Source organism: Lactococcus sp. bn62, from assembly GCF_029492705.2.
Taxonomy (GTDB): domain Bacteria; phylum Bacillota; class Bacilli; order Lactobacillales; family Streptococcaceae; genus Lactococcus; species Lactococcus petauri.
The window spans coordinates 57,672-114,505 of the sequence record NZ_CP120417.1 but is presented as its reverse complement, the minus strand read 5'-3'; the positions used below and the strand labels follow the sequence as shown (position 1 = coordinate 114,505).

The following is a 56,834-nucleotide window of genomic DNA, read 5'->3' as shown; positions in this document are numbered from 1 at the left end:
GACCTTACCATCATTTGTGAGTTCTTTTAATTCCATTACAGGAACTTCTTGTAATTGCATATTTTTTCTCCTTATGCTCTTTATTTTTTAATGTTTAACGTCATTTCTGACAAAGCGCTTAGCAGGGTTCGAACCTACAATACTTGTATATTCACCTCATACAAGTGTCTTACCTTAGGAAAAATGAATAAAAACTATTAGACTATAAGCGCAAAATTTTATTAAACAAAATTTATAAAAGCCATACGACCTAAATAAAAAATAATAGATACCAATACGATAATGAAAACTATCAAAACCAAACTTAAAAGTACCACTCCTAAAGTTGGTGCTTCTTCTTCATCTTTTAATGTTTCGTGTAAATCCAATATCATAAATTCTCCTTTATTTTTTGTCCATGCTCCTTTGAGCAATGTTGCCAACAGGAGTCGAACCTGTACCAAAAGTCTAGAAATACTTTTGGAGTAACCTTTATACTACAGCAACAAAAAAGAGCTGTACTCACTAACTATAGCTCTCATTATTTTCTATAATCCATCAATCAAAATTTGTTCAATCTTTTCTCGCTCAACACATCTTATTTTAGGATGTCCTTTTGTTCCAAAATAATCCATAAGTGCATTGAGGACTCCAATTTTTACAAATCCATCTAAATTATTATAATCGTACATTTTTTCTAACAAACCCAGAATACCTGAACGTTTAGCATAACGTAAAATTGAGGCATGAGAAATAGCTTCTTTTTCCATTTTTAATTCTCCTTAATCCCAAGCAAATTATTATAAATTCTTTGGCTTAATGTAGTTGGTGATAGCTTATAAGTATCAATTATTTTTAATACTTCTTCTTTTGTGAGTTTCACTCCTTGAATAAATTTATGAGGTAACTTACTTAAATCAGTATAAAACCGTACATCATAAGTTGTTTTTCCTTCTGTTACTGTATGTTTTTTTATATCAATCATTTTTTCACTCCTTAATATCTTTTACTGTAAACAATTGCCGTCCACATTTTGAATTAGCACAAAACCAACGTTTTCCGTACTTATAAAATAAACTATCCGTAGGTTCTGTAGTATTGATAAATTCGCCATCTGAATTATATAAGTCTGCAAATACTCCCTTTGTAGTTCCCTTCACTTCAAAGTAATTACCTCCACAATATTTACACTCACTAACTGGAAATTTCATTTGCTCCACGCATTCAAGGCTTCACTTGCCATAGCTCCTGCACAACTGCCCATTTCCGCAATCATTTCTAATACTTCTTGAAAGTATTCTTCTTTACTTACTAGATCAGTGTGACCTGTTAAGTAATCAATCGTAACGTTATAATAGCATGCAAACTTTCCTAATAATTCTATATCGGGAACACGTAAGCCCGTTTCATATCTTGCATAGCTTGTAGGAAGTAGTCCTAAAGCTTCGCATATTTCTTTACGCTCTAAACTTCTTGCACGTCTTAACCCAATTAAATTTTGAGAAATTGATGTCATAGTATTCTCCTTTAAAAACTATATGAAATCAAAAGAACCAAGTAATTTATAGATAATCCCTGTTTCAATTGAAAAATAATCTGTTCAATTTCTGTATTTACATCTACAGAGATATTTAATAAAAAAAGTTGTTCATACTTCTGTACTTTATCTTCTAATTTTTCAATATTAATAAATAATTGTTCTCTATTCGAAATCATAAAAAATCCAATAAAAAAAACAGCCTTAAAGCTGTTTATTTCTTCTTTCTTTTTGAATAATCATTTGTAAATCTGCTATATTACCTCTTAGCTCTGATTTTAATAATGCTGAAACCTCGCTCCAGTCTATACGGTCATATTCATGTACACCCATATTTCGATAACCTTTAATAGCTCGCCATGGAATATAGTTATACCGCTCCTGTAACTCCTCAGAAATACGACCAACCGCAAGCATCTCTCCCATTTGTTCTAAGCTCTTAGAAATACCTTTTTGATATAGACTATCATTAAATAAACGTTCTTCTGAGTTATCAATTTGACTAAAAAATTCAAGAGCTTCCTCTGCATGATATACCATTTGTTCTAAATAGTATAAATCACGGTTATGCTGCATAAATTTCTTCTCTCTCCTGTTCAATATTTTCTAAGATTTCATCTGTGCCTGGTACTTTTTTATTCATTACAAAAGCCTGTAATGAAACTAAGTCTACTTTCTTTCCTAAACTATCTTCTAGTTCATCAAGCAACATGTACTTAGTTGTCAGTGACATTGAATTATCAAATTTCACATACAATAAATCAATATCACTATCTTCTCTTGCTTCACCTCTTGCATAAGAGCCAAATAAATAAACTTCTTTCAAATTATATTTTTTCGCAATAGGTGCTACTTTTTTTGTAATTTCTTCAATAGTTAAAATCATGTTGTCTCCTTTCAGAAGTATCTCTTTCTACTCTTAGTATATCACAAAGTAGAACAGGTACAGAGGGATTTGAACCCCCACAGCAAGTTTTGGAGACTTGCGGACTAGCCATTATCTTATGTACCCATAAAAAACCTGTATCTCTTTTCTTAGGTAGTCATTATCACACCAACAAGGAAATACAAGTTTTTAATATTATTCACAATAAAAAGCCCTGATAATCAAGGCTTTTCTTTTTTAAATATGTTTCTTTTCAAATTCATTAAAAATGAATACTACAAAAGTATTCATAAACTAACAGACCTTTATTATTCTTAAGAAATGAATAGTAAAAAATCTGTTAGGTGGATTAATACCCGTTTCAGAGCATTAATCCCCGCCTTGCCTATCATCACGACAGTCAATTACTTAAGAGTCTATTCCAAGAATTTTAGAGGAATAAACGGCGGTAGGATCTGGACAGCGACTGCGATAACCCCTTAGCTGTGAGTGGGTACAGTATCAGTTTTAAAAGTGAAAATTACGTTTTCCTTGAAATAAACCCTTTGTATTACCTGTTAGATAGAAGCAAGTGTTACTCTCAGCATACTTAACTTCCCGACATTTTCCTGACTTTCAAGCGTACAACTTATACACTCCCATAATCGCCACACTTAAGGGCTTTCTGGGTGACTGTCTACATTTCTTTCTCCTATAACAATTTACGCTCTGCTAAGCGTGCTGTAAGTAGCAACCCTTTATAAGCATTTGTCGCCATTGGCTTTTCTCCTTCAAAATTGTTATAATAATAGTGTCTAGTTATTAAATAACAATTTTGCAAGAAGCTCCACTCACTGGGGCTATTTGCTTATTATTTTTGTAGTTTATTTATCTACACTCCTAATTGTATATTATTTAACTACACTTGTCAAGAATAAACAAATTTTTTCAAATATAAATATAATCGTAGGAGGAAAATATGAATTTTTTTGAAACTTTACAAGCTCTAAAAGAAGAATCTGGTAAATCAATGAATCAGATTGAAAGAGAACTAGGTTATCCAAGAAACACTTTATCTAGTTTTAAAAGACAAAAACCTTCCGTTACCCGTTTAGAAGAAATCGCTAAATATTTTAATGTTAGTACAGATTATCTCCTCGGAAATACTACTGCTAAAGATTATGACTCCAAACGTCTTGACGAAAGCATTGAAAACTCAAAAAGTTTTGATGGAAGCCCCCTAGATGATGAGGATAAAGAAATTATCCATAACTTAATAAAGGATTATCTCGAGAGTAAAGGAAAGTAATTTTTTGATACATAAAGTATGGCGATTTTGTAAAGAAGAAAATGTTACCCTTCTTTACGACTATACAGGAACTTTAAAATCTAAGGGTAAATATATCCATGATAACGGAAATGATTATATTATCGTTCGAGCAGGACTTCCTGAATTAGAAGAATTAAAAATAATCTTACATGAATTAGAACATGTTAGACATGGTGATATAGGATTTTATAATTCTTTACAAATACTTAAAGTAGAAGCTTCAGCAAATAAAGATGGAATTGCGGATTTAATATCTTTACTTGCAACTGAAGAAATACCTCAACCTAACTATTTGAAAATTGCAGAATATCTTGGAGTTGATCCTGAATATTATAAACCTGTAATCTCTGAAGCTTTACAAAAATATCAAGCAGAATACTAAAATTTAGGTAAGGAAAAAGAGTAGAATTTAATCTACTCTTTTTCCTTTTTCCATAATGATTTCCTATGCCCCCTATGTCTGTAATTTTTCCCTTGCCCTTATTGTTAAGACAATATCATAATTAAGAAACAGTATATAAGCTTTTTATTATTTTAAGTTTTATTACGGACGTATAAAACTTAGACCAGCAGTCGAAACTTCGCGAGTAGAGCGAATACCTAACCCTCCACCATTTGGTCCTGAAAAGTTTGTTTCTGAGACAGTAAGTTTATCACCATTTACAGCCGTGACCACAGCAACGTGACCAAGTCCACCAGCTCCTTGGTTCCCCGCAGGGAATACCGCAATTGTACCTACAGCTGGCCCGCTATTCGCATAAACTACCCAGTCGCTCGCATTACCTGCATAAGTTGGAACTTTCCCTCCAAAGTATTCCCACACACCCCAAGTACACTGCCCCCATGGATAAGGGTTTACTGCATTCGATGGAGGCGTTACAGCTCCCCCGGACGTATTACTGTTTGAATTATCATTGCTTGTATTTTTATCCGTATTCTCACTTGACGTAGGGTTATTATTTTCAATTATTGGCTTCGTCACAACAGGTGTAGTTGTTGTATCAGTGACGTTAGGCATCTTAACTTTATTATTATTATTCACATTAGACTGTTCTTTCTGTGCCTTATTAGCTTCTTGTGCTGCTTTTTCTACTCTCTCCTGCTGCAATACAGCATCCGCTGCTTGTTTTGCAGCTGTTGCTTTTTGATCCAGAAGATTTTGTTTTTTACTTTCAGAATTTTCGATTGTTGACTGATAACTTAATTGTGCAACTTTAAGAGCGGCTTCTTGACTTGCCAACTCCGCGCTTTGAGCTTCAAGTTCTTGCTCAAGCTTTGTACTTTTAGCATATTTTGACTCATTATCTTTCAACTTAGATTGGATAGCTTTCTCATCTTCCTGCTGCTTTTCAAGCATAGCTTTATTAGCTCCAGAAACTGTGGCAATTGCTGTCATTTTTTGAATCGCATCTGTCAGTGATTTAGAATCCAAAATAGTAGACATATAATTAGTAGCAGTGCCATTTGTTTGTGCACTGCGTGCTTGCGCTTCCAGTGCAGCATTACGTTCCTTAATATTTTTATGTAAATTTGCAATTTTATCAGATTGCTGCTGTTGCTCTACAATTAGTTTATTGACTTCATTTGTTATTGAAATTTTTTTAGTTTGTAAACTTTCAATTTTTGTTTTTATTTCATCTACTTTTGTCTGTGCAGCTGCAGATGAATTTTTAGCAGCTTCAATAGTAGCATCTTGTCTCGCAATTTGTTCATCTGTACTGTCAGCCTTTACTGCTCCAAAAGGTACAGCTGCCATTAAAACTACAGATGATAACATTAAGGTTGTAATAAATTTATTTTTCATATTTTTCTCACTTTCAAGTTGCTTATTTATAATATAATTTTAAAAATATAGGAAGAAGTGTGGCTGACAAAATGTTAATTTATTTTGCTGTAAAACTTGCCATCATTCCGTTATCTTCATGATTAAGGATGTGACAATGAACCATCCATACTCCAGGTTTATCAAATACAATTGCAATGTCTGTTTTTATACCTTGTTCCATTGGATAAGTATCATACCAAGTTGTGTCATTTGTTGCTACACCATTTTTTGAAATCACTTGGAAATGGGCTCCATGAATATGCATGGGATGAGACATATCAGGCATTGTATCTGCATTTTCAAACTGAACTTTATAAGCACGACCAACTTTTACGTTGTACGTCCCAGTGTCTGGATAGATTTTCCCGTTAATCATCTCATCCATTTTCATCCCCGATTCATTCATGACCATATTCTCTGTCAGCTTCATCGTAATATCTGGTGTTTTATTGAACAGCCCTTTTGCAAGATTTATTTCTTTAGATGGGATAAATAAAGATTTAGCTTTTTTATCATTTGTACCTTTGTAATTAATATTTACTTTAGCATTTCCATTTTTAATAGTATATGTTTTATCTTTCGTTCCTACTAATGCAACTTCAACATCTACACGTTGTCCCGGTGCTAGTTCAATTGTTTTAGCATTATAAGATTTATCAAGCGTATAACCATCTTTAGCAATTACTTTTACCTCAAAAGGAAATTCTATAGTTTTAAAGTTATTTGCTGAAGCATTGATGAAGCGCAACTTTCCAATTTGCCCCCCAGATAATTCAAGATCAGGCGCAATACTTTTTCCATTAATTGTATCAGTTACCAAAGACTCCCCTGACATATCCATGCCCTCCATATCCATACCAGAGTTCTTTGAATTATCATCATTTTTTTTCTGAACATCCCCTATCATTAGGATTTCGTCAAGATTGTATAATTTATCTCTTTCATTTCGAACAATAAGAGGTGCATACATTCCTTTTTCTACTTGCGTCTCAACAGGACGATAATGAGAGTGAACCCAAAATGTACCTGCTTCTTTCGGGGTATACTTAAATGTATGTGTAGTTCCTTTCTCTATCTTCAAATCGGTCCATCTTGATCATTGGGAATATTCAATCCATGCCAATGAACGTTTGTTGCGGTTTCACTTGAATTTTCAACTTTAATTATTGCTTCCTTTCCTTCATCAAGAATAATAGGAATACCAGCAGGATATGTATTCTTTTCTTTATCTGTATATTCATATCCCTTCTGCTTAATTCCCCCTCTCTCTATAGTGGTTGAAACAATATCCACATATGGATTTTGTATTGATTCACTTTGAGTAATATTATAAGGATCTTTTTCTTCATTTTTATTTGAAATTAATTTGTTGTTAGAACAGGCTGTTAATATTATTAATATTAACAGTATACAACTTGAAATAAGAAATCTTCTTTTATGATTCATTTTGTATTCTCTATATACTCCATTTTTATTTTGACATGTCCATATCTTACTAAACTATATAATTTTTAATATTTAAACTTCAGTATCAGTATTTTTTACTTTTACTAAATTAGATTGATAATTACGTTTTAAGTTATCTATTTCTTTAGTTAGTTGAGCATTTTTAACTTTGAGTTGATCAATGTCATCTTGTGTATGCTCTTGGTGAGATTTCCCATGCATCCCTTTCATCATAAATATCATCATCAATGGACATACTAGTATGAAAGCATACGGGGCAATAGTGGATAAAATTTGTGTCATGATAAGACTCCTTTTGTAAGATTATATTTTTCAACATTTTTTAATTTAAATCGCCGATAAAGGATAAAGCCAATACCAAATAGAGCAAGAAGCAATGAAAGAAACTGCGAAATGCGGATTGAACCTAACATGAGGCTATCTGTACGCATACCTTCGATGCTAAACCTAAGTAAGCCATACCAAATTAGATAAAAACCAAAAATTTCTCCGCGACGTAAATCTTTGATACGATGACGAAAAAATATAATCAATGCAAATGCGCTAAATGTTCCTAAGCTTTCAAAAAGAAAAGTTGGCAATCTATAATTTCCATCAATATACATTTGCTTCTGAATAAAACTTGGAAGCCAATCAAGATTATCAACTATATTTCCATAAGCTTCTTGATTAATAAAATTACCCCATCGTCCAAAAGCCTGTCCGAGTAGTACTGCTGGAACACTTATATCAAGTAAATCTAGTGGGTTTATAAATCGGTAATAACTGAAAGCGAAGAGAACAATTGTCCCTGCGATTAAACTACCATAAATTGCACCTCCCCCATCCCATAAGGCAATGATTTCACCAGGATGTTGGCTATAATATGACCACTGAAAGAGTACATAATAAACCCTTGCTCCCACTAATCCTGCTGGAACCCCCCAAAGAACAAAGTCAATGACATCATCTCCTGACAAATGCCGTTTTTTCGCTTCTTTATAGGCTATCCACACTCCAAGTGTTGCTCCCCCAACGATAAAAATAGCATACCATCTAATCATAAGTGGCCCAAACTCAAGAGCAATTTTATTTATTGCTAATGTTATCAATTCTTCTCCTCACTTAAATTTGCCAATAAAACACATTCGATTACCATTACTGTGGCCTTTATTTTATTCACAAATATCATATTACTTTTCCATTATATAAAACAAATTTGCAGAAGTTGTGCAGATTAAAAAAAAGTTACAGACAACATTGTCCATAACTTTTATTTATAGGGAAGCTCAATAATAAAGCTTGTTCCTTGATTTTGAATACTCTTTACAGTTATTTTTCCATTGTGTAATTGAACAATATCTTGAACTATTGCAAGTCCGATACCTGTGCCACCTGTCTTACGTGTCCGTGACTTATCTACCCTATAAAAGCGTTCAAAAACATGGGGTAAATCTTCCTTCGGGATACCTTCTCCTTCATCAGAAATAATGAATCGAAATATATCTTTATTAGCATTAATAGAAAAAAATATTGTGGAATATTTATCTGAATACTTATAAGAATTCATTAGAATATTAATCAAAACTTGTTCCATGCGTACAAAATCAAGATCAGCCCAAAAATTGAAATCCCCAGATACATGTAGATTGATTTCTTTCTGTTTTAAAATTCCTGACACTTTGCTAACTACTGCATCAACCAGCTCTTGAATCAAAATTTGTCTTTTCTCAATTTTGAATTCATTTTCTTCAAGTTGTGCAAGGCTCATTAAATCATCCATTAACTGAGCTAAACGTGAACTTTCTTCTTGAATAATGGTCAGATAGCGCTCTTTACCCTCCATTGAGGTCGTGGAGCGGTTCGCAATATCAGCATATCCTTTTATAAAAGTCACTGGAGTACGTAATTCATGCGCTACAGCTGTCAGAAATTCATTTCGCCCTTGTTTTAAAAAATTAAGCTTTTCAGCTAAGTTTTCTATAGAATTTGCAAGTTGCCCAAGCTCATCAGTTGTATTAATTCCTAATCTAACAGCTAGATTACCCTGAGCAATCCTCTCAGTTCCTGACTTTATTTTCAATATGGGATATGTCACTGTCCGAGTAATATAAAAAATTACTAAAATAGTTACTAATAACGTAAACAAAACAAGAACAGCAAAAATTACTGTAAAGCTAAAAACCATTTTTTGAATTTTTCGAGTAGACAAAAACATAAACACATTGCCTAGCACCTTGCCATTCTCTCTAATAGGAGTTTTTGAAGCAATATAACTATCACTTAACCAATGAAGGTGGAATGCTTCATTCTTTTTAGAATTTTCATTTTTTAATGATGAAATATGCTTGTTCATCTGATCATTAACAGATTGTGAAGCACTTATTGTTTTTCCAGACGGATTTTGTATCACAATCCCAGTTTGATTATTTCCCTTCTCCATCAAGACAACATGTTTAATTGTCTCGGAAGAAAAGTCTCCCGCTAAGACCAGCGCATGATTTTCTCCCCGAGCCACAAGCGAATTTACTTCCTCACGAACCCACGTATTAACCACAAGTAAATAAAGACTAACAAAAAGGCCAAGCTCAATTGCGATAATCACAGACAGGAATGAGCCAGCAATTTTCATTGAAATTTTGTTGGTATTTTTCTTTAGTGTTATTGCCATTTATACCCTATCCCATACACGGTAATTAAAGTGTTCTCAACATCAAATGATGCCTTACATAATTTATCACGAAGATTTCTAACATGTGAATCCACTGTTCGATTTTCCACTTCTGAATTAAATCCCCAGATATGCTCAATCAATTGTTCACGACTTAATACTTGGTTTTGATGAGTCAGAAAAAATTCTAATAAACTGAATTCTGTTGGTGTTACCGCTAATAGAATTTGATTAATTTGTACTTGAAAATTTGATTTGTTAAGTGTTAAATTTTTGTAATCAAGAATTTCACTTTTTGTTGTTCTTCTTAAAAGTGCGCTAATTCTCGCTAACAAAACCATCTCATCAAAAGGTTTTGTAATATAGTCGTCGGCACCATTTTCGAGTCCATATGCTACTGCTGTATTTTCCCCACGGGCACTCAGCATAATGATAGGTATATCACTAAATTCTCTTATCTCCTTACAAACATCCCATCCACTCATATCAGGCATCATTACGTCTAATAAAATCAAATCAAATTGTTCTGTTAATATGCGCTTAATTGCCCCCTTCCCTGAGTTTTCCTTTTCACAATTATAAGATGAATTTTCTAGATACAAAGCTAATAAATCTAGCATACGCTGCTCATCATCTACTAATAATATTTTTTTCATTTCTAACTATACTTCTATTCTATCCTAATAAACTGTCTTGTACTATCTTGGAATAAAAACTCTGTCAAATCTAACAGAGTCTTAAGAATTATTAAAATTTAAATTAACTCATAACCAGCATCTATAACAGCTCGCTTAAGCACTACCTTATCAACTGATTTATCAACACGTAGCTCAACTTGCCCATTTTCTAAAGAAACCTGAGCCTTGTAAACACCTTCAACTTCTTCAAGTGCTCGAGTGACATGATGTGCACAATTATTACAAGACATACCTCTAACATTGTAAATTTTTACAATTGAATTTTTATCTAATCCGGTATGTTCTTCTTCTTTTAGAAAACGAGTATCTTGACAACAACAACTATTTTTTTCTTGCATTCTAACTTCTCCTTAATTTAGCTATATATCGTTAGTTAATTTTTTCTTTTTTTTCGTAACGCAATCCCATTGCATTAATTGCAACAACTACTGTTGACAAGCTCATCAATATCGCTGCAGTTAATGGATCAATCATAATTTTAAATGCTGGATACAGCACACCAGCAGCAACAGGAATAGCAATAATATTATATCCTGCACCAAACCAAAGATTTTGTTTCATCTTCCGCATTGTTTTCTTGGCAATACCAATCATGTCTAGGACAGCTGAAGGATTTGAATTAACCAAAACAACATCTGCAGTATGAATAGCAACTGAAGTACCCGCTCCAATTGCAAAACCAATATCAGCTGTTGCAAGAGCTGGAGAATCATTTACTCCATCTCCAATAAACATTACTCCTCCCTTTTGTTGGTATTTTTTTACAATTGAGGCTTTATCTTCAGGCTTCAACTCTGCCAGAAACTCGTCAACACCTAGAGCTTGTGAAACTTTCGCAGCTGTACCTGCATTATCGCCAGTTAGCATGACTGGGGTGATGCCATAATTATGTAACCCCTTGATAAAATCTATTGCATCTTCTTTTGGTGAATCTCCCAATGCAAGGAAACCAAGAGCTGTTTGACCTTCTAAGAGAACGCTTATTGTTAGTCCCATTTGAACAAATTGAGACGTCTCCCCCTCATCAAACTCAATATTATTTTCCCGTATCCATTTTAAGCTTGTTATTTGGTATGTCTTACCATTTACTTCACCAATCAAACCACTACCTGGTAAGTTTTCAACATTTTTCGCGGAATATTTCAAATGTCCAGCTGCATTAACAATGGATAAAGCTATTGGATGTGTTGAACCTGCTTCAATAGCGGCCATAATGTGGAGTACGTCAACATTTTCATCAAATTTAACTTCATTACGTACAATAAATTTCCCATCTGTTAATGTGCCTGTCTTATCCATTAAAGCATATTTTATGTCATTTATACCTTCAAGTGCTGTCCGATTTTGAATTAATAGCCCATTTTTAGATGAAAGTACAGTCAACCGAGAAACAACTAATGGAACTGCTAAACCGAGAGCATGCGGACATGCAATAACAAATACTGATACTGTTAAAAGTAACGCGAAAGTAAAGTTTGCCGTTAACGTCCAAATAAATAAAGATGCTATACCCACAACCAGCGCTGCATAAAATAGGTATCCCGCTACACGATCCGCCATATTCTCCAAATCAGACTTTTGTGACTGTGCTTTTTCGACTAACTCAGCAACTTGTGATAAAAAACTATCTTTTCCAAGAGTTGTAACAGTCATTTCAAATGGTAAATTTTTATTAAGAGACCCCCCATAAACATCATCTCCTGATAATTTATTAACCGCACGTGATTCCCCCGTAATCATAGATTCATCAACAAGAGCATTACTTGAAATTCGCCCATCTGCTGGTACCTTCTCATTTTCCTTTACAATTAGGACATCACCAATTTTTAATTCAGACAAGTCTACATCTGTTCCATTTTTTAAATGGGCTTTCTTTGGAACTAATGAAGCTAAATCCTTTAGTGCATTACCAGCACCATTAATAGCTTTCATCTCTATTAAATGCCCAATTAACATAATTACAATTAGTGTAGAAAGCTCAAACCAAAAATTCATAGCCATCCCACCCATTAAAACAACTATTGTTGCATAAATTGAATAAAGATAAGCAGCTGTGATACCCATTGTAATCAACGTCATCATCGCAGGTTTTTTGTTTTTCAACTCCCCCCGCGCCCCACTAAAAAATGGTGTTCCACTATAGAAGAAAATTACTGAACCCAGTAAAAGCTGGATAATCTCTGCTCCAGGGAATTTAATTAGAGTAAAGTCTGCAATAGGTGAAATTAACAATAAAGGAATCATGATAATAATAGCAACTTTTAACTTTTGTGACATATTCCCCATGTGCATCATGTGTCCACCATGGTCCATCATATCCCCATGTTCCATGTGTCCACCATGGCCCATCATATCCCCGTGTTCCATGTGTTCATGATGGTGCATCATCTGATGTTCTGTTTTTTTATTTTTAATTTCTAGACCATCATCCATTGGGTGATGGTCGTGTCTCATATGTTTATCATGTTCATGTTTTTTATCCATTTTTATTTCCTTCTATTTTAACTAACAACTACAATACTGCATGTTATTTAAACAATCGCATTTAACTTCCTCAATACTTTCTTTATCTTTAAGACACACTTCAACCTTTCTCTTGGTATCATCTGTAAATTGTGTTAAATCAATCATTTCAACAATAACATCTGAATGTTTTTTTGCACAAATTTTTCTTAAAAACTCTTTTGTCATTAGATCAATTGCTTCATCTTCACTTAAAGTAGGTCTATAAATATATTTGCGACTAACTTTACTATTGATTAATACTTTCTTTTTCACAAGCCTTGCGAGAAAAGTTTTTACTGTTGATAGAGACCACTTATATGTTTTCACTAACTCTATATTAATTTGATCAGCACTTGCCTCTCCAAGAGTCCAAATGACACGCATGACAACCAGTTCGCTGTCTGAAAGATTAAGCTCTATATTATGATATCTATTATCATGTATTTCATATTCTATTCCTTCCATCTCGTTCTCCTTTTATAAAAATTAATTCTACTCTTACAGTCTACACTTGTAGATTTAATTTGTCAAGAAAAAACTACAAGTGTAGATTTTAAGTTTTATCAACCTTAGCCTTATCTCCTTGATACAGTTCTTATATTATGGTACTATATATACGGTACGGGGGTACCCTAAAAAGGAGAGAATATGTCACATTTAGTATCACATCATAATGATGAACTAGTAAAACGTTTAAATAGGATTGAAGGACAAGTATCTGGTATTAAAAAAATGATCAGAGAAGATAAAAATTATGAAGATATTTTAATCCAATTAAATTCTGCACGCTCAGCAATTCAAAAAGTTAGTCAAATTCTCTTAGAAGCACAGGCAGATCATTCTCTAATGCATGTAAGCGAAGGTAAAGATTTAAATACTGAAATGAGGACTTTACGTAGGGTCATCACTCAATATAATAAAATAAATTAGAGTTAGATTTCAAAAATGAAAAAATTAAATAATAACACCTTACATTTGAAAAGAAAAATCATAAATCTAGCTCTTCCTGCAACTATTGAAAATATATTAGAAACTTCTGTAGGTTTTATTGACACTTTAATGATTTCAAAGATTGGATTATTAGCTGTAGCAGGAGTTAGTGTAGCAAATGCAATATTGAATGTTTATATAGCTTTATTCATCGCACTGGGGATAGGAACTTCTTCTATTATTTCTAGAAGTATAGGTGCTAAAGATATAGATAAAGCTAAAACTGTATCTCAACAGTCTCTTGTTTTAGCTATTTTTTTTGGTACAGTTCTCGGAATCATAAGTATTTTTGCTGGTGAGCCAATTTTAACTTTAATGGGAGCTTCCAATCAATCTTTAAATTATTCTATACAGTTTTTTAATATTGTTGGCGGCGGTTCAATTTTTATTGCTACTATGATAATATTAGGAAGTATGTTAAGAGCAATTGGTGATACTAAATCTCCAATGAAAATTGGTATTATCGTAAACTTTTTAAATATCATACTAGACTTCATATTAATTTTTGGTTTAGGGCCTATTCCTGCTTTAGGGGTTATTGGTACAGCTATTGGAACTTTAATTTCTAGAATTATAGGTACGTTTTTATTATATAGAAAAGTACAACAATCTGAGATAAATTTTAGTGTTAGCTCAATCTTTAGTAGAAGTAACTATAAAGAACTTCTTAATTTATCAATTCCAGCAGCACTAGAGCGATTAATTATGAGATTAGGACAAGTCGTTTACTTTGGTCTCATTGTTGGTTTAGGAATCAAAACTTATGCTGCACATTCTATTGCTGGCAGTATTGAAAGCTTCGTCTATATGCCTGCATACGGGCTAGCTACTGCTGCTGCCGTTTTAACTGGAAACAGTATTGGAAAAAAAGATTACGATGAAACTAAGAGGGTTGTCTACCTCTCAATAAAATATGGTATTATCATTTTAAGTTTACTAGGTATGGTATTATTTTTGACGATACCCTTCATAGCTACTTTATTTACTAAAGATTCTGAAGCTATTAAGCAGATTATTATTGCCTTAAGAATTGACGCCTTTAACCAACCTGCTCTAGCATTTAGCCTTATAATAACCGGAGCCATTCAAGGAATGGGGGATACAAAATCACCATTATATAGTACCGCTTTCGGAATGTGGTTTGTAAGAATCTTGGGCGTAGTTTTACTGGGAGAGTATTTACACTGGGGAATTGCTGGTATATGGATTGCCATCGGATTCGATTTATACAGCCGTTCATTGTTCTTAAACTATAAATTTAATAAAAATCTTAGTAGATATAATCAACGAGAGCTCTATTAAAATATTAAATATTTATTTTTTTGATTTTAAATTATTTTTATATCTCACTATTATATTTTGCTTTTCAGTTATAAATACTACACAAATATACAAAATAAAGGATTGCTACAAGTTTAAAGTTTAGCAGTCCTTTATTTTGTATATTTTATTCATATATCACATATTAAAGATTTAGTGCGTTATTGTGTTCAAAATTTAAAATATGCGCATTTGCAGTGCTTTTTATATCTTGACATCTTGGTAAGGTAGAGGTCATAAGTAAAGGTTACTGAAAATATAAACAGTAACCTTTTTATTACATACACACTATTTTTCTTCGCTTGGTTAGTTTTCTGGTTAGTTATTGTTTTTAGAAACCTAGATTCGCCTATATACTAAGGTTCACCAACCTTTAAATTCATTTTACCATTATAGCACAAAAAAGACCGCTAAAGCGGTAGTTTTTGTACTTTTATACTTACGCCTGCAAATCAAAAGCAAGGCTTCATTCCTATTTTCCTGTTGATCCGAAGCCGCCAGTTCGTGTAGATTTAGTCACTTCAGCATCCCCATCAGCAACCAAGAAAGGCATAAAGACCGCTTGGACAATCCTCTCACCTTTTTCCAAGACCACTTCTGATTCCGTAATATTTTGCATTTGAGCAAATATCTCGCCCTCATTCCCTGGGTTATTGTAATAGTCACCGTCAATGACACCTACCGAGTTAATCATCACTAAACCTTTTTTACGCGGATTTGACGAGCGATCAAACAGATACAGAACTTCTCCTGCTTGCATATATGCCTTAAGGCCTGTTGAGATCAGTTTAATTTCACCAGGTTTAATGGTAATGTTTTCAGCCACTGATAAGTCATAGCCTGCCGCATGCTTGGTCGCACGTATTGGTAATTCTAGGTTTTCATTTTGGTATTTACTTACTATTTCAAATCCACGTGTTTTCATAATTACTCCTTATTGGTTATTTTTAATCTATTTATTTTATAAAGGGCAAAATCAGAAAAACGATAAATAAGACAACAACCGTTACTCCTGATAAAATCCGATTTTGCATTGGTACAGAATTCTTGAAATATTTAGGTGGAAAAACAGGAGCTAAAAGAAGTCCGCCCACTGCTCCTCCAACATGTGACCAAATATTGACCGAGCTAAGATTAAACATATTGAAGAAAAGATTAATCGCAATCAAGATGGTAAATGTCTTACCAATCTGTTTTAGCATCGGATGGCCTGTAAAGAAGCCAATTCCTGCAATAGCTGCAAAAAGACCAAAAATCGAAGTTGATGCTCCTGCAGATAAGGAATTGGGTGAAAAGATAAAGGTTGCTGCATTACCAAAAATTCCTGAAAGAATGTAGATTAAACTGAAATTAAGGCTACCAAATACAGCTTCAACCTGACGTCCAATAAAAAAGAGCGTCAGAGTATTCATAAGGAAGTGAGTCCATCCAATATGAATAAAAATTGGTGTCACAAGGCGCCACAATTGAGTTGGATCAGCTAAAATGGCTGGTGGAAATAATGCACCAGTATTAAAAAGGTTAATTGCCGAGGTTGCAGCTAAACCATAACGTAAAAATTGATAAAGCCAAACCATCGTTGTTAAAAGTGATAAAATATAAGTCGCTTTATGCTTCATAAAGTCTTTTTTTATCATATCAATGTTCATAAGTAAATATTTCTCCTATGCTTATATCATGAGGTTCTGGATGAAAATTTCTGTGCTGAAAATCATAACATAGACTAACTGTCTGTCCAGAAAAGCTTGCCAGATAACGGTCATAATATCCCGCGCCAAAACCAATCCGATAACCTTCTTTATTCCAAGCCAAGCCGGGGACCAAAATCAAATCAGGCACAACTTCGTTTTTCGACTTAGGTTCTAGTATACCAAATTTTGTACGTTCTAAGTCATTTTTGTCGTATTTTACAAAAATCATGTGGCGATCAGCCAAGGTTTTTGGTATAACTATTTGTTTATCTGCCTGCTCAAAAAGGGGTTGCAAATCAAATTCAAATTCTTGCGGCATATAGAGCGCCACGGTTTTAGCTTTTTTCCATTGTTCTGAGGCAAGCAGCTCTGCAATAATTTTCTGACTTTGACGGCTTTTGTCAGCAAAATCAAAACTTTTCAGTAAATTTATCATTTCTTTTCGAATTAGCGCTTTCTTTTCCATACTTTATATGGTATCATAAAGCTGTAAGTTTTTTTCAAGTTAACGTTTATGCTTTTTGTTACACGCTTTCCGAAGATAAGATTTACCAAACTAAAGAAAGGATGTATTCAAATGGCACAAGGAACTGTAAAATGGTTTAACGCTACTAAAGGTTTTGGCTTCATTACAACTGAAGAAGGCAACGATGTATTCGTACACTTCTCAGCTATTCAAACTGATGGCTTCAAAACTCTTGATGAAGGCCAAAAAGTTAGCTTTGATCTTGAAGAAGGCCCACGTGGACCTCAAGCAATCAACGTTACTAAATAATTGGTAATTAAAGCACCTTTACGGTGCTTTTTCTTTTTGTTTAAACACCACAATAAAAGCAGTTATGCTATTGTTTTATAGATATAAAAAGTTTACAATGTATAAAGCAAAGAATTTAGGAATATTATGAAAGATTTAACAAAAGGAAACATTCTCAAAGGTTTAATTACCTTCACACTTCCCCTGCTCTTGGGAAACTTTTTTCAAGTGCTCTATAATACTGCAGACACACTGATTGTTGGTCAAACGCTAGGAAAAAATGCACTTGCATCAGTGGGGGCTACGGGATCCATCAACTTTTTAATCGTTGGTTTTGCTCAGGGAATGACCGCAGGGCTCACGATTATTACTGCGCAACGCTTTGGTGCCAAAGATGCACATGCTGTCAAAAAGTCCTTTGTGACAGGGCTGTATTTTACGATAGCTATCTCCCTCTTGCTCAGTGTCTTGTCTGTCCTATTTGTGGGTCAATTACTACAACTTATGCAGACTCCAGCTGAGATTTACGAAGGTGCACACACTTTTTTAAGTATTATGTTAGGTGGACTTACAGCGACCACACTATATGCTTATTATTCGAACGCGCTCCGCGCCTTAGGTGATTCCAAGACACCGCTCTATGCACTTATCGTCGCCAGTATTTTAAATATCGGCTTTGAGTATTTCGCAATCCTCGTTCTCCATTTAGGCTTAGCGGGAGCAAGTGCAGCCACCATTTTGGCCCAATGTATCTCTGTGCTTTATCTGGTTTTACATATTAAACGCAAAGTGCCTGAGTTACACCTTAATCGAAAACTCCTTGTTTACGATACCCAAGAAATACGTACACATGCACGACTGAGTATTCCCATGGGATTTCAATCTAGTATTATCGCTATTGGTTCTATTACGCTTCAAGTAGCACTTAACACTATGGGAACAAACGCTGTCGCCACTCAAGCTATTGTATCTAAGATTGACCAAATCGCGATGTTGCCAATGATGTCGATCGGACTTGCTATGGCTACCTTTGGAGCCCAAAACTATGGTGCAAAACAATACCGCCGAATAAATCAAGGGCTTTTCCAATCTCTCCTCATAGCTGTTTCCTGGGCGATTGGCTTTGCCATTCTTTTGGTAAGCTTGAACTATTACTTCACGACGGCTTTTATCTCACCAAGCCAAACAGCTGTTATTGATATGGCTAGACATTACTATATTGTGAATGGTGGTTTCTACTGGCTACTTGCTATCCTCTTCGTTACCCGCTCAACATTACAGGGTTTAGGCAATGCGCGCATTCCAACAATTTGTGGTGTGGCAGAACTGGTCATGCGTGCTGCAGTGGCCATCATCGGAGTTAACCTCTTAAATTACACCGTGATTATTTCATCCAATCCAGCTGCTTGGTTGGGGTCAACCGCTATTCTGATCCCCACAACCATCCGAATGGTGCGCCGTTTTAACCGCGAAAATGTACAAGAAAAAATCGTTCTAAATTGAACGATTTTTTTATATTAGTCTTTATCCAATTCTTGATAGAGCAATTTTTGCGCTACTGTTGGATTGGCTTGTCCTTTTGTAGCTTTCATGAGCTGACCAACTAATGCCTTAGCTGCATTTTCCTTACCGCCACGATAGTCAGCAACAGATTGTTCATTTTTAGCAAATACTTCATGAATGATAGGCAAGAGTACAGCTGGGTCAGAGATTTGAACCAAGCCGGCCTTTTTAACGAAAGCTTCTGCTGAACCACCGTTTTTAGCTAATTCGAGGAAGACTTTCTTCGCAATTTTCGATGAAATAGTCCCATCTGCAATCAAACGCAACATTTCTGTGAGATTTTCTGGAGTTAAGTGAATATCTTTAAGTTCCAGATGTGCTGTGTTCAAGTACTGAGCAACTTCACCTTGAAGCCAGTTGGATACCAATTTGGCATCACCACCTGATTTAACAGCTGCTTCAAAGAAATCAGAGACATCTTTTGAGCTTGTCAACTGGCGCGCATCGTATTCACTGAGGCCCATTTCCTCTACATAACGTACACGGCGTGCTGCTGCAAACTCAGGAAGTTCCGCACGAACTTCGTTAATCCAAGCTTCGGAAATTTCAATACGTGGCAAATCTGGTTCTGGGAAATAACGATAATCAGACGCACCTTCTTTAACACGCATCAAGATTGTTTCACCTGTTTTATCATCAAAACGACGTGTTTCTTGACGAATTTCACCACCAGCACGAAGAATTTTCGCTTGGCGATCAATTTCAAAGGCTAGGGCTTTCTTCACATTACTGAAAGAGTTCATGTTTTTCACTTCTGTTTTAACACCAAACTCTTCTTGGCCATAAGGACGCAATGAAATATTGGCATCACAGCGCATGGAACCTTCTTCCATCTTCACATCAGAAATACCTGTATAGAGAATCAATTCACGTAAGGCGGTCAAATACGCATAAGCTTCATCAGCGCTTCGCATATCTGGCTCAGAAACAATCTCAATCAATGGTACCCCTTGACGGTTCAAGTCAACATAAGAATAGCCATCTGTTCCGTGCGTATTTTTACCAGCATCTTCTTCAATATGTGCACGCTCAATACGAACAGTGGATTTTGTACCATCTTCAAGTTCAATTTCAATAGAACCATTGTAACCAATAGGTTCATCTGCCTGCGAAATTTGGTAAGCTTTAGGATTATCAGGGTAAAAATAATTTTTACGATCAAAATGCATACTCTTTTGAATCGACATATTCATGGCAAGAGAAGCTTTCATCCCAGCAACGACAACACCTTTGTTCAATGTTGGCAAAACACCTGGCATTCCCCAGTCAATAACATTCGTATTGACATTTGGTTCAGAGCCAAATTCAGCTGGAGTTGGGCTGTAAATTTTTGAGTTTGTATTTAACTCAACATGGACTTCAAGTCCAATGACTGTTTCAAAGTTCATCTTATTTTGCCCCTCCTTCTGTAAAGATAATTGGTTTTTTCTTATGATGATCCGTTGTTGCTTCAAACGCTGCTGCGACTTGATAAATTGTTTCCTCATCATAGCGTTTACCAATCAATTGCATCCCAACAGGTAGACCTTCAACATAACCCGCCGGAATCGAAATTCCTGGTAATCCCGCGAGGTTGACTGGAATTGTTAAGATATCTGAAAGATACATTTGAACAGGATCTTTTGATTTTTCATCAAAGCCAAAAGCAACCGTTGGGGCTGTTGGGCCAAGAATCAAATCATAATCCGCAAATACTTTATTAAAGTCTTCGATAATCATTGTACGCACTTGACCAGCCTTTTTAAAGTGCTTATCGTAGGCACCTGCAGAAAGACTAAATGTACCTAGCATAATACGACGTTTGACCTCATCGCCAAAGCCTTCTGAACGTGATTTCACATAGACATCTTCAAGGTTTTCGATATCCTGTGCACGATAACCATAACGAATACCATCGAAGCGTTGGAGATTTGAGCTCGCTTCTGAAGAAGCGATGATGTAGTAAACAGCTACCCCATACTTGCTATGTGGCAAGCTCACTTCTTCAACAATAGCACCTAAAGATTCTAAGTGTTTCGCCGCCGCCATAATTTGCTCTTTGACTGCTGGATCAATACCTTCACCAAAGTATTCTTTAGGCAAAGCAATCTTCATTCCTTTAATATCTTGACCTATTTTTGAACCAAAATCTGGCACAGCTACTTCTGAACTTGTAGCATCTTTAGCATCACTACCTGAGATAACATTTAAAAGTTGTGCATTTTCTTCAACAGTAGCTGAAAAGGGACCAATTTGATCAAGTGAACTAGAAAAAGCAATTAAACCATAACGAGAAACACGTCCGTAAGTTGGTTTCAGACCCACAATACCACTGAACGAAGCTGGTTGACGAATCGAACCACCTGTATCGGATCCTAATGACAAGCGTACTTGTCCACTCGCAACAGCACTAGCTGAACCTGAAGATGATCCACCAGGTACTTTTGTTTGATCCCACGCATTGTATGTTGGCTTAACAGAAGAAGTTTCCCCTGAGCCCCCCATTGCGAATTCGTCCATATTGGCTTTACCAATAATAACCATGCCATTGTCATAAAGCTTTTCAACGACAGTCGCATCATAAGGTGGGATAAAACCAGAAAGAATTTTACTTGCTGCAGTTGTTTCAATATTTTTAGTAACAATATTGTCTTTAACTGCTAAGGGAATACCGTCTGTAAGTTTTGTTGCATCAATTCCACGCGCATCAATAGCAGCTGCTTGCGCTAATGCTTCTTCATCTAATACAGAAATAAAACTGCCCATTGCTGCTTCACGTGCATGCACATCATCCAATGTCGCCTGTGTCAAGTCAACAGCAGAGATTTCCTTTTTCACCAAGAGGTCATGCAACTCTTTAATTGTTTTATTATTCAATGACATTATGCATCTCCTCCATCAGCCAACATTGCGGGAACCTTAATAAAGCCATCTTGCTTCGTTGGTACATTACGCATTAATTCATCACGGTCATCACCCGGTACAGCAATATCTTCACGCATGCGGTTTAAGTTATCCGCAACACTCATCGTAAATTCTACATTTTCCGTATTGACTTCCCCTAACTGCTCCACCATTTCGATAATTTTATCGAGTTTATCCGTCACAGCATCAAGTTCATTTTTCTCAAATTTAAGCTTTGACAAAGTTGCCACATGCTCCACTTGTTCTTTTGTAATCTTGCTCATGTTATTTTCCCTAACTATTAAAGATTTTCATTCTCAATTATAGCAAAAATCTTTAAAAACTGATACAGCTAGGCTTTACTGCCTACTGCCTTTACCACAAGTAAAAAACCTCTCACTAAGAGAAGTTTTTTTATTACTTTTAAGGTTAGAAGTTACGACCTTCAAGCTTTGTAAATAAACCTTGGTTAAGAACTTTTAGGTAAGTCCCTTTCATTCCCAACGAACGGCTTTCAATAACACCAGCAGATTCAAGCTTACGTAGTGCATTAACGATTACTGAACGTGTAATTCCAATCTTGTCGGCAATGACTGAAGCAATAACATGTCCTTCTTCACCATCAAGTTCTTCAAGAATTGCTTTCACAGCCTTCATTTCTGAATACGAAAGTGTATTGACTGCCATGTTAGCCATCGTGTCTTTACGGATATTTTCTTCCATTTGTTCAAGCTTAAGATTTGAAAGTTGAACACCGATAACTGTTGTTGCAAGCTCTGCAAGCACAAGATCATCATCACTGAATTTTCCGTCTGTACGCCATAAGATGAAGGTTCCCAAGCGCATACCACTACCATAGATTGGTGCACATGTTGTCAAACCATTAGGATACTCACCTAAAAGTTCTGCAGGAAATACTGACAAAGGCTCGTTAATTGTGATATTTGCTAAAGTGTCGTAGATACGGATAGCCGCACGTGCATAATCTTCTGGCAATTGTTTTTGTACATGGAAAAGTTCATTAACACGATCGTTGTTAATTTCGTATGGCAGTGAATAGCCCAAAAGTTTCCCTTTTGTATCAATGATACAAGCATTACAGTCAATAACGTTGGCTAAACGCTCTGTCATGTTATCATAGGGTAACTCCTGCTTTAAATCAGTTACTCCATCTTGCAGAACTGATGTAATTTTGCGGGTTTTTTCTAGTAAAGTAGCCACGGTTTTCTCCTATTATATTATTTTCTAAATAAACTCTTAATGAATTATAACACAAAAAAATTCAAAAAACAACAGGAATAGTCAGAAAATTCGCTTTTTTCATTATAATAAAACAAGATATACAATTATGTATATCTTATTTCTTTTTATATACAGAAAATTGACTAACATTACCAACTTCCACTTTTTTGTAAGAATCTTTAAGTGTTTCTTTTACTGAATCTGAAAGATCCTGTCCACTTTGCACTACGACATACTTGTTGCCTGCATTAGCAAAGAGCAAATCAAAGTTCTGATGGAATCTCACTGGATAATGGCGAGGGAAGTCATCTATGCCACCCACACGCTGTGATCGCAAGTTAATGTTTTTATCCGATGCTATAGCCAGTACTTTATCCTCTTTTGTTGTATCGGCTTTCACAAACTGTGCAACTTGTTGTTCTTCTGAGAAAACTTGTTGATGCATCGTTTGGGTAACGATCGGAGCTCCTATCACAAAGAGCAGAGCTAAAATTGGCGCAAAAAGCTTGGCCTTCATATAATCTTGTAGGATATTCTGACGTTGATCCACCGCATCTTGTATAGTATCGCTGACGAATAATAAAAGTAACGGCAAGATGGCAAGCAAGTTTGAACTTTCGAATACTTGAGAAAAAACAACAAATCCTAACACAAGAATTGAACCCAATAAGAGTAAAAGTTGCCAGATAAATGTTTGACCCGAACTTTTAATATTACGTACGCCATGTACGAAATTGGCCGCAAGACCAAACACCAAAAGAAAAACGAGAGCTTTCAGAAGTGACATCCAGAAATTATCTGTAAAGCCTAATGTCGTAAGCGGAATGATAATGGATTGTTCGATGGATGTATACAGTACTTGAGCATTTAAGGAGTAAAAAGCAACAGTATAACCTACCAACAATAAACCAAATAAAATTGCTAAAAGTTGATAAATACCACGCCCAATTCTTTTATTCTGAATATTAAAGACAAGCAAAGCGAGACAAGAAAGAAGCCACAAAATGGTCATGATTGGTGATATGACAAACACAAGAGCTCCGCTCATACCAAAGAAGATAAAAGCTTCGTCACGTGCATCTTGACGTAGATAACGATCCAAGAACTGTAATGCCCATAATGCAAAAGGCAAGGCGATTAAGGTTGGCGCTGTACCACCTTGAGCCAATCCTGCAATCGAAACCAAGGTAAAACCTGTGGTAATTCGCGCTGCCAAACGGCTACGAGTACGTTGTGAAATTAAACGATAAACTTGCACACCGCTCATAAATAAAGCTAGCATTTGGAAAAGGTAAAGGAGCCAAGTTGTTTGACCAAAATGACCGAGCCAGTTGATCAGATAAAAGACAATTCCGCCAGCACCCCAAAAATCATTGTAAGGGACCAATCCTGCCTGCATTGCCATTCCCGAATAGAGGTATTGCGACTGTACACCTGTAGGTTGAAGATTGAAGATAGGGAAAGCATAGAAGCTTAGACTAAGCACCAAGGACACGAGCCCAATAAATAACCAGTCAGCTGGCATAAGCCGTGGTGATTTTTCTCGAGTTGGTACAAAACTCGCTTCTGATTTATGACGACGCGAATAAAACCCAGTCTCTTCCGCAGGAATTTCAAGGTCTTCATTGACCTCAAGCTCCTCGATTTCTTCTGATTGTTCTAATTGTTTTTTATGTTCATGCCTAAGTGAACGTGAACCATATCTTTTTTTCATTTAATTTTCCTTCAAAGAGTAATCACTAAATTATAACAAATTTCTTCGAAGTACTCAATTTTTGCTAAAAATTTTATGTAATAATTTATAATATTTCAATATTAATGCAATAAAAAAAGAGGCTTTGCCTCTTGATTTATCAATAAACTTCGTCGTCTTGATTTTCCATAAAGTTATTAAAAACTTCTTCAATCATATCCCATTCAGCATCTGAATCTTCAGCGATAGGTTGTAAATCACCTTCAGTGCCATCTTCATTTTGAGTAAATGAATAAGCTTGGATTTCAACTTCACCATTATCATCTTCTGCACCGTCAACAGGCATAACGAGGACGTAATTTTTACCAAATTCTTCTTGGCCATCAATAGTGATCAAGATTTCAAAAAGGCTTTCATTACCGTTATCATCAATCAGAGTGATAAAACGGTCTTCGTGGTCATGGTCATGTGTATGTTCTGACATAATACTTCCTACTTCTAAAATAATTTGTGCGCATCAAGATAATTTTGTAATATCAAGACAGCGGCGAGTTTATCAATTGATTTTTTACGGTCCTTGCGTCGGACGCCACCATCAATTAATACTTTTTCTGCTTGCATTGTCGTCAAGCGTTCATCTTGGTATTCTACAGCGACATCAAACGTTTCAGTAATTTTTTCACCATAGTTTCTTGAAGCCTCTGCACGAATACCTTCATCATTATTCATATGTTTGGGTAAACCGAGTACAATTTTTGAAGGTTTATATTCTGTTATTAGTTCTGCTAAGCGCTCAAAACCAAATTCACCAGCTTCACTGTCAATCTTTATTGTTTCAACAGGCTGAGCCGTCATTCCCAATAAATCACTCACAGCTACACCAACAGTTTTCGTACCGACATCCAAACCTAAAATTCTACTGTACATTAAAGCTGTACACCATGTGCTTTTAAGTATTCTTTAATCAGTTCTTCAACAATATCATCACGGTCAAAACGACGGATTTTGTTACGTGCATCGTCGTGACGTGGAATATAAGCTGGATCTCCTGACAAAACATAACCTACCATTTGGTTGATAGGATTGTAACCTTTAGCATCAAGTGCACGATAAACATTTACAAGTGTTTCGCCGATTTCTTTTTTACTTGAATCATCAAATTCAAAGCGGACTGTTTCATCTGTAAAACTCATAATATGTACCTCCTTTGGGGTAGGTTCAAGCAAACTGCTTAAAAATCCTTTTAATTAATTTTTTCTAATAATGCTCTTTAATTATACATCATTTCTGACACTAATTCAATCTATTTCGTCTAGTAGCTAGAATAAATGGCCCTCTAGACGACTCTACTAGACCCTTTTATCACTTAATGCTAAACTATAAATTTACCGGCTTAAGGGAGAATATTTCCAGCTGCCATATACAAGTCATACCACTCCTCACGGCTGAGAACCAGATCACTGGCATTTGTTACTTCCTCTATCCGTCGTTCCGTCATCGTACCAATTATTGTCTGCATACGCGCTGGATGGCGGTTAATCCATGCTATAGCTATCCCTGAAGGGGTAAGATTATATTTTTCAGCATATTCTTCAAGCTTTTTGTTTAATTCTGGGAATTTATCATTACCAACAAAAGGACCATCAAAATATCCATGTTGGAAAGGAGACCAAGCTTGAATCGTCATCTTATTTATACGGGAATACTCTAGTACTGAACCATCTTGCATATGACTGGCTTGATTAGGAATATTCACATTGAGACCTGCATCAACCATTTCAGTGTGCTTCAAGCCAAATTGAAGCTGATTAAAAAGTAACGGCTGCTTCACTGCTGTTTTAAGTAACTCCACTTGCATCGGATTTTGATTGGAAACTCCAAAATAGCGAACCTTTCCAGATTTCTCGAGCTCGTAGAAGGCCTCTGCGACCTCTTCTGGCTCCATTAGCGTATCGGGGCGGTGCAAGAGCATGGTGTCGAGATAATCCGTCTGTAGCCGTTGTAAAGAGCCTTCTACCGACTTGATAATATGTTCTTTTGAAAAATCAAAGGCAACCCCTGGGCGGATAGCGCATTTCGATTGGAGATAAATGTCTTCCCGTCGAATAGAGGTTTGCGCCAAAGCCTCGGCAAAAACCGTTTCACACTGTCCAGCACCATAAATATCCGCGTGATCAAAAAAGTTAATACCATTTTCATAAGCTGTTTCAATAACTTTGACAGGGTTCTTTCCTGGTTCTATGATACGCATACAGCCTAAGATAATTTGTGAAGCTTGCATATCGGCAATTTGAATTTTTTTCATTAACAAAAACTCCTCTTCTTTTACAATAAATTCATTATATCACAATAAAAGTAAACGCTTTACTTTTCCAAGAGTTATTTTTGTTCCTTTTTATGAATCATGTTTCCAAAAGAAAAAACCCACCCGAGGGTGAGAATCCTTTTTTACAATTAAACTGTAAGTGAAGCACGTCCTTTACGACGACGAGCTGCAAGTACACGACGTCCGTTTTTAGTTGCCATGCGTGCACGGAATCCGTGAGTAGTCTTACGAGGTTTTTTATGTGGTTGGTAAGTACGTTTCATTTGTTAAATCCCTGGGCTACTTCACTTGGGAAAGTAGCTCCACCGTTCTTGCGGTGTTCCTTTCTTTCATTTCTGTGCTTAAAGCATACTAAAATATTCTACACCAAATCATCGCAAATGTCAAATTTCTTTTGTAACGGTGATATAACGATTGTATTCATTACCTTCAGAATGGCTAGAAACACCTTCTTCTTTCGAAATAATTGTATGCACAATCTTGCGTTCATTCGACTGTAAATCATTAATATAGACAGTTTCACCAGAACGAGCACGTTCTGCTGCACGATGCGCCAAGCTGGTAATATATGCTTTACGCTTTTCATGATAATCGCCAACATTGACAGCAATATTTATACGGGTACTTAAAATACTGTTAGCATAAGCTTTAGCCAAGGTTTGTAAACTTTGCAAAATCTTCCCATGTTTACCAATGAGTAAAGCATCTTGATTCGAATTTAAGTTAAAAACAATCAGAGTTCCTTCTTTTGCTACATTTACAGTGATCGCAATACCCATTTCAGAGGTAATATTTGTTAAGTAAGTCGAAATTTTATCCGCAAACTCTGTTTCCTCAGCAGTTAATTCCATCGGTACAGCCTTAGCTTTTTCTTTTACTTTCTCAGGAACCTCAACTTCTGGAAGCGGATCTTTGCTTTGAGCAATGTCTGCTTTAACTTCTTCAATTATAACTTCACGTTCTTCTGGAGTTAATTCACCTTCTTGTTCTTTTTCAGCTGCACGTACAGCTTTAACAATTTGGCTTAACTCAAGAGTTGCTTCCATAGCAGACTGTGCTTTAGGCACACCAAGGTTGATATCTTCCACACCACGTTCTGCTAATCGATCCGCTTTACGAATGGTTTCTTCTTTGATTTCTTCTATATCTACGAGGGCTCGTTTTTTACCAAATCCTAAAAAACCACGTTTTTCTTTTTGTTTTACATGAATATGCACATTCTCACGCTTTACACCTAAACGATATAAGCCGCGTTCTATTGCTTCTTCAACTGTTCTCCCAGTAAAAATAGTCATGATTTAAAACTCCTATCTCCTGATTTACTTTTTATTTTTCAAAGCCTTCTTTAATGCCTTCTCACGTGCTTTTACTTTATCCTTTTCCGCTTGGGCTTTAGCTTCACGCGCTGCGATTATTTTGAAGGGATTGGCAATAAGCAAAGTTTGTAAGACTTGGAAACCATTTGATACTACCCAGTAAAGAGCAACACCGCTTGCGACATTGATCGCAAAAACAAAAATCATCACTGGCATAGCAAATGTCATCGTACTTGTCATTGCATTTTTCTCAGGGGCTGATTTCATTGTCAACCATGAGCTAGCAAATGTAAAGAGTGCTGCCAAAATTGGCAAGATAAATGTTGGATCTTTATCTCCGATATTAAACCAGAGGAAAGTTCCGTGCTTTAAGAAATCTACACGTGTCAAAGCTTGGTACAACGCCCATAATATTGGCATTTGCACTAAGAGTGGTAAACATCCTGCATAAGGATTTACCTTGTTTTTAGCGTAAAGTTCTTGTGTTTCTTCTTGAACTTTACGACGCGAATCCACGTCTTTACCTGGATATTGCGCTTGTATTTTTTTAATTTCAGGCTGAATTTCCTGCATTTTTTGGCTAGACTTGATTTGAATATTCATCAAAGGCAAAAGTGCCGCACGAATAATCAAGGTAAATAAAATAATACCAACAGCTGTCATACCACCAAATGACAAGAAACGGATAACCTGAGCAAATCCATAAACTATCTGTTCCCAAAAGTTTGTTGAATGTTGTGTGACCTCAGAACGTCCACAGGCAGCCAATAAGAGTAAAGAAGCACTTGCCATCGAAAGCAAAGTTATTTTCTTTTTCAATTCTTTTCTCCATCTTTATAAATTTTAGACAATTTCAATACATGCTTGAGATTTTTTCTTACTTCATCAAAACTGAGTTTTTCGACTCCTGGACGTGCAATAATCACAAAATCTTCGTCTTCTAAATGAGAAGAAAACTCTGCTACTGCATGTCTAATGAGTCGCTTCACACGATTCCGTGTGACCGCATTTCCAATCTTTTTACTTACTGAAATCCCTGTACGAAAATGCTGTTGCTCAGTATCGAGTTTATATACAACAAATTTCTTATTGGCAAAGCTATTTTTCGCTAAAAATATTTGTTCAAAGTCTTTCGAGCGTTTTACACGATAGGTCTTTTTTATAGCCAAGCCACTCTCTCCCATACTAAAAATTATCTCCATTATTTTAACACAAAGTAGAGGAAAAGTCACTTTTTTCCGAGAAAGCGCTTTTTTAGCTTTAATTTTTGTTGCATATCATTACTTATAAGCTCAAAACCATGTTAGAATAAAGGTAAATAAAAGATAGATGTAGCCAAGAGCCAATAAAGTGATCTTCATTTCGCTTCCCTAAACATAATGGCTCAAAGAATCAATCCCCTTTGATTCCCGACTACTCCTTTTCCTTCCCACACATTTGTTGGCTCTTGTGGGAAGGTTTTTTCATACGAAATCATATTTATTGGTATGAACGTTATGTCTCTTAGGTAATATTATTCCTATTTTCCTTAAAAAATTTGGTATAATAATGCGATGAAAAAACGTAAAAAGAAAATTTTCGCTTTATGGACAATTAGTATCATAAGCCTACTGCTGCTCGTTGATTTGGGGATTACTTATTATTTCTACTCCGTTGCCTATGTCCGCAATGATGCTCCCGTGGGCCAAGTTCAAGCATCAAGTAAAAATTATCCTCTTGTCACACAATTTGATAAGCTGAATAAAAAAACACTTACTATGGAAAATGGTGGCTTAAAGCTCAATGCTTGGTACATCCCAGCGGAACATAAGACAAATAAAACAGTTATTGTTGTCCACGGTTTTCGCCAAAATAAAGAAGCGATGCGCCAATATGGACAACTCTTCCATGATTTAGGCTATAATGTGCTTATGCCTGACAATCGTGCTGCTGGATCCTCAGAAGGTCAGCTCATTACTTATGGTTACTACGATAAAAAAGACGTGATCGCCTGGTCAAAAAAATTAACACAAGAAAACCCTGAAAGTCGTATTACTTTATTTGGACTTTCTATGGGAGCTGCAACTGTTATGATGGCATCAAGTGAGACAGAATTACCTAGCTCTGTCAACAGTATTATCGAAGATTGTGGCTATACTGATGTTTGGTCGGAAATTACCTATCAAGCCAAATCGACCTACAATATTCCGCCATTTCCCCTTGTCTATAGTTTATCCGCTATGAATAAAGTGCGCCAAGGTTGGTTTTTAAAAGAAGCAAGTGCGACACAAGCACTCTCTCAAAACAATCGCCCTATCCTCCTTATCCACGGCGATTCAGACACTTATGTGCCTACGTCAATGCTTAAGGAAAACTACCAAGCAGTCAAGACAGGAACACCAAAGGAAATGCTTTTGATTAAAGGTGCTGCACATGCCAAGGCCTTTGAGACAAATCCTCAACTTTACCGTCAATCTGTTGAAAAATTTCTGAAAAACTATAACGATTGATTATTTTACAGTGCTAAACACCCTATTACAGTTTATTCTTGCATTCCCCTTCCTAAAATGGTATTATATTAAAGTACCAATTCGCGGAAGTGGCGGAATTGGCAGACGCGCAGGATTAAGGATCCTGTGGCCTATCTTGGCTGTGCGGGTTCAAGTCCCGCCTTCCGCATATTATTTAAACGTCTAGTAATTAGACGTTTTTTTGTTTTCTCATCTGCTTCAAAATCATTCACAAAAATGGTATAATAATGACATCAAGAAACTATATATTTGCAATACTCAAGGCACTTAAGTCTTGAAACAAGGAGATAATAAACCACGATGATGAATATGCAAAACATGATGAAGCAAGCACAAAAATTGCAAAAACAAATGCAAGCTTCACAAGAAGAAATTGCCAACACTACTTTTTTTGGTAAAGCAGCACAAGATTTAGTAATCGCTGAATTTTCTGGTGATCGTAAATTAACAAACTTGACAATCAAGAGTGATGTGATTGACCCTGAAGATCCTGAAACATTGCAAGATTTGGTTGCAGATGCTGTAAATGATGCTCTCACTCAAATCGAAAAAACTACTGAACAAAAACTCGGTAAGTTCTCTAAAGGACTCCCCTTCTAATAAAATAGCCTCTGAAGGCTTTTTTATTTTATTCTTCTTATTAATTAGAATAATAAATTCGAAAATAAGGACTTTGATCATTCTTAAAATACAAAAAAAGCGCGAATTTCTTCGCGTTTTTCTTATTTTGTATATTCTTCAACGAGTGCGACAACTTCTTCCATTGTTGCACATTCAGTAAGAGCTTTGTTTGAAAGTTCTTCCATCTTAGTTGAGTCCAAACGTTTCATCAATGAACGTGTTTGGAGAACAGATGTTGCTGACATTGAGAATTCATCAAGTCCGATACCCATGAGAAGTGGAACAGCAGTTTGATCACCGGCCATTTCACCACACATACCAGCCCATTTGCCTTCTGCATGCGCAGCTTTAACAACATTGTTGATAAGGCGAAGGATAGATGGGTTGTAAGGTTGGTAAAGGTATGAAACTTGTTCATTCATACGGTCTGCAGCCATTGTGTATTGGATCAAATCGTTAGTACCAATTGAGAAGAAATCAACTTCCTTCGCAAATTGGTCAGCCAACATTGCTGCTGCTGGGATTTCGATCATGATACCTACTTCGATACCTTCAGCTACTGGAACACCTTCGGCGATCAATTTAGCTTTTTCTTCGTCGTAGATTTTCTTAGCAGCACGGAATTCTGTAACCAATGCAACCATTGGGAACATGATACGGAGTGTACCGTGAACTGATGCACGGAGAAGTGCACGAAGTTGTGTGCGGAACATTGCATCACCACTATTAGAAAGTGAGATACGTAAAGCACGCCAACCCAAGAATGGATTCATTTCTTCTGGCAAGTCGAAGTATGGCAATGTTTTGTCACCACCGATGTCCATTGTACGAACAACGACTGGTTTACCCTTCATGCCTTCAAGTACTGCTTTGTAAGCTTCGTATTGATCTTCTTCCGTTGGGAAGTCTTGAGCATCCATATAGAGGAACTCTGTACGGTAAAGACCAACAGCTTCCGCACCATTGTCGTTAACACCTTCAACATCTTTAGGCGTACCAATGTTTGCAGCTAACTCAAAGTGTTTACCATCAGCTGTTACTGTTTCAGCATCTTTAAGAGCAGCCCATTCAGCTTTTTGTGCCGCATACGCTTCACCAGCTGCATGGAATTCGCTTTGTTGCTCTGGAGTTGGATCAAGAACAACTTCACCTGTTAAACCTGATACAGCCATAAGTTGACCTTCAGAAACAAGTTCAGTGATATTGTTTGTACCCAATACAGCAGGAATTTCAAGCGTACGTGCCATGATTGCTGAGTGAGATGTACGTCCACCAATGTTTGTAACAAAGGCCTTAACGTACTTCTTATCAAGCTGTGCAGTATCTGATGGTGTCAAGTCTTCAGCAACAATGATCACTTCTTCGTTAATCAAAGCTGGGCTTGGCAATTTAACACCAAGAAGGTTTGCCATTACACGTTTTGTAACGTCTTTAATATCGGCAGCGCGCTCTTGCATGTAAGCATTGTCTTCCATACCTTCAAAGATAGCAATGAACATGTCAGTGATTTCTTTAAGGGCTGCTTCAGCATTAACTTTTTTAGATTCAATAGTAGCTTTGATTTGAGCGGTCATATCTGGGTCTGCAAGAACCATCATGTGTGCGTCAAATACGGCTGCGGCTTCTTCTCCGAGGCTATCTACTGCTTTATCTTTAATGATTTGAAGCTCGCTTTGAGCGGCAGCAAGAGCTGCATCAAGACGAGCTTCTTCATTTTCGATATTCTCAACAGTCACTGTCTCAAATGACAAATCAGGTTGAACAAGCAAGTATGCCTTCGCTACGGCTACACCTGATGATGCAGCGATACCTTTAAGCATAGATGTCATTATTCAGCAAGACCTTCCTTAACCATTGTTTCAGCGATTGTGCTCAATGCGTCATCAGCATCAGCACCTTCAGCAGTGATAGTTACATCAGCGCCTTGACCAACACCGAGTGACATAACACCCATGATTGATTTAAGGTTTACAGATTTACCTTTGTATTCAAGGTTAATTTCTGAAGTGAATTTAGAAGCTGTTTGAACGAGCAATGTAGCTGGACGTGCGTGGATACCAGTTTCTGCAACGATGTGGAATTCTTTAGATGCCATTTTTGGAATCTCCTTATTTCAATTTTTATTCGATAATGCCTTTTTGTTCAGCATATCTATACTTTAACATTATACTACAAAGTGAAAAGGTTTGCAATCATTTTTTCATTAAATTATCTTCATCATTTCGGCTTTTTTATTTATCCTCTGAAATTATTATATTTCCGCTTGATAAATCTCCTGAATCAAGGCCTCTGTTTTCTCCCAACCAAGACAAGCATCCGTGATTGATTTTCCAAACACTTCCGGTCGGTCTTGACGTCCATCTTCTAAATACGACTCAATCATAAAGCCTCGTACATAACGGCGTATTTTTTCATCCCAATCACGATTGACTAACGTTTGTCGTACAATTCGAATTTGCTCCATATATTTCTTCCCAGAGTTATCATGATTGGTATCCACAATGATAAAGGGATTCTTTAATCCCATTTTTTCGTAATTTGCAATGACTTCCTGCAAATTATCCGTATAGTAATTGGGAAGATTTTTGCCATGCTCGTCCTGCCCCCCACGTAAAATGGCATGTGCCAAAGGGTTCCCTGCAGTTTGAACTTCTGCACGGCCAAAGAGAAAGTCTTGCTCTTGCTGTGCTGCGTAAATGCCATTTAGCATGACTTTGATATTACCAGAAGTTGGATTTTTCATCCCCGTTGGCGCATCAATACCGGAAGCCACGAAGCGATGTTGCTGATCTTCCACTGAGCGGGCGCCAACTGCATAATAAGAAACTAAATCATCTACTAAAGGCAAGTTCTCTGGGTACAACATTTCATCAGCAGTGGTCAGTCCAGTTTGTGTAATAACTTTATAGTGAAGATCACGTACCATACGAATACCATTGATAAGATCAGTTTCACCTGCTGCATCTGGTTGATGAATGATTCCTTTATAACCTTCCCCGTTTGTTCGCGGTTTCGCTGTATAAACACGCATTACCATGAAAATCTTGTCTTTTACTTTTTCTTGGAGTTTAGCCAAACGATGTGCGTACTCCAGAACAGCTGCTTCATTGTCCGAGGAACAAGGACCAATAATTAATAAAAGCCGGGAATCCTCACCTTTGATAATTGCTTCTAATTCTCTGTCTCTTGCTTCTTTTCGCTGATGTTGTTCGCTATCAAGGTGGCCCAGCATTTTGACTGCATCAACATTTATCTCTGGGCTTATTATTTTGAAAGACATCTTTCTCCTTTCAATTTATTGATATCTTTTGTATTTATCAACTTAGAAAAATGAAACACCCTAAGTTAGGGTGTTTCGTCTATTTTATCACTTTTTTATCTAAGCTGTGTGAACGCGACCATGACAGTTCTTATATTTTTTACCTGAACCACATGGACACATGTCATTACGGCCAACTTTACTGAAATCAATACCTTCTGCAGAGGATTGTCCCACATTTGTCAAGTTTTCTTGTGAAGCCGTTACAGTTACACGCGGTGCTTGTTCTTGAACAGCGGTTTGCGGATGAATTTGAGCTTTCATCATCAAACGAGTTACTTCAAACTCAATAGCTCCAATCATGTTATTAAACATTTTGTGTGATTCTTCTTGATATTCAACAATCGGGTTGTTTTGTGCATAACCACGTAATCCTACAGACTGACGCATTTGATCCAAATGATCGATATGCTCAGACCAATTGTTGTCTACTACACGAAGGATAACAGCACGTTGGAAGTCAATCTGACGCTCTTTATCGCCCAAGCGTTCCATTTGTGTTGCATAATGTTCTTTAACTTTTTCAAAAAGAAAATCTTTAATTTCTTGTGGGCTTTTACCACGAAGATCTTCAATGCTAAAGACATCCGCTGAAAGCATTGTATTTTCAACAGTTTCATAAAGATTGAGCAGATTTGCTTCTTCTTGAAGATCCCCTGTTGCTGCATGGCCATCAACTTGGCGATCGATTGTACGCTTAAACATACCATACAGAGCAGGTGTCATATCTTCAGTCGCCACAATCACTTCATGGCGTTGTGCATAAATAACTTCACGTTGTTCACGAATCACATCATCATATTGCAAGACTTGTTTACGTGAATCGTAGTTATTTCCTTCGACACGTTTCTGTGAACCTTCGATTTGTCGTGTGATTAAGCCAGATTTGATGACGGCATCATCACCACTGATACGCATACGATCAAGGAAGGCAGAAACGCGTTCGGAACCAAAACGTTTCATTAAATCATCTTCAAGTGAAAGATAAAATTGAGAGACACCAGCATCCCCTTGACGACCAGAACGTCCACGGAGCTGATTATCGATACGACGACTTTCATGACGTTCAGTACCGATTACCGCAAGACCTTGATATTCTGGATTTGGATGTTCTTTAACACCAGGGCCAAGCTTGATGTCTGTACCACGACCAGCCATATTGGTCGCAATGGTTACCGCTCCTTGTTGACCGGCATTCATAATGATTTGTGCTTCACGGAAGTGGTTTTTCGCATTCAAAACTTCATGCGGGATTTTAGCTTCGACCAATTTTTTCGAAATAATCTCAGAAGTTTCAACAGCCACAGTACCAATCAAAATAGGTTGCCCCTCAGCATGACGTTTCTTCACGTCATCCAAGACAGCATTTAGTTTTGCTTCAAGGGTTGGGTAAAGCAAGTCTGGATGGTCCACACGACGGATTGGGCGGTTCGTTGGAATCGGAATAATTTGAATATTATAGATTTCACGGAACTCTTCTTCTTCCGTTTTCGCTGTACCAGTCATCCCTGACAATTTTTTGTACATACGGAAGTAGTTTTGAATCGTAATTGAAGCCATGGTTTTAGATTCATCTTGAATCGGCACACCTTCTTTGGCTTCAATCGCTTGGTGTAAACCATCAGAATAACGACGCCCAGGCATTGTCCGACCTGTAAACTGGTCAATAATCAAGACTTCTTGTTGGTCATCAACCATGTAATCAATATCATGAAGCATGATATAGTTGGCACGGAGTGCATTGTCCACAAAGTGAGTCAAGGCAACATTTTCCATGTCATAAAGGTTTTCAATATCAAAGAAACGTTCTGCTTTATCTATCCCCTCATCTGTGAGTGAGATAGTTTTAGATTGTAAGTCAATCTTATAATCATCGCCCTCTTCATAATCTTCACGACCAACCAAAGTCTTAGCAAACTGATCTGCACGGTAATAAAGCGCAGAAGAGCCCTCTGCTTGACCTGAAATAATCAATGGTGTGCGCGCCTCATCAATCAAGATGGAGTCAACCTCATCGACAAGAGCATAGTTGAGCGGACGCTGTACCATATCTTCAAAACGAGTGACCATGTTGTCACGCAAGTAGTCGAAACCAAGCTCAGATGATGTCGAATAAGTGATATCACAGTTATATGCTTCACGTTTTTCTTCTGGTGACTTAGAGTTAAGGTTAAGTCCAACAGTCAAACCGAGCCAGTTGTATAATTCACCCATTTCGGTTGCATCACGTGTTGTCAAATACTCGTTGACTGTTACTACGTGTACACCTTTGCCAGAAATCGCATTTAAATAAACTGGCATGGTAGCTGTCAAAGTTTTACCTTCACCAGTACGCATCTCCGGAACGTCACCATTGTGGAGGACAATCCCCCCCATAATTTGCACGTGGAAAGGAAAAAGACCAAGGACACGTTTTGCTGCTTCACGGCAGACAGCAAAAACTTCATACAGCATATCGTCAAGACTCTCACCGGCAGCTGCACGTTCTCTAAATTCTTCTGTTTTGGCCTGCAGTTGCTCATCTGCAAGGGCAGCCATTTCTTCTTCGTATGATTCGACTTTTTGAGCCATTTTATGTAATCTTTTAAGCTCTTTTTTGTCGTTTTCTACTAATTTTTTAATAATATTTGCCATGTATTCTCCGTTTACTATCCAATAAGGGATATTTCCTTAATTTTAGCATTTTTAAAGGTTTTTTCCAATAGTTACCTCAAAAATATAAATACAGCTGTATTATTTAGCAACGTATTTGTAATTTGGATCGATTTCCTTATCGAGTTGAGCAAATGCAGCTTCCAAACGGCGATTCACTTCTTCGATACCTTCAGCATTTGCTTTTTTAATATCTGAAATATCAATAGGTTCCCCAAAATTCAATTGTACTTTTTCACGCTTAAAAATACCCTTCATTGATAAAGGACCCTGATAAACAGCAGGAACAATCCGAACTTTTGCCATTTTAGCGATAATCGTAACACCGCCTTTGAGTTCGTTGGAGTGCCGTGAACCTGTTGGAAACATGATGAGAGATTTATCTGATTTTTTTAGCATCTTTACTGGATACTGAATGACTTCACGTCCAGGATTTTCACGATCGACTGGGAAAGCCCCACATTTTTTAATCCACCACGCAAAGAAAGGATTTTTAAAAAGCTCTTTCTTGGCCATAAAGATAAACTGTTTTGGACGTGTCGCAAAAGCCATGTAAACAGGATCAAGAATCATGCGGTGTGGCGCTACCAAAATATAATTCTCAGACTTGTCTGGAATGCGTTCCGTATGATGGTATGTAGCCTTACCATTAAATATGAAAAGTAAAAAGCGAACTAAACCGCGTAAAAATATATAAAACATAACTGTAGAATACTCCTAAAAATATTTAGCTTTATAAATTTTATACTATTTACTTCAATTTGGCTAGTCAGAAAAGCAAAAAAACTCCTTCTGGAGTTTTTATTTATCAATTGACTTGACGCTAATCAATTTCTAAGTCGAGAATGGTCTGAGGCTTTTGGAGATGAATTGTTTGGAGCCCCACCTTCTGTGCTCCCACTATATTAGCTAAATTATCATCTATAAACAAAGTTTCCGCCGCCTGTAAACCAGAGCATTCTAAAACCTCTTTAAACGCAGCCATATCTGGTTTTCTCAGGTGTAAACTATGTGAATAAAACACCTGTTTAAAGTAAGTCTCCAAAGTTCTTCCCGTTTGTTCTGAGCATCTTTTTTCAAAACATTTTGCATGAATACTGTTAGTGTTTGAAAAGAGAAAAATGTTATATTTTTCAGAAATTCTTTCCAGATAATTCATCCGCTCTGAACTGAAATCTTTCAAAATAAGATTCCAAGCTTCTTCTATCGCCTCATTATCCACATCGACTTTTGCTTCTTCTCGAAGGCGGTCACAAAATCCTTCTGGTGTGATGAGTCCCAACTCCAAAGCTTCGAAAAAATCCGCCTGTTTTTTCAAGGTGAAATAATCTTCGAAATCTGAAATACCTAATTTGTGGAATTGCTGTATCATTCTTTCAAAATCTAGATCAAGAATCACACCGCCGAGATCAAAAATGATATTTTTAACTGTCATCGATTGTCCTCTGCTTTCTATTTTCGTGCACTTTTTGTATCAATAATTATTGTTACTGGCCCATCATTAATTAAACTGATTTCCATATCTGCACCGAATTCTCCTGCTTTAGTCGGAACAATCTGGTTAAGCTTTTCATTAAATTTAAGATACATCGCTTCTGCATATGCTGGATTCCCGGCTTGCGAAAAGCTTGGGCGTGTTCCTTTGCGAATATCCGCATAGAGTGTAAACTGTGAGATAGAAAGTACTTCGCCAGAGATATCTTGTACAGATAAGTTCATCTTGCCATTTTCATCTGAAAAAATACGCATTTTACTGATCTTGCGTACGGCATAATCTAAGTCAAAATCTGTATCTGCATCTTCTACTGCAACGAGAAGTAATAGGCCAGATGTGATTTGATTTCTGATTTTATTTTCAATTTTTACTGAAGCTTCTTTAACTCTTTGGATTACTATTTTCATAATTTCATTTTAACAAAAAAACTATCCAAAAGGACAGTTTTTTGCTATTTTCTGTTAACCATTGGTCCGTTTAACACTATAGACATCTGGTGTCATCTTAATCTTATCAACAATCAAAGTCAAATCAGATAGATTTTTTATTCCAATAGAAAGATGGATATTGGCCATTTTTTTATCCTTTGTTGGATGAGCATTAATTGAGATCAAACTTTTTGTTGTATTAGACAACACTTGAACGATATCATTAAGCAGATTCGGACGATTAAACGCATACACATGGATATTGGCCACGTATTCTTTAGTAAGGTGTTGTGAATCATCCCATTCTACATCAATCAGACGCTTTTCATAATCTTCTTGACTGCGAACATTTTTACAGTCTGCGCGGTGGATGGAAACTCCTCGACCTTTAGTGATATATCCGACAATCTTATCCCCTGGCACAGGGTTACAACATTTACTGATATGCACCAACATGCTATCAACGCCAGAAACACTCACACCACCATCATGGCGAATTTTCATGACATTTTTATTTTTGTTTTCGCGTTTGACTTCACCCTTCATTAGTTGTTCAGATTCAGCTTTCAGCTTTTCTTTCTCAACTTTACGGCGCTCACTTTCTGTCAAACGATTGAATACAGAGGTTGCTGATATTTCACCAAAACCAACTGCAGCAAACAGGGCTTCACTGTCCCGATAACTTAATTTTTCAAGTACTTCGTCCAGATGTTTTTTATCCAAATATTGGTTCGGTGTAAAACCATTCTCTGCAAGTTCCGTTTGCAGCATTTCACGGCCTTTGTGGATAGAGAGTTCCTTATCTTGACTCTTGAAAAATTGCTTAATCTTGTTACGGGCTTTATTGGTCTTAACGAGTTTAATCCAATCACGACTTGGTCCAAATGACGTTTTGGAAGTAATAATTTCTACTTTATCACCTGTTTTCAGAACATAATTCAGCGGTTGCATTCGCTCGTTAATCTTCGCACCTGTTGCATGATCCCCCACTTGCGTATGGATAGCATATGCAAAGTCAATAGGACCGGAGCCAGCTGGCAATTCCTGAACTGCTCCTGTTGGTGTAAACACATAAATTTTGTCACCAAGAATATCTTCCTGAACTGCTTTAACAAATTCCTCTGCGGAGTCACCTGATTGTTCTTGAAGTTCCACCAATTCGTTAATCCAGTTTAGTATTTCCGAAATCTCATGAACGTCAACTTTAGCTTTACGCCCTTGCTTGTAAGCCCAGTGTGCTGCGACCCCGTACTCAGCAATCTGATGCATCTCATGGGTTCTGATTTGGAATTCCATCGGCCCCTTAGGACCGTAAACCGTGGTGTGAACAGACTGGTAACCATTAGCTTTAGGGTTAGCAATATAGTCCTTGAAACGCCCAGGCATCGGCTTCCATAAATCATGGATATACCCTAGTGTCGTGTAAACGTCGCTTGTCGAGTTTGTCAAACAGCGAATGGCAATAAGGTCATAAATTTCATCAAAACGCTTTTTCTTATCGTGCATTTTACGATAAATAGAATAGATATGCTTTGGTCGCCCATAGATTTCAGCGTCAACTTGTGCATCTTTCATACGCTCATTTAGCTTCTCAATCACTTCTTCAACTAAATTTTCACGCGCTGCACGTTTTTCGTTCATTAAGCCACGGATACGATAGAACTCTGTTTCATTAAGATAACGGAAAGAGAGATCTTCAAGTTCCCATTTAATGCTTCCAATACCCAAGCGGTGTGCAAGCGGCGCATAAATCGCCATAGTCTCACTTGAAATACGTTTTTGTTTGTCTGGTCGGAGATTTTTGAGAGTGCGCATATTATGAAGACGGTCGGCAAGTTTGACCAAGATAACTCGAATATCCTTGCTCATGGCCATCAACATCTTACGGTGATTTTCCGCAAGTTGTTCTTCATGCGATTTGTATTCTACCTTACCAAGCTTCGTTACTCCATCAACAATATTCGCAATCTCTTCACCAAAAAGTTCCACCAAGTCTGACTGTATAAAGTTAGTGTCTTCAACAACATCATGCAAAAAGCCTGCCGATACAGTTGCTGCATCAAGCTGTAGTTTAGATAAAATTCCCGCCACTTGGATAGGATGGATAATGTAAGGTTCTCCGCTTGCACGATACTGTTCAGCGTGAGCTATTGATGCACACTGTAAAGCTTTACGCACCAGCAAGATATCTTTTTCATTCATGTATGCGGAGGCAAGTTTAACCACTTGATCTCCGGTAAGATTTGGTTCTGAGGGCATGTTTTATTTCCTGTGAAGTAGCTCCACTTTCCTCCTTGATATATTTTTACTATTCTAACACATTTCTGCCTATAAATTTACGCTTTTAGTCCTTAAAGCGCGAGTTTTTATCTCTTTGTTCGGTTTATTTCAACAAATCAAAGTAAGTTGAAAAGGCCGACAAGGCGTAGAGCGGTGCTGTCTCAGCACGCATAATACGCGGTCCGAGCCCGACAATCTCTGCACCTGCTTGTTCAAATAGCGCAATCTCTTCCGGTGCAATACCACCTTCTGGTCCAAAAAGCAGCAAAACTTTTTGGCCTGGTTTTAAACTCGTCATATTTTGAGCCAACCTCGCTTGCTCCCCTGCTTTAGCAGATTCTTCATAAGCAATTAAAACTTGGTCAAATTGAGAAAATGTAGCAACCAGTTCAGACAGCTTTTCAAAAAAACAGATTTCTGGCAATATTTGACGGCGAGATTGTTCTGCAGCCCCCAATACAATTTTATCTAATTTTTCCTTCTTTTTGGCAAGCTTTTTGCTGTCCCATTTGGCCACAGACCATTTGAAGGGGGCAGCCCAGATTGCACTTGCGCCAAGTTCCGTTGCCTTCTCACTGATAAATTCTAATTTATCGCCTTTAGGGAAACCAAGCGCTACAGTAATGTGAACTGGAAGTTCCGTTTGCACATCCAGTACCTCTAATAAACGTACCGTACATAGCTCGCTAGAAACAACTTCGGCAAGACCCACTTTCCCCTCTTCAAAAACTAGCTGTATCTTCTCCCCCACACTCGTCCTCATGACTGTAAAAATGTGATGAACAGCTGCCTTATCGTCAATAGTAAAGTCTTCACCAATTTCTGGTTGCTTTTTGAACACAAAATATTGATTTGCCATACTTAACCGCCAATTACCCCTTCACGGTTTTCTGTCTTTTTGAAAATCACACAGTTCCATTCGCCTTGAGTCATACGCGTTTCAAGGAAGAAACCAGCATTTTCTGCGGATGCAATAACTTTATCTGCTTTATCAGCGATGATACCACTCATAATCAAATAACCTTCATCTTTGACGAGACGGAAAGCGTCGTCAGTCATAAGTACAAGAATATCCGCCAAAATATTTGCTACGATAACTTCTGCTTGTTGCTCGATACCCTCCAATAAATTATTGGCTGAGATTGAAATTTTATCCGTATTTGGGTTAAGCTCAATGTTTTCACGTGCTACACGCACAGCAACTTCATCAATATCATAGGCATGAATTTCACTTGCGCCAAGATAAGCGCTAGCTACAGAGAGCACACCAGAACCTGTACCTACATCCAAGACCGTTTCGCCACCGCGAATTATTTGTTCTAGAGCATAAAGACTCATTTTTGTTGTTGGGTGCGTTCCTGTACCAAAAGCCATCCCTGGATCAAGGCGAATCAGCTTCTCCGCTGAAGATTGTGGAGTATAATCTGTCCAACTTGGGACAATCGTCAAATCATGAGTAATGCGAGCTGGTTCAAAATACTTTTTCCAAGCATCTGCCCAATCTTGTTCTGCAAGATTATTTGTACGTACTTCAACGTTGGTCACGTCAAAGCTTCCTGCTAAAGCATTTATCTTTTGTTCAATATCTGACTTGAGCTCAGTAATTGGCATATTTTCCGGATAATAAGCAGTCACTTCCACCATTTCTGACTGTTCTACCTGAGGAAGCACTTCTCCGAAAAGGTCCTTGTGATTAAGATAATCTGCACTGTCGTTAATTTCAACCCCTGCTGATCCTGCTTCAACTAAAATATTACTGATTGCTTCTTCTGCTGCACGAATGATGCGTACGGTGATACTGTTCCAATTATTCATATTATTGCTATTCTCTTCCTTATATTAATAACGAGGATACTTGAAAAAAGTTGTCTCCTCAAGATTTTCCAAACCTTTTTCAAATTTTTCTTTATCAAATTCAAGCATAAATTCTTCTTCATCGGAATTTAAGAAATCTATCAAAGCATCTAAACCTTCATCCGCTGTTTCTTGTAAGAACTCAACAAAGTAAGCAATATATTCACGAGATAATCCCTTATCTGAATACGCCACACCTGCTAAATATTCTTCTTCTGAAAACTTCGACTTGTTCGGATTATAAAAAATCACGGCATCTTCATAAAGTACATTTTCTTCTGACTCGACACCATCTGCATCCGAAAGAACAACGCCTTCTGGATTTGCAGCTTCCAAAAGGAAGCTGACTTCGACAGCGAAATTTCTTTTATCCCAATTTATCTCAAAATCATAACTGAAATTCTTGCTCAATTCTTCATCTAAAATATCTAAAAAACCGTACTTTGCCATTTTCTACCTCTTTTTTCTGTTACAAGCAATTTCCTCTCCAATGCTTCGAATTAAAATAGCAATTGGGAGTTTAAACGTCGTAATACTTTTCTGTTATAATTATAACAGAAATAAAAATTATCTCTAGAGAGAAATATATGAAAATCAGACCTATCGAACCCCATGATTTCGCTTATGTGGCTAAAATCGAAAATCAAAACTGGACTTTAAAATCCACACCCTTTGTCATCAACAGCTCTGCTGAAAAAATAATGAAGAAAATATTGAAGGGAACACGTTATCTTCTTGCGGAAGAAGAGGGTGTTATTTTGGGTGTTTTAGATTACGGTCCCCGTAATAAGTCTGAATTTGGTTCACATGTAATTACTTTCGGTGTAATGACTGTAAAAGAAGCAAGAGGAAAAGGTGTTGCGACTCAGCTTATCCAACATCTTATCCACGAAGCACGTACCGAAAAATATGAAAAGATTACCATCAATGCAATGTCAAGCAACCCTACAGCATTAGCTCTCTACGAGCGTCTAGGATTTCAACTTGAAGGGCGACTCAAAAAAGAGTATTTCATTGATGGTCTCTATGTTGACAGCTTAATTTACGCCTATTATCTCTAGGTAGTAAGGAGAACCGCTTTATATGACACATCAAAATTTAGCTCGCCGAATGCGACCGCGTAATATTGACGAGATTATTGGGCAATCTCATCTTGTTGGCCCTAAAAAAATCATTCGCCGGATGGTCGAAACAAAACTTTTGACTTCCATGATTCTTTACGGTCCTCCGGGAATTGGTAAAACTTCCATTGCCTCTGCTATTGCTGGCACGATGAATGCCGCTTTCCGTAGTTTTAATGCGACAACAGACAGCAAGAAAAAACTGCAAGAAATTGCCGCTGAGGCGGAATTTTCTGGACAACTGGTCCTTCTCTTAGATGAGATTCATCGTCTGGATAAACCTAAGCAAGATTTTCTCCTGCCTCTGTTAGAAAATGGTCAAATTATCTTAATTGGCGCTACTACGGAAAACCCTTATTTTAGTGTTGTGCCTGCCATCCGTAGTCGTGTGCAGATTTTTGAGTTAAAGCCTCTAGAAAGTGATGATTTACAGAATGCTGTAAACCTTGCCCTTGAAGATACGGAACGAGGCTTTAACTTCCCTGTTACTCTTGACGATGATGCTCTTTACTTCCTCACGCACTCAACCAACGGTGATTTACGCGCGGTTTACAATGCTTTGGAACTTGCCGTCTTATCTTCCGAAAACCATCATGTAACCCTGGAAGATATGGAAAACTCACTTCAACGTAAAGCACTAAGTTTTGATAAAGATGGCGATGCTCATTATGACCTGCTTAGCGCCTTACAAAAATCAATCCGCGGATCTGATGTAAACGCAAGTTTACACTATGCTGCACGCCTAATTGAAGGTGGAGACCTTCAAAGTCTGGCACGAAGATTGACAGTAATGGCTTATGAAGACATCGGTCTTGCCAATCCAGAAGCCGCTGTTCATACAATGTTAGGTTTACAAGCTGCAGAAAAATTAGGGTTTCCTGAGGCAAGGATACCGCTAGCAAATATCGTTATTGACCTTGCCCTCTCCCCTAAGTCCAATGCCGCTTATATGGCTCTGGATGCGGCAATAGGAGACTTAGGAAAATACGGAAATCTTCCCATTCCTGCGCACTTGCAAGATGGGCACTATGCGGGAGCTAAGGATCTTGGGCGGAGCGAGGGTTATAAGTACCCACATAATTTCCCAGAACATTGGGTGAAGCAGGATTATCTTCCCGATAAACTGCGAAAAGCAGATTACTTCCACCCTGATAAGATGGGCAAATACGAATGGGCCTTAAATGAACGTAAGAAATGGATCGAAAACCAAAAGAAAAATCGTCAAAACTGACGATTTTTTATTACTTATTCTTATATCCCTTCAAGGCTCTTAAAGCATAAAGAATCGAAACAACATCGATAACCTCTTGGAAAAGAGCACCGATAATTGCCGGAATAAGCCCTGTAGCAGCAATTAACATCAAGATAACACAAATGATAATCCCAATCAAAACCGATTGTTTCGCAATGGTTAATGTATCACGACTAATATGAACTGCTTTTGTTACAGAGGACAAATCATTTTTCAAAAGTACAATATCAGCCGCTTCACTAGCAACAGTATTGTTCCCAGTCCCAATAGAAATACCAACATCCGCAAGCGTTAAAGCTGGGGCATCATTGACACCGTCACCAACCATAATCGTTGGATGAATAGTTGAAGCTTGGATTTTGGCAAGCTTTTCTTCTGGTAACATACTACTGTAAACCTCGGTAATCCCTACTTGTGCTGCAATTTTATCGGCAACACGAGCATTATCCCCTGTCAGCATCGTAATGCTCTCAAAACCTGCTTGACGTAAATCTTTAATCACAGCGGGAGCATTGGCACGTAAAGTATCTGAGAAGGTTACTGCACCGATATATTGGCCATCACGTGACACATAAAAAGCTGTTTCAAAATCTAACCCCTCTGGTGCGCCCACAAAACTTGCACGCCCGATTTTAATTAATTGACCATTGATTTGCCCTGTCACACCTAATCCTGCAACCTCACTGAGGCTTTCTAAAGCAAGACTTTGGACATTATGTGACTCTGCATAGCTTGAAACAGCCTTGGCCAAGATGTGAGTGGAAGATTTTTCGATGGTGTAAACAATATTGAGTAACTCTTCTTGCGATATTCCTTCTGCTGGAACAATGGCATCTACTTCGATTTTACCATCGGTAATTGTTCCCGTTTTATCAAAGAAAATTGCCTTGGCTGTTGCAAGTTTCTCAATGATGGTTCCATTTTTAATTAAAAAACCATTTTTTGAGGAACGACTCATTCCTGAGACAAAAGCAATGGGCGCAGCCAAAATCAAAGGACATGGACTTGCGACCACCAATACTTCTGCAATACGGACAGGGTCACCAGAGATAAAGTAAGCAACAGCTGCAATGATGTAGGCCATAATCGTAAATGGCACAGCGTAACGATCTGCTAAACGTACAAAATTTGCCGGCGTTGCTTCTGCTTCACGAACAAGAGCAACGATTTTTTGAAATTGGGATTCACTTGCTGCAACACTTGTGCGGATTTCGATACTGGAGCTGCCATTAATTGCACCTGAAAGAATTTCATCCCCTTGTTGTAACTCATTCGGTTTAGTTTCACCCGTGACAGAGGATTCATCCAGAATAGCTGCTTCTGAAAGGAGAACCCCATCGATAGGCACAACTTCCATAGGCTTAATCAAGAGATGTGCCCCTATCTCAACATCATCTAAGTCCATGTCGACGACTTTACCCTCTTGCATGACATGGGCAATATCTGGTGTTTTCTGCAACAGGGCAGACAATTCACGATTGGCACGTCCCGCTGCGTAATCCTCAAGCGTTTCACCTCCAACCAACATTAAAATAATGATTAATGAGGCCCAATATTCTCCTACCAATAGTGTCGCAATGATCGCAGTAATTGCGAGTAAGTCAACACCATAATTTCCTTTACGCAGTGTTTTAACCATCTCAATAAACATTGACAGTGCTAAAATACCACCTGCAATAGTGATGATAAATCGTGCTATCAAAGGTGCATTAAAAGCAAACTGAGCCAAAAGAGACGCAGCTGCTATGAAAAATACTAAAACAAGTTTTTGCCAGTTTTTCATGTTTTCTCCTTATAAAATAAATTTCCTGAAACTTTGCCCTGTTTGACTCAAAATAGTTTTCATCGAACACTGATTTGCTCGGGATAGAAAAATAATCCTTGTCGCACTTTGATTCCGAAGAACTGAGCTTTTATTTTATAAGTTACAACATTCTTAACTATATATTAGCAAAAAACAGGGAATATTCCCAACCAGACAGCTGTCAAAAGTCTTTGTCATTTTATCTATAGAACTTTTTCACCCAATAGCCACCTTAAAAAAAACGTCAAGTAAAAATACTTTACAAAGCTTGCTTTTTGAAAAAGATTAGTGTATTATAGTAAAGTACGTTTTTGGGCTTATCCAAAACGAAAAAATCTACGGAGGAATCAAACCATGGCAGTACCTGCACGTCACACTTCTAAATCTAAGAAAAACAAACGTCGTACACACTACAAAATGACAGCTCCAACTGTTACTTTTGACGAAACTACTGGTGACTACCGTCACTCACACCGTGTTTCACTTAAAGGCTACTACAAAGGCCGCCAAGTAAAAGACGCTAAATAAAAACAGTAAAAAAGTCAGAAAGGAACAGTTATGCGCGTAAATATTACACTTGAACACAAAGAATCTGGTGAACGTCTTTACCTTACTCAAAAGAACAAACGTAACAACCCAGACCGTTTGGAATTGAAAAAATACTCTCCAAAACTTCGTAAACACGTTATTTTTAAAGAAGTTAAATAATATTAAACCGCTGTGGCGGTTTTTTGTTTCTCGAGAATACTCCTCCTTGAAACTAAAAAGGTACTATTTACCTAGCTTCACAAACAAAAAACTTCCCAACATCATGTGGGAAAGCTTTTCCTATTTTTTATTATTTAAGATTAAAGCGACCAGTAAACACCTGCACGTAAATTCTTCACCGTCATCATAGCCAAGAAACTTAAAATATAGAGCACGGAGATGAAGAGCATAACAGTCATGATAGAGTAATGTGCCAAGATAAAGCCAATAACTATTGAAGAAAAACCTCCAATACAGCGCCCCGTATTCATAATCACATTATTTGCTGTCGCACGTACTTCTGGCGGATATAGACGAGAAACTACGGCCCCATATCCTGTAAACATACCATTTGAAAAGTAACCAACGACGGCACCAACTAAAGTTAGTGATGCGAGTGTTGTTGGAATGGTCAAGACATAAACAGCCAAGGATGATGCGATAAGGAAGAGACCAAAAGCTACTTTCGGACCAAGTTTATCCAAAATTTGCCCAAAAGTCAGCATACCTAAAGACATACCGATAATGGTCGCAATCATCCATGATGATGAACCAGCGACTGTTAAGTTCAGTTTTTTCTGCATAATTGTTGGGAGCCAGTTCATCAGACCAAAGTAACCAGCGATTTGAACGATCGCCATCCACATCAGAACAAGTGTTTGGTGTGTCAATTGGCGTGTTTTAAACAAGTCGGAAATTTTTCCCTTATTTTCAGTTTTTATGGCTTTGAAAGAATCACTTTCCTTCAGGTGCTTTTGAATAAAGACTGTCAAAACTACTGGCACAAGTCCAAACAAGAACAAGAAACGCCAACCATAAGTGGGTAAGATATTCATTGACAAAATTGCTGCACACATCGCGCCAACTTGTCCCGCAACGGCAACAATCGAAGAAGTTCGACCCAGCTTTTTCTTACTGAAATTCTCAGCGAGAATAGTCATTCCGACCCCATATTCACCACCGCCACCAATTCCTGCGATAAAACGTAAGATATAAAGCGAGGTAACACTGTGTGAGAAATAAATCGCGCCCGTTGCGAGACCAAAAATGAGAATCGAAAGGGATAACATTTTTACACGTCCAAATTTATCGGCCAGAATCCCAAAAAGAATTCCGCCCAGCAACATCCCCAAGTTAGTTACTGTAGAAATTGCTCCCGCTTCGGTCGTTGTTAGACCAAATTCGCCAATAATTGACGATAGTGCGAATGAAAGAAACATGATATCCATGTTTTCTAAACCAAATCCAGCAGAAACCAAGGTTCCTACTTTGACTTGATAGGCGCTCACAGCCTTGGGATGTGCCGATGTGTGTGTTCTCATATTTAATTCCTCCAAATGCCAGATCTCTGCCTGACTTTATTTGCTTTTAGACAGTTTATCACTTTAAAAATTGTGATTCAAGGCTCAGCCAACCTTACACGAAACTAAATCATCAAATGTTCGGCTTTTGCTATAATTTATCTTTATTCTAAGAAAACACGAAGAACTATATTTCCTAGCCCGTCAATAAGACATTTATCCGAAGCTAGGAAATTTTTTTTGCTAGAATAGAAATATGTGTACAAGTATAAAAATGCAAGCTGCTGATGAAAGCATCGTCTTCGCAAGAACAATGGATTGGCATAGTTTTATCCCCGAAGCTCTCATTCTACCACAAAATTACCAGTGGAAAAGTGTCTATAATAACAGGAATATCTCCAATGTTTATACTATATTAGGAGTAGGACGAAATATTCCGGATTTGCATGCGGATATCTCAGATGGCGTTAATGATTTTGGACTTTCTGTCCAAAAACTTACTTTTTCTAACCACTCAGAATACGCTGAATATGCTCATGAGGATAAATTACAGCTCGCGCCTTTTGAATTTGTCACTTGGGCTTTAGGAAACTGTCGTTCAGTAGCCGATTTGATAAACCAACTTGAAAGTGTCCAACTCATGAGCGACACCTTTTCGCATTATAAATTTGGCCGGAGTGATTTGCACTTCTCCGCTGTCGATCCAACAGGTCGTATGATTAATATTGAACCGCGCAATGGCAGTTTTGAGATTATCGAAAATACAATCGGTGTGGTCACAAATGCTCCTAAATTTGAACGTGAAATCCTCAAGTTACAAGATTATATGGATCTAACTACTCAACCCTTAGCACCTAACCGTATTTCAACTGGGGATTTCAGTGGGAAGCCTGTTTTTCCAGGAGGGTTTACCCCAACCTCGCGCTTCATCCGTGCCACAATTCTTAAAGAACGTGCAATTCTGCCTGCTGATGAACAACAGAATATCAGTGAAATTTGGCACATTTTAAATGCTGTCACTGTGCCCAAGTCTGATGGACGTTCAGATACTTATACTGTTTATCGCAGTGCGGTAGATTTGAATAGCCGTACTTTATATTTTCAAACTTATGATTCTCTTTCCATCATAAGTTATCCATTTCCTGATTAGTTTAAAACCGCCTCAAGCGGTTTTTTGCTCTTTTTCTTCTATAGTAATAATATTCTTTAAATGAACTCCCTTTCTTAAAAAAAATCAAAATTTTAACGCAAAATTATAGACGCTCCGTCCATTTTGTGCTATAATTGCATATCGTAAACTCAATAAGGGTTGTAATGATAATCTTTGCTAATTATAGACACGTTGTTCTTTTATATTTTAGTAATAGAGGAGGATTTATGGAAAATAGAAAAGAACGTACGAAATCAAAACTTCGCGACGCAATAACACAACTTTTACAGGAAAAATCGTTCGATCATATCACAACAACTGAGCTTGTGAAGGTTGCTAAAATCAGCCGAAGCGGCTTTTATACGCATTACCAAGACAAGTATGATATGATTGACCAATACCAAAAAACCTTGTTTAATACGATCGAGTATGTCTTTGAAAAAAATAATGGCGATCTTCATAAAACCATGTTAGAAACTTATGAGTTCCTTGATAACAACGAGATTTATGCTGCTTTATTTTCAGAAAATGGCAGTAAAGAAATCCATCAGTTCATGCAAGCCCAACTGAAAAATATTTTGGCACGTTCAATCCTGCCACAAAACCCTAAGCGTGAAAAACTGGACAAGTTGGAAAGTATCTACACCACAACTTATTATGCTAATGCCATTTTCGGTTTAACTCAAGCTTGGATTCGGCGTAAACGGAAAGAAACACCAGAACAAATTTCAGAACTGTTGATGGCTCTGATTAGCTGATAACAAAAATTAAAACTGCCTTAGATTTACTAAAAGAGGAGAATATGTGAAACATATAAAAAATACTGGGAAACTATTTATTCTGGATTGGAAGCGTATCTTTAAAAATCCAATAGCAATCTTTTTAGTGATTGCTTTGATGTTTATTCCATCCTTATATGCTTGGTTTAATATTAAAGCCCTTTGGGATCCTTATGCGAATACTTCACAGCTCCCAATAGCGGTTTATAGTGATGACCGAACAGAGAAATTCCAAGACAAATCGATTAATATCGGTGATGAAGTCCTGAAAAATCTTAAAGAAAATAAACAACTCGGTTGGAAGTTCGTTGACTCTAAACAAGAGTTGGATAAGGGTGTCAAATCTGGTAAGTACTACGCAGGTATCTATCTGCCAGCGGATTTCTCTAAAAATTTGCTTAGCTTCACCACAGGGGATATCCAGAAGCCTAAAATCGTTTATTCCATCAATGAAAAAATAAATGCTATTGCCCCAAAAATTACTTCGAAAGGTGCGTCTTCATTACAAAGTCAAATTTCCGAAGAATTTATTAAAACGGCAAGTAGCACATTGCTTAAAACTTTTAATGATATCGGATATGACATTGATAAAAACATGGTCAGCATCCAGAAAATTAAAAACACTATCTTATCTACTAACGATAATTTAGATACAATTGACCAATATACTCAACAAGTCGTTGATTTACATGGCAAAATGCCTGATTTGAAAGCGAAGCTCGCTAAGGCAAATGAGTTTATTGACTATTTGCCTGAGGTTGATGCACTTGGTCAGAAAGTGGTCCAATTGGACGACAGCATGCCAACTGTGAAAAATCAGCTTGCAATTATTATGACCTTGCAAGAAAAAATCCCTGAAATTCAAAATGCTGGTAAACAGATCGCAATGATTGACAATGACTTTGCCTCTGTTGAGCAAACCATGAATGAGGGTATCCAAGAAGCCAAACAAGGCTTGACTATTATTCAACAAGTCCAAACTGCCTTGCCAGACATCCGCAAACTTGGCAACCAAGCCAATGAGCTAGCTTCTACTACTTTGGACGGTGCAACGCAACTTCAAAATGCTTTGCCAAGTATTACAAGTAGTGTAGACATCACTCTTAAATCACTTCAAACCTTTGCTGATTCGACATCTTCATTTATCAAATCAATAAAGGCAGTCATAGGAGATAAAACTCTTACAACTGAGGAAAAGATTGCTGTAATTCAAAACTTCCAAGATAATGTCAAACAACAGCAAAATACTGTTAAATATCTGATTAAATTTCTGGAAGATATGCAAACAAGTACAGGAAACAACAACCTTGACGGAGTGATTACACAACTCAAATCCTTCTCTGAAGAACTCACAAAACTTGATGGGCAGCTAGACACTTTGAAAGCGGCTGTTCAATCTGACATACTTCCAGATATTAATAAAGCTCTAAATGATGTTGAAGAACTCGCTAATAACATTTCTGGACTTGTTAGCCAAATAGATGTTCAAGATATAACCGCAAAAGTGCAAAACGTCCTCACCCAACTTATCGATACCATCAAAAATGCCCAAGGTCTCCTAACAAAAGCCCAAGCTATTGATTTTGAATCCTTGCTCAGCTCAACAAGTAAGACGGTTTCTAATGCGATTACCTTGCTTGAAAAGTATCAAAAAGAAATGCCTGCGATTAAGCAAGAAGTTCACGATGCCAACATTATGCTTAACGGCAATATGAACACTATTGTCAACGCAATTAATAAAGGTGCTTCACTTTATCAAAATGAACTGCCAGTTGTGGAGCAAAAACTTGATAAAGCCGCTGATTTTGTCAAAAATGATTACCCAGGTATTCGTAAAGATTTGACAGAAACTTTAGGTACAGTCAACCAAAAAATGCCTGATCTTGAAAAAGCCTTGAACCAAGCAAATGACCTTATCGTCAATGACTGGCCAGGAATCAAAACAGGAATTCGTAAAGCCGCTGATGCTATTCGTAAAGGTGAGAAAGAAGTTGATTTAGGTGAAATTGTAAAACTACTAAAACTTGATGCAACGAAAGAAAGTGACTTCCTGACACAACCTGTTGAGGTCCAAGAAAATGCAGTCTATCCAATCGCAAATAACGGTTCAGCCAGCACACCGTTCTATACTGCCCTTTGTTTGTGGGTTGGCGCTGTCCTCTTCTCTAGTGTCGCTGTCACCGGCTTCCACTTAGAAGGCAAAGATAAACTGCTTTACTCTAAACGTGAACAATTCTCAGCACGTATGCTTACTTTCATCGTGATGGGACTAGGACAAGCGCTTATCGTTACCCTTGGGAACTATTTTGGCCTTGGTGTAGACGTACGTAATCCTGTTTATAGTGTCTTATTTGCCTTACTGATTGCTATAACCTTTATGATCATGGTTTATGTTCTAGTAGCTTTGTTTGGAAATATCGGGAAAGGGATTGCCATTATTATCTTGGTCCTCTCTATTTCCGGTGGGGGCGGGAACTATCCTATTCAAGTCTCTGGTAAATTCTTCCAAGCGATTAACCCTTACTTGCCGTTTACCCATGCGGTCAACCTCTTACGAGAATCTGCTGGTGGTATTTATTGGCCAAACGCTTGGCTTGCCATCATCATCCTCGTAGCCGTTTCTATTGTCTTTTTAGTCGCTGGGCTTATATTCTTCCCACATCTCGAAAAAACCTCTAAAAAGATCTCAGAAATGACCCAACGGAGCCATCTCTTCCACTAATCAATATAAAAAAACTCATATTTTTATGAGTTTTTTTATATTTCCCTTGACCTTGACCTAAGGTCAAGATATATAATATTAGTATCAATGAAAGGAGCGTTATGCAAAATATTAAAGCTATCACGAAAATAACAGGTCTAACCTCCAAAACTTTGCGCCATTGGGAGTCTGTTGGACTTCTGGCCCCAGCGAGAGATCAAAACGATTACCGTTTATATTCTGAACAAGATATTGCCCAAATTTTTTATATCATGAGCTTAAGAAAGTTGGACTTGCCGCTTGATCAAATCAAAAATATCCTCTCACAAGATCAAGATGAAAAGAAAACTTTAAGCCAACATTTGATGCGCTTAAATGATCAACTCAAGCACCTTGAAAAATTGATTGAACATCTGTCATACAAATTAGAAAAAGGAGATTACCACATGAATGAACAAGAATTTGAACTTCTCAAGAGTACGCAACTGAAAGAAAACGAAGATAAATATGGCGCTGAAATCCGTCTAAAATGGGGCAGTGAGCGCGTCGATAAGTCATATCAAAAATATGCCCAAGCCGATCAAGCCAAAATCAAACATTGGCAAAAATCCCACGAAAAAATGATTCAAATGTTGGAAGAAGCTTATGAAAACAATGATGATAATCTCGCTAAACAAGCTATTACCCTCCATAAAGAAATCCTGGAACTCTTTTGGCCCGAAGAAACTATCGCTCCGGAAGCACATATTGGCTTAGGGCAAATGTATGTTGAGGATCCTCGCTTCCGTAGCAATTACAACCAAAAGCACGCACAACTTCCAGAGTATTTCTTAGAAGCAATAAAAAATTACTACAAATAAAAAAGCCCAAAGGCTTTTTTATTCTATTTTTTTCCGCAGTTTTTCTACAAAAAGATAAGCCGCTGGACAGGTCACTGTGTTTTTCAAGGTCAGATTATTGATTTGATAAATCTTTTTTCGATCTGTATGGGGAAATTCACGGCAGGCCTTAGGACGAACCTCGTAAATACTGCAAAGATTATCACTTCCAAGAAAGGGGCAAGGCATCGTTTGAAAAACCTTGTCACCATCCTCGTCTATGCGTAAATATTGGGCTTCAAAATCGGCCGCCTTCATGCGCAGATACTTCGAAATACGGGTAATGTCAGCTTCTGTAAAAAGCGGACCTAAGCTCTTACAGCAGTTAGCACAAGCCGTACAATCGATTTCAGCAAAAACTTCATCATGTGTTTCTTTTACAATGTAATCTAGGTTTTTGGGTGCTTTCTTTTTTAAGTTGCCCAAAAATTTCTTATGCTCCTTCTTTTTTTGCAGAGCCAAATCTTTATAATGTTCTATATCCATTTCTTCATCATTATATCATAATCAAAAAAAACAAAAAATGCCTGAGTTCACTCAGACATTTTCTGCATTTAGGAGTAGGTTTTATGAAAAATTTTATTGGAATAAAGATATTATAATGGACACGACTTAAGCTAGGCTAAAGCCACACTGAAATAAAACTAAAAGTGCACTTTATCCCAAATTATGCTGTTTCAAAAAGACTTAAAATATGATAGAATAGGGCGATAACCTTTATAAAAGTTAACTTTTATAAATCAATATACTCTAGGAGAAAAATATATCCATGCTTACAGTTTCTGATGTTTCATTACAATTTTCTGACCGCAAGCTTTTTGATGACGTTAACATCAAGTTTACGGCAGGAAACTGCTATGGTTTAATCGGTGCCAATGGTGCCGGTAAATCAACTTTTTTAAAAATCTTGGATGGTGAAATCCAACCCACAACTGGTCACGTTTCAATGGGACCAAACGAGCGTATGTCTGTCCTCCGTCAAAATCACTATGACTATGAAGATCAAACACCGCTTGATGTTGTTATGATGGGTAATGAAAAGCTCTATGCCATCGCACAAGAAAAAAATGCCATCTACATGAAAGAAGACTTTTCGGATGAAGATGGAATGCGTGCTGCTGAACTCGAAGCGGAGTTTGGTGAAATGGGCGGTTACGAAGCCGAAGCCGAAGCAGCTCAACTGCTTCAAAGCTTAGGCATTAAGACTGAGCAACATTATGATCTCATGGCAAATCTGACTTCTGGCGAACACGTTAAGGTCCTTCTGGCACGCGCTCTTTTCGGTAAACCCGACGTTCTTCTCTTGGA

General features: G+C 37.3%; 64 protein-coding genes, 3 tRNA genes and 1 pseudogene (2 of these 68 cut by a window edge). 18 read left to right on the top strand and 50 right to left on the bottom strand.

The features are described from left to right. The 10 genes from P3G65_RS00665 to P3G65_RS00620 all read right to left on the bottom strand — a co-directional run. Positions 1-60, bottom strand: the 5' portion of a protein-coding gene (locus P3G65_RS00665) for a hypothetical protein (protein ID WP_198495095.1). It extends 282 nt beyond the left edge of the window; 60 of the gene's 342 nt are visible here — the first part of the coding sequence; it begins with the start codon at positions 58-60; its stop codon lies beyond the left edge, outside the window. A gap of 53 nt (positions 61-113) precedes the next feature. Continuing rightward, positions 114-212, bottom strand: a tRNA-OTHER gene (locus P3G65_RS00660). A 9-nt stretch (positions 213-221) separates the two neighbouring features. Next, positions 222-368 (bottom strand): hypothetical protein, encoded by a 147-nt coding sequence (locus P3G65_RS00655; RefSeq protein ID WP_284071217.1) that lies wholly within the window; start codon positions 366-368, stop codon positions 222-224. Between the two features lie 159 nt (positions 369-527). Continuing rightward, positions 528-749: a hypothetical protein gene (locus tag P3G65_RS00650; RefSeq protein WP_198495097.1), complete on the bottom strand. Its 222-nt coding sequence runs from the start codon at positions 747-749 to the stop codon at positions 528-530. Between the two features lie 2 nt (positions 750-751). Continuing rightward, complete coding sequence (locus P3G65_RS00645; protein ID WP_240265568.1) at positions 752-964, bottom strand: hypothetical protein; 213 nt, start codon at positions 962-964, stop codon at positions 752-754. A 4-nt stretch (positions 965-968) separates the two neighbouring features. Continuing rightward, positions 969-1,139 (bottom strand): hypothetical protein, encoded by a 171-nt coding sequence (locus P3G65_RS00640; protein WP_284071216.1) that lies wholly within the window; start codon positions 1,137-1,139, stop codon positions 969-971. Positions 1,140-1,186: 47 nt separating this feature from the next. Beyond that, positions 1,187-1,495 carry a helix-turn-helix domain-containing protein gene (locus P3G65_RS00635; RefSeq protein ID WP_284071215.1) on the bottom strand — a complete coding sequence of 103 codons (309 nt, stop codon included), beginning with the start codon at positions 1,493-1,495 and terminating at the stop codon, positions 1,187-1,189. A 225-nt stretch (positions 1,496-1,720) separates the two neighbouring features. Beyond that, positions 1,721-2,092, bottom strand: a complete 372-nt coding sequence (locus P3G65_RS00630) for a DUF86 domain-containing protein (protein ID WP_165712688.1) — start codon at positions 2,090-2,092, stop codon at positions 1,721-1,723. Continuing rightward, positions 2,082-2,402 carry a nucleotidyltransferase family protein gene (locus P3G65_RS00625; RefSeq protein WP_017370970.1) on the bottom strand — a complete coding sequence of 107 codons (321 nt, stop codon included), beginning with the start codon at positions 2,400-2,402 and terminating at the stop codon, positions 2,082-2,084. The genes P3G65_RS00630 and P3G65_RS00625 overlap by 11 nt, the downstream gene beginning before the upstream one ends. Positions 2,403-2,456: 54 nt before the next feature. After that, a tRNA-Trp gene (locus P3G65_RS00620) sits at positions 2,457-2,528 on the bottom strand. 832 nt (positions 2,529-3,360) lie between these two features. Here P3G65_RS00620 and P3G65_RS00615 point away from each other — a divergent pair. Together P3G65_RS00615 and P3G65_RS00610 are read left to right on the top strand one after the other, a co-directional pair. Beyond that, positions 3,361-3,690, top strand: a complete 330-nt coding sequence (locus P3G65_RS00615) for a helix-turn-helix transcriptional regulator (RefSeq protein WP_240265570.1) — start codon at positions 3,361-3,363, stop codon at positions 3,688-3,690. A 4-nt stretch (positions 3,691-3,694) separates the two neighbouring features. After that, entirely contained in the window at positions 3,695-4,093 is a 399-nt protein-coding gene (locus tag P3G65_RS00610) for a hypothetical protein (protein WP_240265571.1), read from the top strand. 162 nt (positions 4,094-4,255) lie between these two features. Here the strand turns inward: P3G65_RS00610 and P3G65_RS00605 are convergent, their stop codons facing one another. The 10 genes and pseudogenes from P3G65_RS00605 to P3G65_RS00560 all read right to left on the bottom strand — a co-directional run bounded on the left by P3G65_RS00605 (position 4,256) and on the right by P3G65_RS00560 (position 13,321). Continuing rightward, a complete protein-coding gene (locus tag P3G65_RS00605) occupies positions 4,256-5,515 on the bottom strand; it encodes a CHAP domain-containing protein (RefSeq protein ID WP_240265572.1) in 1,260 nt (419 codons plus the stop codon). 79 nt (positions 5,516-5,594) lie between these two features. After that, on the bottom strand, positions 5,595-6,371 hold the full coding sequence (locus P3G65_RS11860; protein ID WP_373464139.1) for a multicopper oxidase family protein: 777 nt from the start codon (positions 6,369-6,371) through the stop codon (positions 5,595-5,597). Between the two features lie 165 nt (positions 6,372-6,536). Then, positions 6,537-6,982: pseudogene (locus P3G65_RS11855) on the bottom strand (multicopper oxidase domain-containing protein); the annotation flags it as partial. Between the two features lie 72 nt (positions 6,983-7,054). Further along, positions 7,055-7,285 carry a DUF2933 domain-containing protein gene (locus tag P3G65_RS00590; protein ID WP_240265574.1) on the bottom strand — a complete coding sequence of 77 codons (231 nt, stop codon included), beginning with the start codon at positions 7,283-7,285 and terminating at the stop codon, positions 7,055-7,057. Then, positions 7,282-8,094: a prolipoprotein diacylglyceryl transferase gene (gene lgt / locus P3G65_RS00585; protein WP_271861510.1), complete on the bottom strand. Its 813-nt coding sequence runs from the start codon at positions 8,092-8,094 to the stop codon at positions 7,282-7,284. Before lgt ends, P3G65_RS00590 begins: the two co-directional genes overlap by 4 nt. Positions 8,095-8,255: 161 nt before the next feature. Next, positions 8,256-9,653 (bottom strand): cell wall metabolism sensor histidine kinase WalK, encoded by a 1,398-nt coding sequence (locus P3G65_RS00580; protein WP_240265575.1) that lies wholly within the window; start codon positions 9,651-9,653, stop codon positions 8,256-8,258. Further along, positions 9,644-10,309 carry a response regulator transcription factor gene (locus P3G65_RS00575; RefSeq protein ID WP_240265576.1) on the bottom strand — a complete coding sequence of 222 codons (666 nt, stop codon included), beginning with the start codon at positions 10,307-10,309 and terminating at the stop codon, positions 9,644-9,646. Before P3G65_RS00575 ends, P3G65_RS00580 begins: the two co-directional genes overlap by 10 nt. A 98-nt stretch (positions 10,310-10,407) precedes the next feature. Next, the gene (locus P3G65_RS00570; protein WP_240265577.1) at positions 10,408-10,689 is read right to left on the bottom strand and encodes a heavy-metal-associated domain-containing protein; all 282 of its coding nucleotides are present in this window, start codon (positions 10,687-10,689) and stop codon (positions 10,408-10,410) included. Between the two features lie 31 nt (positions 10,690-10,720). Continuing rightward, positions 10,721-12,784 carry a copper-translocating P-type ATPase gene (locus P3G65_RS00565; protein WP_373464138.1) on the bottom strand — a complete coding sequence of 688 codons (2,064 nt, stop codon included), beginning with the start codon at positions 12,782-12,784 and terminating at the stop codon, positions 10,721-10,723. A 72-nt stretch (positions 12,785-12,856) separates the two neighbouring features. After that, positions 12,857-13,321, bottom strand: a complete 465-nt coding sequence (locus P3G65_RS00560) for a BlaI/MecI/CopY family transcriptional regulator (protein ID WP_240265578.1) — start codon at positions 13,319-13,321, stop codon at positions 12,857-12,859. A 183-nt stretch (positions 13,322-13,504) separates the two neighbouring features. Here P3G65_RS00560 and P3G65_RS00555 point away from each other — a divergent pair, with 183 nt between their 5' ends. Together P3G65_RS00555 and P3G65_RS00550 are read left to right on the top strand one after the other, a co-directional pair. Beyond that, the gene (locus tag P3G65_RS00555; RefSeq protein WP_240265579.1) at positions 13,505-13,786 is read left to right on the top strand and encodes a metal-sensitive transcriptional regulator; all 282 of its coding nucleotides are present in this window, start codon (positions 13,505-13,507) and stop codon (positions 13,784-13,786) included. Positions 13,787-13,801: 15 nt separating this feature from the next. After that, entirely contained in the window at positions 13,802-15,148 is a 1,347-nt protein-coding gene (locus tag P3G65_RS00550; RefSeq protein ID WP_284071214.1) for an MATE family efflux transporter, read from the top strand. Positions 15,149-15,638: 490 nt separating this feature from the next. Here the strand turns inward: P3G65_RS00550 and P3G65_RS00545 are convergent, their stop codons facing one another. Genes P3G65_RS00545 through P3G65_RS00535 form a run of 3 tightly spaced genes read right to left on the bottom strand, consistent with a single transcriptional unit; the run spans position 15,639 to position 17,323 of the window. Beyond that, positions 15,639-16,091 (bottom strand): dUTP diphosphatase, encoded by a 453-nt coding sequence (locus tag P3G65_RS00545; protein ID WP_019291912.1) that lies wholly within the window; start codon positions 16,089-16,091, stop codon positions 15,639-15,641. A 31-nt stretch (positions 16,092-16,122) separates the two neighbouring features. Next, positions 16,123-16,815 (bottom strand): rhomboid family intramembrane serine protease, encoded by a 693-nt coding sequence (locus P3G65_RS00540; RefSeq protein ID WP_014024129.1) that lies wholly within the window; start codon positions 16,813-16,815, stop codon positions 16,123-16,125. Continuing rightward, positions 16,805-17,323 (bottom strand): 5-formyltetrahydrofolate cyclo-ligase, encoded by a 519-nt coding sequence (locus P3G65_RS00535; RefSeq protein ID WP_019291913.1) that lies wholly within the window; start codon positions 17,321-17,323, stop codon positions 16,805-16,807. The genes P3G65_RS00540 and P3G65_RS00535 overlap by 11 nt, the downstream gene beginning before the upstream one ends. Positions 17,324-17,434: 111 nt before the next feature. Here P3G65_RS00535 and P3G65_RS00530 point away from each other — a divergent pair, with 111 nt between their 5' ends. Together P3G65_RS00530 and P3G65_RS00525 are read left to right on the top strand one after the other, a co-directional pair. Beyond that, positions 17,435-17,632: a cold-shock protein gene (locus P3G65_RS00530; protein ID WP_003133641.1), complete on the top strand. Its 198-nt coding sequence runs from the start codon at positions 17,435-17,437 to the stop codon at positions 17,630-17,632. 126 nt (positions 17,633-17,758) lie between these two features. Then, a complete protein-coding gene (locus P3G65_RS00525) occupies positions 17,759-19,114 on the top strand; it encodes an MATE family efflux transporter (protein ID WP_040086899.1) in 1,356 nt (451 codons plus the stop codon). Between the two features lie 14 nt (positions 19,115-19,128). On the opposite strand, the gene gatB is transcribed toward P3G65_RS00525, so the two are convergent. The 13 genes from gatB to rnpA form a co-directional block, all read right to left on the bottom strand. Continuing rightward, entirely contained in the window at positions 19,129-20,562 is a 1,434-nt protein-coding gene (gene gatB, locus P3G65_RS00520; RefSeq protein ID WP_019291915.1) for an Asp-tRNA(Asn)/Glu-tRNA(Gln) amidotransferase subunit GatB, read from the bottom strand. A gap of 1 nt (position 20,563) precedes the next feature. Further along, on the bottom strand, positions 20,564-22,036 hold the full coding sequence (gatA, locus tag P3G65_RS00515) for an Asp-tRNA(Asn)/Glu-tRNA(Gln) amidotransferase subunit GatA (RefSeq protein WP_019291916.1): 1,473 nt from the start codon (positions 22,034-22,036) through the stop codon (positions 20,564-20,566). Beyond that, positions 22,036-22,341: an Asp-tRNA(Asn)/Glu-tRNA(Gln) amidotransferase subunit GatC gene (gene gatC / locus P3G65_RS00510; protein ID WP_019291917.1), complete on the bottom strand. Its 306-nt coding sequence runs from the start codon at positions 22,339-22,341 to the stop codon at positions 22,036-22,038. Before gatC ends, gatA begins: the two co-directional genes overlap by 1 nt. A gap of 145 nt (positions 22,342-22,486) precedes the next feature. Further along, positions 22,487-23,278 carry a GTP-sensing pleiotropic transcriptional regulator CodY gene (codY, locus tag P3G65_RS00505; RefSeq protein WP_003133634.1) on the bottom strand — a complete coding sequence of 264 codons (792 nt, stop codon included), beginning with the start codon at positions 23,276-23,278 and terminating at the stop codon, positions 22,487-22,489. A 136-nt stretch (positions 23,279-23,414) separates the two neighbouring features. Then, on the bottom strand, positions 23,415-25,013 hold the full coding sequence (locus P3G65_RS00500; RefSeq protein WP_019291918.1) for a hypothetical protein: 1,599 nt from the start codon (positions 25,011-25,013) through the stop codon (positions 23,415-23,417). Positions 25,014-25,152: 139 nt separating this feature from the next. Beyond that, positions 25,153-25,476 (bottom strand): DUF1292 domain-containing protein, encoded by a 324-nt coding sequence (locus P3G65_RS00495; protein WP_003133632.1) that lies wholly within the window; start codon positions 25,474-25,476, stop codon positions 25,153-25,155. A 14-nt stretch (positions 25,477-25,490) separates the two neighbouring features. Beyond that, positions 25,491-25,919, bottom strand: a complete 429-nt coding sequence (gene ruvX, locus P3G65_RS00490; protein ID WP_003133630.1) for a Holliday junction resolvase RuvX — start codon at positions 25,917-25,919, stop codon at positions 25,491-25,493. Further along, entirely contained in the window at positions 25,919-26,185 is a 267-nt protein-coding gene (locus P3G65_RS00485) for an IreB family regulatory phosphoprotein (RefSeq protein ID WP_003133629.1), read from the bottom strand. Before P3G65_RS00485 ends, ruvX begins: the two co-directional genes overlap by 1 nt. A 200-nt stretch (positions 26,186-26,385) precedes the next feature. Further along, complete coding sequence (locus P3G65_RS00480) at positions 26,386-27,297, bottom strand: aldo/keto reductase family oxidoreductase (protein ID WP_019291919.1); 912 nt, start codon at positions 27,295-27,297, stop codon at positions 26,386-26,388. 149 nt (positions 27,298-27,446) lie between these two features. Continuing rightward, positions 27,447-27,581, bottom strand: a complete 135-nt coding sequence (gene rpmH, locus P3G65_RS00475; RefSeq protein WP_003135255.1) for a 50S ribosomal protein L34 — start codon at positions 27,579-27,581, stop codon at positions 27,447-27,449. A gap of 120 nt (positions 27,582-27,701) precedes the next feature. Further along, positions 27,702-28,613 carry an RNA-binding cell elongation regulator Jag/EloR gene (gene jag, locus P3G65_RS00470; RefSeq protein ID WP_019291920.1) on the bottom strand — a complete coding sequence of 304 codons (912 nt, stop codon included), beginning with the start codon at positions 28,611-28,613 and terminating at the stop codon, positions 27,702-27,704. 24 nt (positions 28,614-28,637) lie between these two features. Then, entirely contained in the window at positions 28,638-29,453 is an 816-nt protein-coding gene (locus P3G65_RS00465; RefSeq protein ID WP_003133626.1) for a YidC/Oxa1 family membrane protein insertase, read from the bottom strand. After that, on the bottom strand, positions 29,450-29,818 hold the full coding sequence (gene rnpA / locus P3G65_RS00460) for a ribonuclease P protein component (RefSeq protein ID WP_019291921.1): 369 nt from the start codon (positions 29,816-29,818) through the stop codon (positions 29,450-29,452). Before rnpA ends, P3G65_RS00465 begins: the two co-directional genes overlap by 4 nt. Before the next feature lie 369 nt (positions 29,819-30,187). On the opposite strand from rnpA, the gene P3G65_RS00455 reads away from it, so the two are divergent. From P3G65_RS00455 to P3G65_RS00445, 3 genes are all read left to right on the top strand, one after another. Beyond that, complete coding sequence (locus P3G65_RS00455) at positions 30,188-31,123, top strand: alpha/beta hydrolase (RefSeq protein ID WP_019291922.1); 936 nt, start codon at positions 30,188-30,190, stop codon at positions 31,121-31,123. 83 nt (positions 31,124-31,206) lie between these two features. After that, positions 31,207-31,292: transfer RNA gene (locus P3G65_RS00450), tRNA-Leu, on the top strand. A gap of 152 nt (positions 31,293-31,444) precedes the next feature. Further along, positions 31,445-31,744: a YbaB/EbfC family nucleoid-associated protein gene (locus tag P3G65_RS00445; protein ID WP_019291923.1), complete on the top strand. Its 300-nt coding sequence runs from the start codon at positions 31,445-31,447 to the stop codon at positions 31,742-31,744. 122 nt (positions 31,745-31,866) lie between these two features. Here the strand turns inward: P3G65_RS00445 and ptsP are convergent, their stop codons facing one another. The 11 genes from ptsP to P3G65_RS00390 all read right to left on the bottom strand — a co-directional run bounded on the left by ptsP (position 31,867) and on the right by P3G65_RS00390 (position 44,243). Continuing rightward, on the bottom strand, positions 31,867-33,594 hold the full coding sequence (gene ptsP / locus P3G65_RS00440) for a phosphoenolpyruvate--protein phosphotransferase (protein ID WP_019291924.1): 1,728 nt from the start codon (positions 33,592-33,594) through the stop codon (positions 31,867-31,869). Further along, positions 33,594-33,860, bottom strand: coding sequence for a phosphocarrier protein HPr (locus P3G65_RS00435; RefSeq protein WP_003133620.1), 267 nt, complete (start codon positions 33,858-33,860; stop codon positions 33,594-33,596). Before P3G65_RS00435 ends, ptsP begins: the two co-directional genes overlap by 1 nt. Positions 33,861-34,016: 156 nt before the next feature. Continuing rightward, the gene (locus P3G65_RS00430) at positions 34,017-35,045 is read right to left on the bottom strand and encodes a 3-deoxy-7-phosphoheptulonate synthase (RefSeq protein WP_019291925.1); all 1,029 of its coding nucleotides are present in this window, start codon (positions 35,043-35,045) and stop codon (positions 34,017-34,019) included. Between the two features lie 99 nt (positions 35,046-35,144). Next, on the bottom strand, positions 35,145-37,718 hold the full coding sequence (gene secA / locus P3G65_RS00425; RefSeq protein ID WP_019291926.1) for a preprotein translocase subunit SecA: 2,574 nt from the start codon (positions 37,716-37,718) through the stop codon (positions 35,145-35,147). 99 nt (positions 37,719-37,817) lie between these two features. Next, a complete protein-coding gene (locus tag P3G65_RS00420; RefSeq protein ID WP_019291927.1) occupies positions 37,818-38,438 on the bottom strand; it encodes a 1-acyl-sn-glycerol-3-phosphate acyltransferase in 621 nt (206 codons plus the stop codon). Positions 38,439-38,559: 121 nt separating this feature from the next. Further along, positions 38,560-39,171: an HAD family phosphatase gene (locus P3G65_RS00415; protein ID WP_019291928.1), complete on the bottom strand. Its 612-nt coding sequence runs from the start codon at positions 39,169-39,171 to the stop codon at positions 38,560-38,562. Between the two features lie 17 nt (positions 39,172-39,188). Next, positions 39,189-39,638, bottom strand: coding sequence for a D-aminoacyl-tRNA deacylase (dtd, locus tag P3G65_RS00410; protein ID WP_019291929.1), 450 nt, complete (start codon positions 39,636-39,638; stop codon positions 39,189-39,191). Between the two features lie 54 nt (positions 39,639-39,692). Next, the gene (locus P3G65_RS00405; RefSeq protein WP_284071213.1) at positions 39,693-41,918 is read right to left on the bottom strand and encodes a bifunctional (p)ppGpp synthetase/guanosine-3',5'-bis(diphosphate) 3'-pyrophosphohydrolase; all 2,226 of its coding nucleotides are present in this window, start codon (positions 41,916-41,918) and stop codon (positions 39,693-39,695) included. 124 nt (positions 41,919-42,042) lie between these two features. Continuing rightward, positions 42,043-42,798 (bottom strand): 16S rRNA (uracil(1498)-N(3))-methyltransferase, encoded by a 756-nt coding sequence (locus P3G65_RS00400; protein WP_019291931.1) that lies wholly within the window; start codon positions 42,796-42,798, stop codon positions 42,043-42,045. Positions 42,799-42,800: 2 nt separating this feature from the next. After that, positions 42,801-43,754: a 50S ribosomal protein L11 methyltransferase gene (gene prmA / locus P3G65_RS00395; RefSeq protein ID WP_017368679.1), complete on the bottom strand. Its 954-nt coding sequence runs from the start codon at positions 43,752-43,754 to the stop codon at positions 42,801-42,803. Between the two features lie 24 nt (positions 43,755-43,778). After that, positions 43,779-44,243, bottom strand: a complete 465-nt coding sequence (locus tag P3G65_RS00390) for a DUF3013 family protein (RefSeq protein WP_019291932.1) — start codon at positions 44,241-44,243, stop codon at positions 43,779-43,781. A gap of 137 nt (positions 44,244-44,380) precedes the next feature. Between P3G65_RS00390 and P3G65_RS00385 the strand changes: the two genes are divergently transcribed. Next, positions 44,381-44,854 carry a GNAT family N-acetyltransferase gene (locus P3G65_RS00385; protein WP_019291933.1) on the top strand — a complete coding sequence of 158 codons (474 nt, stop codon included), beginning with the start codon at positions 44,381-44,383 and terminating at the stop codon, positions 44,852-44,854. Between the two features lie 22 nt (positions 44,855-44,876). Next, a complete protein-coding gene (locus P3G65_RS00380; protein ID WP_017368676.1) occupies positions 44,877-46,145 on the top strand; it encodes a replication-associated recombination protein A in 1,269 nt (422 codons plus the stop codon). Between the two features lie 10 nt (positions 46,146-46,155). Here the strand turns inward: P3G65_RS00380 and P3G65_RS00375 are convergent, their stop codons facing one another. Then, complete coding sequence (locus P3G65_RS00375; RefSeq protein WP_019291934.1) at positions 46,156-47,949, bottom strand: heavy metal translocating P-type ATPase; 1,794 nt, start codon at positions 47,947-47,949, stop codon at positions 46,156-46,158. Between the two features lie 375 nt (positions 47,950-48,324). Between P3G65_RS00375 and rpmF the strand changes: the two genes are divergently transcribed. Together rpmF and rpmG are read left to right on the top strand one after the other, a co-directional pair. After that, the gene (gene rpmF / locus P3G65_RS00370) at positions 48,325-48,498 is read left to right on the top strand and encodes a 50S ribosomal protein L32 (RefSeq protein ID WP_003135292.1); all 174 of its coding nucleotides are present in this window, start codon (positions 48,325-48,327) and stop codon (positions 48,496-48,498) included. Positions 48,499-48,528: 30 nt separating this feature from the next. Continuing rightward, on the top strand, positions 48,529-48,678 hold the full coding sequence (rpmG, locus tag P3G65_RS00365; RefSeq protein ID WP_003135293.1) for a 50S ribosomal protein L33: 150 nt from the start codon (positions 48,529-48,531) through the stop codon (positions 48,676-48,678). 140 nt (positions 48,679-48,818) lie between these two features. On the opposite strand, the gene P3G65_RS00360 is transcribed toward rpmG, so the two are convergent. After that, on the bottom strand, positions 48,819-50,039 hold the full coding sequence (locus P3G65_RS00360) for an MFS transporter (RefSeq protein WP_019293224.1): 1,221 nt from the start codon (positions 50,037-50,039) through the stop codon (positions 48,819-48,821). Positions 50,040-50,274: 235 nt separating this feature from the next. Between P3G65_RS00360 and P3G65_RS00355 the strand changes: the two genes are divergently transcribed. From P3G65_RS00355 to P3G65_RS00340, 4 genes are all read left to right on the top strand, one after another. Continuing rightward, positions 50,275-51,168 carry a choloylglycine hydrolase family protein gene (locus P3G65_RS00355; protein WP_284071212.1) on the top strand — a complete coding sequence of 298 codons (894 nt, stop codon included), beginning with the start codon at positions 50,275-50,277 and terminating at the stop codon, positions 51,166-51,168. Between the two features lie 227 nt (positions 51,169-51,395). Beyond that, positions 51,396-51,926: a TetR/AcrR family transcriptional regulator gene (locus P3G65_RS00350; protein WP_003133604.1), complete on the top strand. Its 531-nt coding sequence runs from the start codon at positions 51,396-51,398 to the stop codon at positions 51,924-51,926. 46 nt (positions 51,927-51,972) lie between these two features. Beyond that, on the top strand, positions 51,973-54,669 hold the full coding sequence (locus tag P3G65_RS00345; protein ID WP_153924303.1) for a YhgE/Pip domain-containing protein: 2,697 nt from the start codon (positions 51,973-51,975) through the stop codon (positions 54,667-54,669). Positions 54,670-54,770: 101 nt separating this feature from the next. Further along, entirely contained in the window at positions 54,771-55,508 is a 738-nt protein-coding gene (locus tag P3G65_RS00340; RefSeq protein WP_019292106.1) for a MerR family transcriptional regulator, read from the top strand. An 18-nt stretch (positions 55,509-55,526) separates the two neighbouring features. Here the strand turns inward: P3G65_RS00340 and P3G65_RS00335 are convergent, their stop codons facing one another. Beyond that, positions 55,527-56,012, bottom strand: coding sequence for a YkgJ family cysteine cluster protein (locus P3G65_RS00335; RefSeq protein WP_019292105.1), 486 nt, complete (start codon positions 56,010-56,012; stop codon positions 55,527-55,529). A gap of 283 nt (positions 56,013-56,295) precedes the next feature. Between P3G65_RS00335 and P3G65_RS00330 the strand changes: the two genes are divergently transcribed. After that, positions 56,296-56,834, top strand: the beginning of a protein-coding gene (locus tag P3G65_RS00330) for an ATP-binding cassette domain-containing protein (RefSeq protein ID WP_014024105.1). The gene runs 1,090 nt beyond the window's last position; only the first 539 of its 1,629 coding nucleotides appear in the window; it begins with the start codon at positions 56,296-56,298; its stop codon lies beyond the right edge, outside the window.

Excerpts from the sequence above, each read along its gene's own strand:
- P3G65_RS00650 (WP_198495097.1), bottom strand. The coding sequence starts at position 749 with ATGGAAAAAGAAGCTATTTCTCATGCCTCAATTTTACGTTATGCTAAA.
- P3G65_RS00645 (WP_240265568.1), bottom strand. The coding sequence starts at position 964 with ATGATTGATATAAAAAAACATACAGTAACAGAAGGAAAAACAACTTAT.
- P3G65_RS00635 (WP_284071215.1), bottom strand. The coding sequence starts at position 1,495 with ATGACATCAATTTCTCAAAATTTAATTGGGTTAAGACGTGCAAGAAGT.
- P3G65_RS00630 (WP_165712688.1), bottom strand. The coding sequence starts at position 2,092 with ATGCAGCATAACCGTGATTTATACTATTTAGAACAAATGGTATATCAT.
- P3G65_RS00625 (WP_017370970.1), bottom strand. The coding sequence starts at position 2,402 with ATGATTTTAACTATTGAAGAAATTACAAAAAAAGTAGCACCTATTGCG.
- P3G65_RS00615 (WP_240265570.1), top strand. The coding sequence starts at position 3,361 with ATGAATTTTTTTGAAACTTTACAAGCTCTAAAAGAAGAATCTGGTAAA.
- P3G65_RS00605 (WP_240265572.1), bottom strand. The coding sequence starts at position 5,515 with ATGAAAAATAAATTTATTACAACCTTAATGTTATCATCTGTAGTTTTA.
- P3G65_RS11860 (WP_373464139.1), bottom strand. The coding sequence starts at position 6,371 with ATGTCAGGGGAGTCTTTGGTAACTGATACAATTAATGGAAAAAGTATT.
- P3G65_RS00590 (WP_240265574.1), bottom strand. The coding sequence starts at position 7,285 with ATGACACAAATTTTATCCACTATTGCCCCGTATGCTTTCATACTAGTA.
- P3G65_RS00580 (WP_240265575.1), bottom strand. The coding sequence starts at position 9,653 with ATGGCAATAACACTAAAGAAAAATACCAACAAAATTTCAATGAAAATT.
- P3G65_RS00575 (WP_240265576.1), bottom strand. The coding sequence starts at position 10,309 with ATGAAAAAAATATTATTAGTAGATGATGAGCAGCGTATGCTAGATTTA.
- P3G65_RS00570 (WP_240265577.1), bottom strand. The coding sequence starts at position 10,689 with ATGCAAGAAAAAAATAGTTGTTGTTGTCAAGATACTCGTTTTCTAAAA.
- P3G65_RS00565 (WP_373464138.1), bottom strand. The coding sequence starts at position 12,784 with ATGGATGATGGTCTAGAAATTAAAAATAAAAAAACAGAACATCAGATG.
- P3G65_RS00560 (WP_240265578.1), bottom strand. The coding sequence starts at position 13,321 with ATGGAAGGAATAGAATATGAAATACATGATAATAGATATCATAATATA.
- P3G65_RS00555 (WP_240265579.1), top strand. The coding sequence starts at position 13,505 with ATGTCACATTTAGTATCACATCATAATGATGAACTAGTAAAACGTTTA.
- P3G65_RS00550 (WP_284071214.1), top strand. The coding sequence starts at position 13,802 with ATGAAAAAATTAAATAATAACACCTTACATTTGAAAAGAAAAATCATA.
- P3G65_RS00545 (WP_019291912.1), bottom strand. The coding sequence starts at position 16,091 with ATGAAAACACGTGGATTTGAAATAGTAAGTAAATACCAAAATGAAAAC.
- P3G65_RS00540 (WP_014024129.1), bottom strand. The coding sequence starts at position 16,815 with ATGAACATTGATATGATAAAAAAAGACTTTATGAAGCATAAAGCGACT.
- P3G65_RS00535 (WP_019291913.1), bottom strand. The coding sequence starts at position 17,323 with ATGGAAAAGAAAGCGCTAATTCGAAAAGAAATGATAAATTTACTGAAA.
- P3G65_RS00530 (WP_003133641.1), top strand. The coding sequence starts at position 17,435 with ATGGCACAAGGAACTGTAAAATGGTTTAACGCTACTAAAGGTTTTGGC.
- P3G65_RS00525 (WP_040086899.1), top strand. The coding sequence starts at position 17,759 with ATGAAAGATTTAACAAAAGGAAACATTCTCAAAGGTTTAATTACCTTC.
- gatB (WP_019291915.1), bottom strand. The coding sequence starts at position 20,562 with ATGAACTTTGAAACAGTCATTGGACTTGAAGTCCATGTTGAGTTAAAT.
- gatA (WP_019291916.1), bottom strand. The coding sequence starts at position 22,036 with ATGTCATTGAATAATAAAACAATTAAAGAGTTGCATGACCTCTTGGTG.
- gatC (WP_019291917.1), bottom strand. The coding sequence starts at position 22,341 with ATGAGCAAGATTACAAAAGAACAAGTGGAGCATGTGGCAACTTTGTCA.
- P3G65_RS00500 (WP_019291918.1), bottom strand. The coding sequence starts at position 25,013 with ATGAAAAAAAGATATGGTTCACGTTCACTTAGGCATGAACATAAAAAA.
- P3G65_RS00495 (WP_003133632.1), bottom strand. The coding sequence starts at position 25,476 with ATGTCAGAACATACACATGACCATGACCACGAAGACCGTTTTATCACT.
- ruvX (WP_003133630.1), bottom strand. The coding sequence starts at position 25,919 with ATGTACAGTAGAATTTTAGGTTTGGATGTCGGTACGAAAACTGTTGGT.
- P3G65_RS00485 (WP_003133629.1), bottom strand. The coding sequence starts at position 26,185 with ATGAGTTTTACAGATGAAACAGTCCGCTTTGAATTTGATGATTCAAGT.
- P3G65_RS00480 (WP_019291919.1), bottom strand. The coding sequence starts at position 27,297 with ATGAAAAAAATTCAAATTGCCGATATGCAAGCTTCACAAATTATCTTA.
- rpmH (WP_003135255.1), bottom strand. The coding sequence starts at position 27,581 with ATGAAACGTACTTACCAACCACATAAAAAACCTCGTAAGACTACTCAC.
- jag (WP_019291920.1), bottom strand. The coding sequence starts at position 28,613 with ATGACTATTTTTACTGGGAGAACAGTTGAAGAAGCAATAGAACGCGGC.
- rnpA (WP_019291921.1), bottom strand. The coding sequence starts at position 29,818 with ATGGGAGAGAGTGGCTTGGCTATAAAAAAGACCTATCGTGTAAAACGC.
- P3G65_RS00455 (WP_019291922.1), top strand. The coding sequence starts at position 30,188 with ATGAAAAAACGTAAAAAGAAAATTTTCGCTTTATGGACAATTAGTATC.
- P3G65_RS00445 (WP_019291923.1), top strand. The coding sequence starts at position 31,445 with ATGATGAATATGCAAAACATGATGAAGCAAGCACAAAAATTGCAAAAA.
- ptsP (WP_019291924.1), bottom strand. The coding sequence starts at position 33,594 with ATGACATCTATGCTTAAAGGTATCGCTGCATCATCAGGTGTAGCCGTA.
- P3G65_RS00435 (WP_003133620.1), bottom strand. The coding sequence starts at position 33,860 with ATGGCATCTAAAGAATTCCACATCGTTGCAGAAACTGGTATCCACGCA.
- P3G65_RS00430 (WP_019291925.1), bottom strand. The coding sequence starts at position 35,045 with ATGTCTTTCAAAATAATAAGCCCAGAGATAAATGTTGATGCAGTCAAA.
- secA (WP_019291926.1), bottom strand. The coding sequence starts at position 37,718 with ATGGCAAATATTATTAAAAAATTAGTAGAAAACGACAAAAAAGAGCTT.
- P3G65_RS00420 (WP_019291927.1), bottom strand. The coding sequence starts at position 38,438 with ATGTTTTATATATTTTTACGCGGTTTAGTTCGCTTTTTACTTTTCATA.
- P3G65_RS00415 (WP_019291928.1), bottom strand. The coding sequence starts at position 39,171 with ATGACAGTTAAAAATATCATTTTTGATCTCGGCGGTGTGATTCTTGAT.
- dtd (WP_019291929.1), bottom strand. The coding sequence starts at position 39,638 with ATGAAAATAGTAATCCAAAGAGTTAAAGAAGCTTCAGTAAAAATTGAA.
- P3G65_RS00405 (WP_284071213.1), bottom strand. The coding sequence starts at position 41,918 with ATGCCCTCAGAACCAAATCTTACCGGAGATCAAGTGGTTAAACTTGCC.
- P3G65_RS00400 (WP_019291931.1), bottom strand. The coding sequence starts at position 42,798 with ATGGCAAATCAATATTTTGTGTTCAAAAAGCAACCAGAAATTGGTGAA.
- prmA (WP_017368679.1), bottom strand. The coding sequence starts at position 43,754 with ATGAATAATTGGAACAGTATCACCGTACGCATCATTCGTGCAGCAGAA.
- P3G65_RS00390 (WP_019291932.1), bottom strand. The coding sequence starts at position 44,243 with ATGGCAAAGTACGGTTTTTTAGATATTTTAGATGAAGAATTGAGCAAG.
- P3G65_RS00385 (WP_019291933.1), top strand. The coding sequence starts at position 44,381 with ATGAAAATCAGACCTATCGAACCCCATGATTTCGCTTATGTGGCTAAA.
- P3G65_RS00380 (WP_017368676.1), top strand. The coding sequence starts at position 44,877 with ATGACACATCAAAATTTAGCTCGCCGAATGCGACCGCGTAATATTGAC.
- P3G65_RS00375 (WP_019291934.1), bottom strand. The coding sequence starts at position 47,949 with ATGAAAAACTGGCAAAAACTTGTTTTAGTATTTTTCATAGCAGCTGCG.
- rpmF (WP_003135292.1), top strand. The coding sequence starts at position 48,325 with ATGGCAGTACCTGCACGTCACACTTCTAAATCTAAGAAAAACAAACGT.
- rpmG (WP_003135293.1), top strand. The coding sequence starts at position 48,529 with ATGCGCGTAAATATTACACTTGAACACAAAGAATCTGGTGAACGTCTT.
- P3G65_RS00360 (WP_019293224.1), bottom strand. The coding sequence starts at position 50,039 with ATGAGAACACACACATCGGCACATCCCAAGGCTGTGAGCGCCTATCAA.
- P3G65_RS00355 (WP_284071212.1), top strand. The coding sequence starts at position 50,275 with ATGTGTACAAGTATAAAAATGCAAGCTGCTGATGAAAGCATCGTCTTC.
- P3G65_RS00350 (WP_003133604.1), top strand. The coding sequence starts at position 51,396 with ATGGAAAATAGAAAAGAACGTACGAAATCAAAACTTCGCGACGCAATA.
- P3G65_RS00340 (WP_019292106.1), top strand. The coding sequence starts at position 54,771 with ATGCAAAATATTAAAGCTATCACGAAAATAACAGGTCTAACCTCCAAA.
- P3G65_RS00335 (WP_019292105.1), bottom strand. The coding sequence starts at position 56,012 with ATGGATATAGAACATTATAAAGATTTGGCTCTGCAAAAAAAGAAGGAG.